The sequence below is a fragment of the Nonomuraea sp. NPDC049714 genome (assembly GCF_044465295.1).
Classification (GTDB): domain Bacteria; phylum Actinomycetota; class Actinomycetes; order Streptosporangiales; family Streptosporangiaceae; genus Nonomuraea.
Genome location: NZ_JBITLM010000013.1, coordinates 111,881 through 165,910, shown reverse-complemented (window position 1 = coordinate 165,910; position 54,030 = coordinate 111,881). Strand labels below are relative to the sequence as shown.

Here is a 54,030-nt window from a genome sequence, read left to right as displayed (position 1 = left end):
GCGGGGTCTCGGAGTCGAGGACATGCCTTTCGTGCTGAGCGTCGTACAGCGACTCCAGCGACGGGAACGGGGCGAGAATCTGCTCGACGTTGACGAAGACGCCCCCGGGCTGGAGCACGTCCCTGATGCGCCCGAACAGGCGCTGCTTCTCCTCGTGCGGAAGGTGGTGAATCGCCAGCGCCGACACGACGGCGCCGAAGGGGCCACCCTCCAGCGTCCCGGTCAGATCGGCGATGCGCGTCGTGACGAGGTCGTCTTCGGCGAAGCGGGCTCGGGCCTGGTCGAGCATGTCGTCGGAATGGTCGACCAGGGTCAGCCGCGCCTGCGGCAACCGCCGCCGGAGGGTGGCACTGAGCAGTCCGGTACCGGCGCCGAGATCCAGGATGCCGGCATCGGACGCCACACTGGCGGCGACCGCTTCGGCCGCGCCGGCGTAGAGCAGATCGAACGAGGGGATGAGCTGCCTGCGTAACGCGTCGTAGGTCTTCGGGTTCCAGAGGTCCGTGCGTGTCGTGGCCTTGATCATGTGATCTCCTCACGGGTGAGGTTTACGGCTGCTCCATGGCCTGGGGCTCCGCCCGGCCACGGTCGCGACCCACGGCTCACCCATGAGCCGATGGTGAGGGCCATCCGCATGCGAGACCCTCAGGTTCCGCGCGATCCGCCGCCAACCTGCCGCTTCCTTCCGCACAACGGCAGCTTCTCCACCAGGGCTTGACGAACCTGACATGGCGCACGATTACGATCGACTGCCCGGACGAGGTACGCCTCCACCGGCTGCACGAGCGCGGCGCGCCGCGGGACTGGATCGAGGAGGCGATGGCCGACGCCGCTCATGGCCGCGCCCTCGCCCCCACGGTGTTCGCCGGAGACGACGCCGCCGAGCTGGCGGCACGCATTCTCGCGTGGGCGCGCACCAGCGGATGACCGAGCCAGGCGGGCTCTGCCGGCCGCCGTGCGCGGAGAAAGGTGTCGCTACGCGCGGAGCGTGCGCGCCCACGGGGCGTCGACGGCGGCGGCGTCGATCGCCACCACGACATTGCTGAGCAGGGCGTCCGCGAAGTAGCGGCGGATCTGCTCGTCGGAGGCGCCGGAGACGGCGCGGATGTACTCGATCTGCTTGGCGTAGCACTGGCGCACCGCCTCGCCGATGACCGGCTCACCCGCGCAGCCCTGGGCGTGCATGAGGATCATCAGCACGTCACGGTCGGCGATGACCTGGTCGTACGAGGCGGTCAGGGCTCGCAGGACCACCTCCGGGTCGGTGCTCCGCACCGACGCCGCCACGGCGGCCACGGACTCCCGCAGGCGGTTCGAGCAGTAGTCGACCAGGGCCGCGAACAGCGTCTCCTTGTCCTTGAACAGCCGGTACAGGTATCCCTGCGAGATGCCCGCGGCCTTGGCCACGTCCATCGTCGAGGTCCCGTAGTAGCCGCGCGCGGCGAACGACTTGATCGCCGTCCGCATGACCGTGGCCCGGCGCTCCTCGGCGGTGGAACGCTGCCGTGTCCTGGTTTCCATGGAAGTAATCAACCACATCCCCCAGGGGCGTCAAACCGCCTGGTCCGTTCCGGCCGCCGACGGGGCCGGCGGTGACCTACGCCCTTCAGTCGCTGAACGCCGACACCATGTCGTCAGTGCCGCCGCCGAGGGCTTCGACGGCCACCTGCGGGTTCCAGAAGTCGACGTAGCGGCTGAACCTGCCGTCCCTCGTCTCCACCACGGAGATGTAGGTCTGGTTGTAGGGCCGGCCGGTCGCCAGGGCGACGCCCTCGCTCTTGAGCTCGGCGATGACCAGCGAGGGGTCCACGGTCTCGTGGAAGCGCAGGTCGGTGAACTCGACGCGGAAGTTCTCGGAGAAGCTCCTCAGGTGCCCGCGCAGCTCCTGCCTGCCCACGATCCGGGTCGGGTAGCCCTTCGGTGCGTAGGGGAACTCCAGCACCCCGTCCTCGGTGAACAGCTCCCCCCACTCGGCGATCCGCCCGGCGGCCAGGTGGTCCAGGTGGTCCCTGAACGTCTGCTGCGCGGCAGCCCTGACGCTGTCGGTGCTCTGCGGCGTGGAGACGGTGTCGCTCATGTCTTAACCTTCTCTGTTATGAAAGCGGTTGACCGCTTTATTAAATAGGCAGCGTGCACGCCGAACAAGCCAGTCGTACAGCCGAACTAGATGTAAGTAATAGACCACTTCCATCTGGGCGTCAAGTGCCGGCCAAGCCGGCCGCACGTGGATGCGCCTCTCCGACCGCCCGCTACGGCCCCATAAGATCCCCCGTACGTCATAGCCGCACAGGCGCCACCAGCGCCGTCGGGACCGCCAGCCGAGCGAAATGGACTGCCATGGACAGGCCCAACCCCACCAACATGATCGGGTACGCGATCCTCGGCAAGGACGGCAGACTCGGGGGCGGCAAGGGGCGGCCCAGCGTCCTCTGGTGGATCGTCTTCACGCTGTGCGTGCTCTTCTTCCTGGCCACGCTGCTCCCCGGGGTGCTCACGCTGGTGTCCTGGCACACCGGGGAGGAGCGGGCCGACGTCTCGGGCGGGCTGCTCGGCGTGATCGACAACCCGTATGTGTTCAGCTGGATCGGCATGCTCCTGATGTGCGCGATGTGGATCCTGGAGTACACCCGGCGCGGGTCGATCGGGGTGTCGAAACAGCGGCGGGGCAAGAAGAGTCCTGAAGGAAGCTTTCAGTCGGAGATCCGGCTGCTGTCCACGCCGATGCACCTGGCGTGGTTCGTCGGGCTCGCGGTGCTGGCCGGCGCGCTGCTCGGCCTGCCCTGGACCCTGGACTGGGACGCCGACATCTTCTTCTCCTGGTTCCTGTGGGGCGCGATCATCACGCCGGTGAACGGCGCCGTCCTCGGCTCACTGGTCAAGAAGACCTGCTACGCCCGCTGGTACCGGCGGCAGGCGGCCAAGAGCCCGAGCGGGCGTGTCATCCGCAGGGCGCAGCCGTTCTGGCGCTCGTTCTCCTACGGGTGGCGGCTCGACCTGTGGATCTGCGGGGCCGCGATGCTCATGATCGTGGCCGGCGCGCTCATCTGGGGAATGATGGCGTACCTCCCGCCCGGCGACTTCGGCGATGCCGAGGACGTCCAGGAGGCGACCGCCGTCATGACCGTGCTGCTGTCGGTCGGCGTGCCGGCGATGGCGTTCGGCCTGTGGGCGTGCACGCAGTTCTGGCGCAGCGGCGAGGACATCAGGACGGGCGAGTCGGCCACGTGACCGCGACCGCAGGAGCAACGCGGTGAGCCGGTCAGCCGAGGGCGTGGTCGAGGTTGACGGCGGCGCTGATGAGGGCCAGGTGGGTGATCGCCTGGGGGAAGTTGCCGAGTTGCTCGCCGGTGTGGCCGATCTCCTCGGCGTACAGGCCCAGGTGGTTGGCGTACGTCAGCATCTTCTCGAAGGCCAGGCGGGCGTCGTCGAGGCGGCCGGCGCGGGCGAGTGCTTCGACGTACCAGAACGAGCAGATCGAGAACGTGCCCTCCATGCCCTGCAGCCCGTCGGGGCTGCGTTCGGGGTCGTAGCGGTACACCAGCGAGTCGGAGACGAGTTGGTCGCCGAGCGCGTCGAGGGTGGACAGCCACTTGGGGTCGGTCGGTGAGACGAACTTGGCCAGCGGCATCATCAGCACGGAGGCGTCCAGGACGTCGTCGTCGAAGTGCTGGACGAACGCCTGAAGGTCGGCCGACCAGCCACGCCGCATGATCTGGCGGTAGATCGCGTCGCGGCACTCGCGCCAGCGGCGCATGTCGGCGGGCAGGCCGCGCTGGGTGGCCACCCGCATGGCGCGTTCGATGGCGACCCAGCACATCAGCCGCGAGTACACGAAGTCCTTGCGCCCGCCACGGGTCTCCCAGATGCCCTCGTCCGGCCGGTCCCAGTTCTCGCAGACCCAGTCCACCAGCCTGCACAGCTGGTCCCAGCGGTCGCTGGCGATGGGCTCGCCCCATTTGTTGTAGAGGTAGATGGAGTCGATGAGCGCGCCGTAGATGTCGAGCTGGAGTTGCTCGGCGGCGCCGTTCCCGATCCGGACCGGCGAAGATCCACGGTAGCCCGCCAGGTGGCTCAGCTCCTGTTCGGGCAGGTCCCGGCGGCCGTCGATGCCGTACATGATCTGCAGGGGGCCGGTGAGGCCGCCGTCGTCGAGCGGGACGCGTTCGGACAGGAAGCCCATGAACGCCTCCGCCTCCTCGGTGAACCCGAGCCTCAGCAGGGCGTACACGCAGAACGCGGCGTCGCGGATCCACACGTACCGGTAGTCCCAGTTGCGCTCGCCGTGCATCTGCTCGGGCAGGCTGGTCGTGGGGGCGGCGACGATCCCGCCGGTCGGCGCGTACGTGAGGAGCTTCAGCGTGAGCGCGGAGCGGTGGACCACCTCCCGCCAGCGCCCGCGGTACCTGGAGGCGGACAGCCAGTGCCGCCAGTAACTGACCGTGGCGGCGAACTCGCTCTCGGCCTCGGAGATCGGGCAGCCGCGCGGCTCCACGCCGGGGGCGACGTGATCGAGGGCGAAGACAGCGAACTCTCCCTCGTGCAGTTTGAACCACGCGCGCACGTCCTGGCCGTCGGTCTCCAGCGGGACGCTCGCGGTCAGCGCCAGGGTGAACGACGGCGACGCGAACGTCGCGCGTTCCCCCGCCAGGTGTACGGTGTGCGCCTGCCTGGCGTAGTCGAAGCGGGGCGCCATCTGGGCGCGGAAGGGCAGCGCGCCGCGTACGCAGGACACCCGGCGGATCATCCGGTGCCGGTCGGCCTCGCGCGAGTTCTCCGGGATGGGCATGTAGTCCTGGATCTCCCCCACGCCGTCCTCGGCGAAGAACCGGGTGATGAGCACGTTGGTGTCGGGGAAGTAGAACTGCTTGGTCCTGGCCGGCGTGTCGGCGGTCAGCTCGAACGATCCGCCCTTGTCGGCGTCCAGCAGCGAGGCGAACACGCTCGGCGAGTCGAAGCGCGGGCAGCAGTACCAGTCGATCGTGCCGTTGGTCCCGACGAGCGCGACGGTCCTCAGGTCGCCGATCAGGCCGTGCTCCCCGATCGGGAGGTATCGGGACTCGTCATGCCTGTCACCAACCATCATTCCTGCCCCCTCCATGCCTCAAGGTACGCAGAGGCAGCATTCGTCAGGCTTTGCGACCCGTCAAGGGAGCACAGATCTTCACGGCTCCCGTACGGTTTCGATGACGCCAGGGTTCACATCAGGTAGCGCAGCCACAGGTACGGCGCGCAGAGCGAGACGGTGACGACCGTGACGACGAGCCCGTACTTCGTGAACTCCCAGAAGCTGATCGGCGTGCGGTTGCGGGCGGCGATGCCGATGACGACCACGTTGGCCGCCGCGCCGACGGCGGTGGCGTTGCCGCCCAGGTCGGCGCCGAAGGCCAGCGCCCACCACAGCACCTGCGCGTCGGCGTTGCCCCCGTTGGCTTCGACGAGCTCGGCCACGATGGGGCTCATCGTGGCGACATAGGGGATGTTGTCCACGATGGCCGACAATCCGGCCGAGGCCCCGAGCAGCACCATCGTCGTCAGCCCGAGCTGCCCCTCGGTGGCGTCCACGGCCAGGCGCGAGATCTGGCCGATGACGCCGGTCTCCACCAGGGCGCCGACCATGACGAACAGCCCGGCGAAGAACACCAGCGTGGGCCATTCGACCTCGGCGATGGCCTCATGCGTGGTGACCTTGGTGGCGGCCACCAGGATGCCGGCGCCGAGGATCGCCACGATGGAGGGCTCGTAGTGCAGCACCGGGTGCAGCACGAAGGCGGTCATCACCAGGGCGAGGACGGCCAGGCTCTGCCAGAGCAGCCGCCAGTCGGCGATCGCCTCGCGCTCGTTGAGCTCCATGATGCCGGCGGCGCGCTCGGGGTCGTAGGTGAAGGCCTTGCGGAACAGGATCCGGCACATCCCGATGAAGACGATCATCAGGATCACCACCATCGGCGCCATGTGCACGAGGAAGTCGTTGAACGACAGCCCGCCCCTGCTGGCGATGATGATGTTGGGCGGGTCGCCGACGAGGGTGGCGGCGCCGCCGATGTTGGAGGCCATGGCCTCGGCGATGAGGAACGGCACCACGGGCAGCGCCAGCCGCTCGCAGACCAGGAACGTCACGGGGACGATCAGCAGCACGGTGGTGACGTTGTCGAGCAGCGCGGAGGCGAGCGCGGTGATGACGACCAGCAGCACCATCAGCCGGTACGGCTTGCCGCGGGCCCGTTTGGCGGCCCAGATGGCCAGATATTCGAAGATGCCGGTCTGCTTGAGCACACCGACGATCACCATCATGCCGAGCAGCAGGAAGATGACGTTCCAGTCGATGCCGGTCTCTTCGGAGAAGAACGCGGCGCCGGCGTCGGTGGCGTGGATCAGCAGCATGATGCCCGCGCCACCGAGCGCGGCGGCGACGCGGTGGATCTTCTCGGTGGCGATCAGCGCGTACGCGCCGAGGAACACCGCCACCGACAGCCAGGCGAGAGCCGTCATGCGGACAGCGCCCGGTCCATGAGCGCCTGCAGGGTGACCGCTCCCTCCAGCCCTCGCTCGCCCACCACGGCGACGAGCGGGCTGTGGGTGCGGGCCATCAGTGCCGCGATCTCCAGCACGGTGGCGTCCGGGTCGGTGACCGGCAGCTCGCGCTTCTCCCGTGGCAGGGCCTCGCGTACGGTGCGGTCGGCCAGCACCCGCAGGAAGGCGTCGGCGTGCGCCTCGTCGATGACCCGGGCCAGCGCCGGGTCGTCCTGGCAGTAGCCGGGGACGGCCAGCCGCAGCACCTGCGTGCCCGGCAGGATGGAGGAGGGCATGCCGTCGCCGTCCACGACGATCAGGCCGGGCAGGTCCTGGTCGGCCAGCAGCCGGGCCGCCTCAGCCACCGGGGTGTCGAGAGTGACGGTCGGAAAGGGTACGAGTAGATCGCGAGCACGCATGGCGGCCCTTCAGGGGTCGACGACAGAACTGCCGACCAGACTTCCCGGCTCACCTGCGGTCAGGCTATCAACTCAGGGTTTCCTGGCCACCCCGCAGACCGCGCTCACCACGGTCGGCGGCTCGTCCCAGCGGTCCAGGGGCGGATGCCACTCCGGCGTCGGCACCACGCCGGGCGCCACCAGGTCGAGACCGGCCAGGAAGCCGCCCACCTGCTCAGGGCTGCGCAACTGGTAGGTGTTGGCGGCGCTCTTGTTGTAGGTGGAGACGGCCTGCACCAGCGCGGGGTTGGTGTTCACGCCGTCGCTCAGGGCCAGGAAACTGCCGGCGGCCAGCGGGCTCATCAGCCGGTCGATGATCCCCTTGGGGTCGTCGTCATCGGTGACCTGGCCCGCGATGCTGAGCATCATGACCGCGACGGGCTGGGAGAAGTCGAGCGTCCTGGCGGCCCCGTCGAGGATCGCTTCCGGGTCGCGGACGTCCGCGTCGAGGTAGTCGGTGGCGCCCTCGGGGGTGCTGGTGAGCAGCGCGCGGGCGTGCACCAGCACGATGGGGTCGTTGTCCACGTAGACCACCCGGGACTCCGGCGCGAGGCGCTGCGCCAGTTCGTGCGTGTTGTCGGCCGTGGGCAGGCCGGTGCCGATGTCGAGGAACTGCCGGATGCCCGCCTCGCTCACCAGGTAGTGCACCGCGCGGGAGAGGAACTCGCGCTGCAGGCGGGCGACCATCACGAAGTCGGGGAACACGCGGAGCAGAGTCTCACCGACTTCGCGATCGACGGCGAAATGGTCCTTCCCGCCCAGCAGGAAGTCCCATACCCGGGCGGAGTGCGGCACGGTCGTGTCGACCCGAGCCCAGGCCGGCTCGGCGGGATTGTCGCTCATGTTCAGGATCGGTCCAGTCCTAGGATGCGGACGATTTTTAACGCTATAACAACATAAGTACCTCCTCTATCGTACGTACCGGTCATCCGGTTTTAGGGGGAATGACACGGGCAGACCGGAGCGCATGCTTCTGCTGGACGAGACGATCTTCCTCATGCTCGAAGGCTACGGCTGGCTGCCCGGCCTCCGGCGGCGCACCTCCCGGCCGGTCGTGCACACCCGCCTGATGGGCCGGCGCACGGCGGGATTGTGCGGCCCCGAGGCGGCGCGCTTCTTCTACGACGAGACGCACATCGAGCGGCACACCGCCCTGCCCGGCCCGGTCGAGAGCACCCTCGTCGGGCGGGGCGCGGTGCACACCCTCGACGGCGCCGCCCACCGCGCGCGCAAGGCGATGTTCATGTCACTGCTGACCGGCGAGGGCGTGCCCGGCCTGGTGGCGCACACCACCGAGGCTTGGGACGAGGCGGCCGGCTCGTGGGGGCGCGTCGTGCTCTTCGACGAGGCGGCCAAGGTCCTGACCCGCGGCGTGTGCCGGTGGACCGGCATCCCGCTGGACCCGGCCGAGGTGCCGGATCTGGCCTTCGACCTGGTCGCCATGGTCGACGGGTTCGGCAGCGGCGGGCCCCGGAACTGGCGGGCCCGGCTCGCCCGCGAGCGCCGCGAGATCTGGCTGGCCGACCTGGTGCGGCGGGTACGTGCCGGCGAGGTGATCGCGACGGCCGGATCGGCGCTCGACGTGGTCGTCCGCCACCACTACCTCGACGGCGAGCCGCTGGACCCGCGCGTGGCGGCGGTGGAGCTGCTCAACATCCTCCGCCCGACCGTGGCGGTGTGCTGGTACGTGACCTTCGCGGCGCACGCCATGCACCGGTGGCCGCACCTGCGCGCCGTGCTGCGCACGGGCGACGCGGACTACGCCGAGGCGTTCGCGCAGGAGGTGCGCCGGTTCTACCCCTTCGCGCCGTTCGTGGGCGGCCGGGCGGTCAAGGATCTGTCCTGGCAGGGGGAGCGCATCGCGGCGGGCAGCCTGGTGCTGCTCGACGTCTACGGCCAGAACCACGATCCCGGCCTGTGGGAGCAGCCCTACGCCTTCGAGCCGCAGCGCTTCGTCGACCGCCGGATCGGCGCCTTCGACCTGATCCCGCAGGGCGGCGGCGACCCGGACACCGGCCACCGCTGCCCCGGCGAGGACATCACCGTCGCGCTGCTGCGGGCCCTGGCGGTGCGGCTGGCCCGGCTCGACCACGACGTCCCCGACCAGGACCTGACCATCTCCCTGCGGCGCATCCCGGCCCGCCTGGCGAGCGGGTTCGTGCTGGCCGCCGCCCGCCCCGCCGTGCTGGAGAGTCGCGCCTCGTCACTCCCCGGATGAGCGGCCCCAGGCCATGTTGATCTCACTCTGGAAGTGCGCGTAGCCGGCGCGGTGGAAGGCGCGGGCCATCGGGACGTTCCCGGCGTCCGTGGCCGCCCGGATGCGCGGCACGTCCTGGGCGGCGAGGATCCGCGTGCCCTCGGCGAGCAGGTCGCCGATGTGGCCCTGGCCACGGTGGGCCGGCAGGACGCCGATGTAGGCGATGATCGGGTTGTAGTTGTTGCGTGCCGGGATGACGAACCCCACGGGATCACCGTCGTGGGTGGTCGCGATCCGCCACCAGTCGCGCGGGCTGCGGTAGTGCGCCAGCTCGTCGTCATACTGCTCGGCCGCCGCCCGGGCGGCGGGCATCCGGGTCAGGTCGGCCCGGCTGTGGGCGTCGAGGGTGCCCTCCAGGACGAGGGTCATCAGCTCGACGAGTTCGCCGCGGTCGCCGACCGGCCGGAAGCTCAGGCGTCCGCTCGGCTCGGGCACCGGCGTCCCGGGCCGCCACTCGAAGCGCAGCCGCTCGACGAGGAGCTCGGCGCCGGCGCGTTCGAGGACGGTCATGCGGTCCTGGACGACCTGCCTGTCCGCCTCGTCCTCGCGCCACCCCGGAGGGATGAACCGGGCATACTCGGGCGGCTGGGCACCGGCCGGCAGCACCGCCGCCGTCGCGGTGCTGAGCAGCAGGGAGGCGACGTCGAGCAGCTCCGGTGACCGGGCGGCGTCGTCCAGGTCCAGCGTGTCCAGGACGGCCGGCGGGGCGTCCGGGCGCGGCGCCCACCAGGCCAGCCTGGCGACGAGGCGCTCGCCCCGCAGCGCCACCCACATCCACTCGGGCCGCCGTCGGCCGGCGTCGAGATCGTCCGCCAGCTCGTCGTTGAGCACGTAGGGCAGGCGGCGGAACAGCTCAAGCTCTTCGCGTCCGGCGATGGGCCGCACGATCAGGTCATTCGTCGTCAAAGCTCTCCTTCAGGCGAACAGGCCTGCGGAGTGTAGCCGGGGTCAGCCCGGCCGGTCGCCCCGTTTTCCCTTGCCCCGGGCGGCCCTGCCCCGGGCGGCCCGCGTCCATGTCTCGTATATCCCGGAGGCGAGCGCGATCAGCACCAGGACGATCAGCAGGTTGCGGCCGTAGTCCAGGGGGAGGATCGACGGGTTGTCCGCCCGCCTGCCCAGCGCGAGCACCGTCGGCAGCGTCGCGAGCGTCACCAGCCCGGCCACGACCAGGCCCGCCCGCACCGAGCCGCCGGCCCTGCGCACGACCACTCCGGCCAGCAGGACGACCGGCACCAGGACGGCGTCATGTGCCACCAGGACGCCGCCGGCCCACAGCGCCCAGCCGACCGGGTCGATGTCCTGGACCAGCCCGGTGAGGCCGAGCGCGACGAAAGCGCCGCCGATCGCGTAGCCCAGCCACCTCATGACACCCTCACCGTCGTGACCCACTTGGTCTGCATGACCCCCGGCCGGTTCGGGGCGATCAGCCGCACCGGATGGCCGTGGTCGGGATCGAGCACCTGCCCGTTGATGCTCAGGGCGAGCAGGGTCAGCGGATCCTGCCAGTGCGGTGGCCGGACCTCGCTGACGCGGTAGGAACCGCGCTGTTCCAGAGACTCCACGCTCACGAACGCCTCGGGCGAGCCGCCCGCGCTCTCGATGAGGTCCCGCAGCCGCACCCCCGTCCACTCGCACTCCACGCTCCAGCCCTCCACGCACGCGATCGGCAGCCGCACGGTGTGCTGCGGCAGCCGCGCCAGCTCGGCGTAGGTGAAGGACAGCTCTCGTCGTACGGCGCCCGTCACGACCAGCCGGTACGCCGGGTCGTCGATCAGCTCGGTCACCCCGGCCGCGACCGCCGACCTGTTGACCGGCACGCCCTGCGGGCCGACGCCCGGGTTGCGCGGGGCCAGCAGGGCCAGCCGCTCCAGCGGCGTGACCGCCTCCCCCACGGTGAGCACGACGGTCAGCCCGGAGGCCGCCGCCACGGTGTGCAGGAAGCGCCGCCGGCCCGGATCCTCCACACGGGTCCACAGGTGCCGCCGGACCTTGGCCCACTCGTTGACGACGTGCACGATGAGCGCGCCGTACACGATGTAGGCCGTCCAGTAGTGCGCCTGGAGGAAGCCGAACGGGTAGGGATAGTAGTAGGCGATGTTGAACAGCCCCGAGACCAGCTGGAACAGCGCCCCCGCCACCAGGAGGAGCACGAACAACCGCTCGGCGGCATGACCGGCGGAGCGCAGCGGCGGCCACTGCCACAGCTTGGGGTAGACCGTCCACAGCTTGGCCAGCAGCAGCGGGACCGTGGCGAGGCCGCCGATGACGTGCAGGCCCTGGGTGACCCTGTAGAGGTTGACCGGCCGGGACGGCCACAGCAGCCAGGCCGGCGGATGCTGGGTGAAGTGGCTGAACAGGCCGGTCACGAAGGCGACGGTGAAGCTGACGCCCAGCCAGACGCCGAGCTTCGCCGCGACCCCCTCCGATCTCAGGCGGCTGGTGAACCGGGTGGGGATGGTCTTGAGCAGGCGACTGGTGAACCGGGCGGGAGAAGACTGAAGGATCATGGTCGCGCTCCTGCTGGTGTGCCGACGGGAGACTCGTGGAAACGGCGCACGGCCCAACCGGCCACGACGACCAGCGCGGCCACGGTGTAGGCCAGTGTCGCCGGGCCGAACAGATAGCTGACGGCCCCGGCCAGCGCCACGCCCAGCCACTCCCACCGGCCGTCGAGCGCGACCAGCGCCACCACCAGCAGTGCGTACCAGGAGTATTCGGGCGTCAGCAGCAGCAGGAGCGACCCGGTCACCACCAGGGCGCCGGCCCACGGCCGATCCGGATCTCCCCGGCGGAGCACGTACAGGATGATCAGGCCGAGCAGCAGGATCGCCGCGTACGGCGCCCAGGCGTCCGGAAGCACCAGCCGCAGCACGGCGTACCGCTCCCGGGCCGACGGCGCCTCGTACCCTTCCTCCTGGAAGTAGCCGAACAGATAGCCGAGGACCGAGGCGTTCGAGGTGAGCACGTAGGGCAGGTAGGCCAGCGTGACGACCGCTCCGGCGGGCAGCAGGACCGCCAGGATCCGCCGCCAGTGGACCCCGTCCCGCAGCACCCCCGACAGCGCGCCGGGCAGCGTGACGCCGGGCAGGAGCTTGGCCGCGACGGCCGCGCCGAGCAGCGCCCCCCGGCCGCGCACCACGCAGAAGGCGAGCACCACCAGCAGCACGCCCAGCATGTCGACGTGCGCGTTGTTCACCGCCTCGGCGGGCACGGCCGGGCACCACGCCCAGTAGGCGGCGGTGCGCGCGCCCGCCCACCGGCACAGGGCCAGCAGCACCGCGATCGCCATCAGCGCGCCACCAAGCTGCAGGACCTTGTGCCGGGAGCCGTCGGGCGACAGCCAGTGCACCACCAGGAAGTACGCCTCGGCGAGCGGCGGGTAGATCGTGTGCACGGCGGGCCGGTTGATCCGGGTGCACACCCCTTCGGCGACCTTGGCCCGGTCGGGCGCGTCGCAGTCGTCGGGGAAGAGCCAGCCGTCGCGTAGCGCGCCGAGCGCCGGATCAGCGGGCGGATGGTCGTACGGCGAGACGCCGGCCGCCTGCACCCGGCCGTCCCACGCGTACCGGTAGGAGTCGGTGCTGGTGCTCGGCGGGGCGACCAGGCCGGTGGCCGTCACGGCGATGCCGCCCGCCACGACCAGGACGGTGAGCCGGCGCACGGGCAGCCTCCTGGCCAGCCACAGCGCGACGGCGAACAGCGCCCACCCGGCCAGATACCAGCGCAGCAGATCGGGGCGCCCGAACGCCATCCGCACGAGGACGGCGACGAGGCCCAGAAGGGTCGCGCCGAGAAGTGCCGTATACCTGCTCACGCGCTGGAGCCTGGCATCTTTCGCCCGCCGGGTGACCGGTCAGGCGGGCATCGTCCGCACTCCGTAAGAAGTGCGCACCCGGACCGTCCTGGAGCCGCCCCCGCGATCCGCCAGCCTGCCGAACACCAGCGTGAGCGCCGGGCCGGTGACGACGCCGGTCAGGAGCGGGTCGGCGCGGAGGACCTCGCCGACCGGCCGCCGCCAGGTGACGGTCAGCTCGTTCAGCTCGCGCCGGGGGTCCGACACGGTGACGGTGGCCGTGCCGTCGCGCCGCTCGCGGACGAGGACGGCGCACGGCGCGGACGCGGTGACATCGCCGGCCGACCCGGCCTGCCAGAAGTTGACCGCCGTGATGCCGAGTGACGGGATGTGCACGCCCTGCTGCCGGGCGGTGTTGGCGAGCACCCGCGACCAGCCGGGGTCGGCGGCGCGGGCGCGGGTCAGCGCCGGGCCGGCGTTCGGCAGCAGCGTGTAGGCGTACCCGGCCGAGACCGGGTCGGTGCCGTGGTCGAGCCAGAGCGTCACCCGGTCGCGGCCGCGCAGTGTGCGCAGCCCATGGACGAGGTAGCCACCGTGACCTTCGAGGTGCGCCCAGCCGGGCCCGGTGGTGAGGGGTGCGTCCGTCCGCCGGACGTCGACGACGGTCTCGACCGGGACGCCGTCCGCGCCGGTGATGCCCGCGCCAAGGCAGACGACGGCGTCGTCGAGGAAGAACCACGACTTGACGGCCTCCAGCGTGCTTTCCAGGCCGTACAGGTGCTGGCCGACCGTCGCGTACGTGCCGTCGGTCGCGCCGCCGACCCAGCGGGCGGGCGGGCAGGCGCCGCCCCAGGCCTCGCCGGCGCCGTCGGGCAGCCGCTTGGTGGAGACGGTCGTGCCCGGCAGGCGGTAGGGGTCGGCGGTGTGCCAGAACCCGTCGGAGTAGTGGTCGCCGTGGCCCTCGCCCCACCAGTAGAGCATTCCCGCGCCGGTGTGCCAGCCACGCAGGTTCTCGCCGTTGCCGTGCTCGTAGTGGGCGATCCGGTGCGAGGCCATGCTGAGGGCCGCGCACCAGCCCGGCCTGCGGTGCACGGCGCGGGCGCTCATCGGCAGCAGCCGGTGCCCCACGGGCTCGCCAGCCACGGGGATCGCGCCGTCGCCGAGGATCGTCGCGAACCGGCCCGTCCGCTGGTACGCGCCCCGCACGGCCCAGCCCTTGACCATGGGCAGCCAGCGAGCCCGCTCGGCCGCCGAGGCGGTCTCCGAGAGCAGCAGGATCGCGGCGGCGAGCCGCCGTCCCCTGACCCGGTCGCCGTCCGCCTGCCTGCTGACGCCACGGCCGCTGACCAGGTCCATGCAGAGGCCGTCGTGCACGAACGGCGCGAACGACCGCTCGACGCTGTCGTAGACGTGCTGCCGGTCCGGGTCGGTGATCTGCCAGGGCGAGCCGCGCAGCACCGCGAACAGGACGGCCAGGCCATGCAGCATCACCGCCCCGTAACCGCCCTGGTAGGGGACGGTGCTGTGCTGGATGAACGAGCCGTCCCGGTAGAGGCCGTCGCCTTCGGAGACGTACCGGAAGACGGGGGACAGCGCGGCGGCGGCCAGCCCGGCCTTGTCCTGATCGGGCCCGATCAGGGCGCGCAGCAGCATCACCGTGCACAGGTCCACCCGGTTGGCGCCGGTGCTGGTGCCGTCGTAGCCGATCAGGCGGCGCTCCGGCACGAAGTGGTCCACCGCGTCCGCGAGCGCCGCCCGCTGCCGGTCCGTCAGGTGCGGGCCTATCAGCACGGCCGCGTCGAGCAGCCTCGTCGGGACGCCGATCTCCCAGTGCCACCAGTTGCCGTCGGCGTCCGCACCGGCGGTGTAGACCTGCCGCCGGTAGTGGTCGACGCCGGTGGCGACGGCCGTGGCCAGCCGCGCGTCCCCGGTCATGGCGTACGCCCGAGCCATGGTCAGCAGCCTGGCCGGGGTCTCGGTGAAGGACGGGAACGGCAGATCGGGCCAGAGTGACCCGGCGGCGGGAGCCATGCCGTCACGGTGGCGGGCCGCGGCCCGCAGCCCGGCCCGGCTCTCGTCGACCGTCACCTCGCGCCACCGCTCGCGCAGCGGCCCCAGCAGGGGCGTGAGATCCGGGGACGGCGGGTCCTCCCGCACCGGGAACACCACTCCGGCCGTGGCCAGGCCGCCGAGCAGCAGCATGGATCGCCTGGAGTATCGCGGCACACCGGCATTATCACGCGGGCGGGGCGCACGTGGCGGAAGTAGTCTGGCGGACACGTTCGCCGGGCCGCCGGCGCGGCGCCCAAGGCTGTGGACGGGGGCAGGATGACCACGGAAGAACGCATCGAACGGGCCAGGGTGCTCTACGAACAGGCCGTCTTCGGCGGTGACGTCGACGCGCTCACGGCGGCCGAGCGCGACCTGGACGCGGTCGAGGCCGATCTCGCGCTGGCCCGGGGCCGGCTGGCGCACGCGCGGTTCCTCGCCGGGACGGAGACGGATCCGCACGAGCTGGCGCTGTTCGAGCGGGCGGCCGGGCTCTACCGGGCGCTCAACGACATGCGGGGCGAGGGCGAGGCCCTGTTCTGGGCGGGCCTGGTGCACCAGGTGGTGCGGAGCGAGCACGACGCCGCCGTGCCGGTGCTCGAACGCTCCTACGAGCTGGCGGCGGTGGCCGGCGACAAGTTGACGATGTCCTACGCGCTGCGCCACCTGGGCATCGCCGAGCACCTGGCCGGCCGGTTGGGCCCGGCGCGGGAGCGGCTGGAGGAGTCGGTGCGGCTCCGCCGGGAGATCGGGTTCCTGCCCGGCGTCGCCGCGAACCTGATCGGGCTGGCGCACATCGCCGCCGCCGAGGGACACCGTCAGGAGGCGCTGGAGCTGCTCGCCGAGGCCGGGTCCATCGCCGAGGCGGCCGGCGCCAAGGGCGTCATGCGCTGGGTGGCGGAGGCGCGCGAGCAGCTGTAGGGCGGTCAGGCCTCCAGATAGTGCAGGACGGCGGTGACCCTGCGGTCCACGCGGTCGGTCGGCGACAGGTCGAGCTTGGCGAAGATGCTGCGGATGTGCTTGTGCACCGCGCCCTCCGTCACCACCAGCCGCTCGGCGATGGCGGTGTTGCCGAGCCCCTCGGCCATGAGGGCGAGCACCTCGCGCTCGCGGGCGGTCAGCCGGTCGATCGGCCCGTCGCGGCGGCGGGTGAAGAGCTGCGCCACCACCTCGGGGTCGATGGCGGTGCCGCCCGCCGCCACCCGCTCCAGCGCCTCGACGAACTCCTCGACCCTGCCGACGCGCTCCTTCAGCATGTACCCGAGGCCGCCGGCCCCGCCGGCGAGCAGCTCGGTGGCGAAGGCCTCCTCCACGTACGCCGACAGCACGAGCACGGCCAGGCTCGGGTGCAGGCGTCTGGCCTCGACCGCGGCCCTGATCCCCTCGTCGGTGTGCGTCGGCGGCATGCGCACGTCCACCACCGCCACGTCGGGGCGGTAGGCGGTCACCGCCGACATGAAGGTCGTCGCGTCCGGCACCGCGGCGGCGACCTCGTACCCCTCACCGGTCAGCAGCAGCGCGAGTCCCTCGCGTAGCAGTGCGTCGTCCTCGGCGATCACGACACGCAAGGCAGCTCCACTTCGATCATCGTCGGCCCGTTCGGCGGGCTGGTCAGTTTGAGCGATCCGTCATGTGCTTCCACGCGACGGCGGATCCCGGCGAGACCGGAGCCGTCGCCCTCGTGCGCGCCGCCCCTGCCGTCGTCCTCCACCGCGATGCGGAGCGTATCGCCATACATGGCGACTTTGACCCGTACGTGCTGTGCGCCGCTGTGCTTGGAGACGTTCGTCAGGGCCTCGGCGACGGTGAAGTAGGCGGTCGCCTCCACCGACAGCGGCAGCGTGGCGGCGCCCAGCTCACCGACCGTCAGCGCGCAGGGCACGGCGCAGCCCGAGGCGAGGGCGCTGAGCGCGCCCGACAGACCCCGGTCCTCCAGGATGGGCGGCAGGATTCCGCGTACGACGCCGCGCAGCTCCTGCAAGCCCTGCTCGGCGGCGCTCTGGGCGCGCTCGAGCGCGGGGCCCGCCTGCGCCGGGTCGCGGGCGAGGGCGCGCCTGGCCGCGGCGACCAGGACGACCACCGCGACGAGCCTGTTCTGCGCGCCGTCGTGCAGCGAGCGCTCGATCCGGCGCAGCTCGGCCGCGTGCGCGCGCAGGGCGCCCGCCCGGGTGGCGGTGATCCGCGCGAGGCGCTCCGACAGGTCGACCGAGGGGTGCGGGGTGAGCAGGCGCCGCCCGGGGAGGGCCTGCAGGCGGGCCATCCGAGGGCCGAGCAGGATGACGATCGCCAGCCAGACCAGGCTCACCAGGGAGGTGGCGATCGCGCCGGACCAGGTGCTCACCGGGATGCCGAACCCGGTGGTCATGTCGTTCGTCGGGAGCAGCTTCCAGTACAGCGGGAAGGTGGCGTCGCGCACCGCCATGATCGGCAGGGACAGGCCGAGCACGCCGAGCACCAGGCCGGACGGCACGTGAATGAACAGCCACAGCAGGTCCCGCCGGGTCGCGGGGTCGCGGCGGGCGGCGCGGAGCGTGGCCCGCCAGCCCGCGTCGGGGAGGGCGGCCGGGTAGGGGCTCACCACGGGTTCGCCCCAGCGGCTCAGCCGGGCCCGCTCCTTGTCGGCGACCAGCCTGGTCAGCGTCAGCATCGAGGGCAGCAGCGGCAGCCCGATCCCGATGAGGCAGGCGGCGCCGACGAGACCCCAGCAGAGCGCGGCGAACAGCGCGAGCACGGCGGTGCCGAGGCCGCCCACGAGACGGTCGAGGGCCTCGAAGGCGTCACGAATCATCACCGACACTGTACGGAGCACGTACGGGGGCGTCATTCCAGCCAGCCCTACCACCGAGTGGGTAGATGGCAGGATTTATCCGTCAATTGCTGCTCTATACCGTTTTTGGGATGAACGACCTTATGAGCAGCGAAGCAGACCAGGACAGCGCCGCCGAGTCCCGCGCATCCGGTGGACCGGCCGTGCGCATACTCCTGTGGGTCCTCCTCGTCGTCTTCTCAGCGATCAACCTGACGGCCAACACCGTCGAGGGCTGGAGCATGCTGGCCGGTCTGCCGTCAGCAATCGTCGTCGTCGGCTGCGCCGCGGCCCTCGTGGCCCACCACGTCAAGCAACGCCGCCGGTGAGCTCTTCTCGACCCTCGCCCTTCCCACGCCCCGGAATGGTCGCGGCCCGTCCGGGTAGCCGCCGTTGATGCGGCTCCGGAACTGGACGGCGAGGCGTTCCTACGGTGACGGCGGGCTGGGGGCGCGGCTCACGGTCGCTTCCCTCACGATCGCGCTCGTCATGATCCCGTTCATGCTGCTGCTCGTCCTGGCCAAGCTGCCGCTGAACCCGCTGGACGCGAGCGTGGCCAGGGACCTGCACCGGTACGCGCTGGCCAATCCCGACGTGACCCGGCTGCTCATCGTCTGGACCGACGTGTTCGGACCGCTCACCTGGCGGGTCGCGGTCGTCGCGGCGGCGGTCTGGCTGTGGGTCCGGGGCGCCCGCCGGGTCGCGATCTGGGCGACCACCACGATCGCCGTGGGCGGGCTGCTCGGCCTCGCGCTCAAGATGATCGTCTCGCGGGCCAGGCCCAGCCTGCCCGACCCCGTGGCGCTGGCGCCTGGCGAGGCCTTCCCCTCCGGCCACGCGCTGACCGTCACCCTCGGCACCGGCGTGCTGGTCCTGCTCATCCTGCCCCGGCTGCCGGCCTGGGGCCGGCTGCTGACCTGGGTCATCGCCTGGTTCCTGGTGGTGTCGGTCGCCTACACCAGGGTCGCGCTCGGCGTGCACTGGGTCAGCGACGTCATCGCGGGGGTCATGCTCGGCGTGGCGGTGCTCGCCGGCACCGTGGCGGCGTTCGAGACCTGGCGGCGCGAGCAGGGCCGCAAGCCCCTGACCCCGCCCATCGAGGGAGTGATGCGAACGACCCGTGACGAACCTGATCCACGCCACTACGCGGGATGACCCGGCTTATCTCTTTACGGCATAAGCTATTCTGTCGACGGACAACAGTTTACGGCGTATGGAGTTGCGATGCCCACGGCGACACTGCATGACGGAAGCACCATCGACATCGAGGTGCACGGCACCGGCCCGACCCTGCTGCTGCCCGTCAACCCCCGGCCCGTCGAGGGACCGCAGGCGGACGAGATGCGCAAGGTGGGAGCGGATCCGGCGCTCGGCCGCTCGCTCATCGACGGGCTCAGCGGCCGGCTGCGGGTGGCCGCCTTCGACTACGAGGGGCATGTGCTGGCCGCGCCGAAGCCCGGCACCCTGACCCCCGCCAACCTCGCCGCCGACCTCCTGGCCGTGGCCGACGCCGTGGGAGCCGAGCGGTTCGCGTACTACGGCTACTCCTGGCTCGGGCTCAGCGGGCTCCAGCTCGCGATCCGCACCGACCGCCTGTCAGCCCTGGTCATGGGTGGCTTCCCGCCCATCGACGGGCCGTACGAGGAGATGCTGCGCGTGACGGCGGCGACGCACGCGATGGCCACCGCGCCTACCGCGCCTACCCCGACCGCCACCGGCGGCGACGGCGGCGCGAAAGCCGATGCCGGGTGGGCGGACAGTGGTGAGATCGACTGGTCGTCGGTGGAGATGACGATGTCGCCGGCGCAGACCCAGCAGTTCCTCACCCTGTACGAGGCGCTGCGCGGCTTCGACGACGTCGCGGCCCAGCCCCGGGTCACCTGTCCGCGCCTGTGCGTCGCGGGCTCGGCGGACCAGATCGACTACGAGGAGCGGTGGGGCGGCGTGCGGGTGGACATCGGCGGGCCGCTCGTGCGCCGGCGGGCGGAGCTCGAAAGGCTCGGCTGGGACGTGGCGGTGCTGGACGGACTCGACCACATGCGGGCCATGCAGGCCGAGCACGTCCTGCCGATCCTGCGCCCGTGGCTCGCCGCGCACGTGTGAACACCTGTCGTGGGGAAGAACGGACAACCATGCAGACCTTCCTGCCATTTCCGGACTTCGCCCATTCGGCGGAGGTACTCGACCCGCTGCGCCTGGGCAAGCAGCGGGTCGAGGCACTGCAGGTGCTGCGCGCGCTGACCGTTCCCGGGTACGGCTGGCGGCACCATCCCGTGGTGAAGATGTGGGCCGGATATGAGGAGGCGCTGGTGCGGTACGGCCTGGAGGTGTGCCGTCACTGGTGCTCGACCGGCCGCGCCGACACCTGCGCCGACTCGATGTCACGCGAGCTGGCCGAGCACTGCGGTCACGTGACCGTACGCTCCCAGCCGGAGCTGGCGGGTGCGGGCGAGCTGCCCGCCTGGCTCGGCGAACCCGCCCTGCACCTCAGTCACCGCTCGGCCCTGCTCCGCAAGGCCCCCGACCACTACCGCCCCCTGTTCGGCCAGGAGGAGCCGGACGACCTCGACTACGTCTGGCCCGCCTCCGACCGCCGACCGGCCTGCATGCCTGACGGCTAGGCTGCCGCGACCGTTCTTCCTGCCGTCTCCTATACGACCTCGAAGTTGGCCATCATCGCCATGTCCTCGTGTTCGAGGTTGTGGCAGTGGAAGACGTAACGGCCGCGATAGCCGGTGAACCGGGTGACGATCTCCACGGTCTGGGCGTCGCGCAGCTCGACGGTGTCCTTCCACTCGATCGGCCCCGGCGGGCGCTTCCCGTTCACTGACAGCACCTGGAAGTGCGCCAGGTGCAGGTGCACGGGGTGGGCGACGTCGCTGGTCAGCCGCCAGACCTCGGTGTCGCCCAGCTTGGGCCTGGCGTCCGTCCGCGCCGGGTCGAACGGCTTGCCGTTGATCAGCCAGCCGGTGCCGCCGTGCATGCTGCCGCTGGTGAACTCGAAGTCCCGGGTGGCGGCGGCCCCGGCCGGGTCCAGCCGCTCGACCGTGGACAGCCGGGCGGGAACGGCCGAGTCGTCGCGGGCGTCACGGTCGACGACGAACCTCATCACCCTGGCCTGCGGCCCCTCACCCGCCAGGTTGCGCAGCTCCACCCCCTGGCCGATCGGGTAGGCCGAAAAGTCGGCGACCACGTCCACCCGCTCCCCGGGGGCGAGCCGTACCTGACGGACCGTGACGGGCGCCGGCAGCAACCCGCCGTCGCTGCCGATCCGGATGAGCGGCCCGCCCGTGGACAGCTCGTACGCACGAGCGTTGGAGGCGTTGAGCAGGCGCAGCCGGTAGCGGGCGCGCGCCACCCGCAGCTCCGGCCAGGGCGCGCCGTTGACCAGGATGACGTCGCCGAGCACCCCGCCCATGTAGGGCTCGCGGGCGCCCGGTCTGTCCGGGTAACTGGGGTAGGGCATGGTGCCGTCCTCGGCGAAGGATCGGTCACAGATCATCAGCGGGAGGTCCCGGTCGCCCGCAGGCAGCGGCAACGCCTCCTCCTCGGCGTCCCGTACCAGGAAGAAGCCCGCCAGCCCGCGCCACACCTGCGGCCCGGTGTGGTCCATGCGGTGGTCGTGGTACCAGAGCGTGGCCGCGCGCTGGTCGAGCGGGAAGTCGTAGTCCCGCCGCTCCCCTGGCCGCACCAGATCGGTCGGGTAGCCGTCGGACTCCGGCGGGGTGCGCCCGCCGTGCAGGTGCATGACCGTCGGCACCTCCAGCTCGTTGGCCAGGCGCACCACTGTCCTGCGACCGCTGCGCGCCTCGATGGTCGGGCCGGGGAACCGCCCGCCGTACCCCCAGATCCGGGTACGCAGGCCGGGCAGGATCTCCACGTCGGCGGGGCGCGGGGCGAGGTCGTAGTAGTCGACGCCGCTCAGGGTGCGCGCCGGCTCGGCGACCTCGGGCAGTGGCAGTGACACCCTGTACGGCTTCGGCAGCGGCGCGGTGCTGGGCAGGAGCTGCGGCTGCGGGGTGGCTTCGAGCAGCGAGCAGCCGGGCAGCCCGGCGGCGGCGACCGCGCCGAGGCCGAGCAGGCCCAGCGCCCGCCTTCTCGTCAGCGTCATGCGACCGCGGGGCCACGGCTCGGCATGGCCCGGATGAGCTGCGCCACGGTGCCTCCGAAGATCGCCACGCCGAGCGGCAGGTGCAGCACCTTCATGCCGGTCTCCCCGAGGATCGCGGTGATCGCGGTGATCGCCAGCAGGAGGACCGCGCCGGGGATGAAGGCGGCCGAGCCGCGGCCCGGCCGCCACACGAGGATCGACAGCAGGACGTGCGCCGCCCCGATGCCCGCCAGGACGAGGCCGGAGGCGACGTGCAGGGTACGACCGTCGGCTGAGGACAGCAGCATGCCGGCCGTGACCGACTGGAACAGGGCGGCGGCGACGTGCAGGGCCATCACGGCGCGCAGCGCTGGGAGGAGGTTCATCACGGTGCCTTTCGAACGACGTGCCCGTATATTTCGTCACATCGTCGTCGGCGGGGGTGGTCGCGGTCGTCGTGCCTGGGTTGGCTCCTGTGGCTACGGCGGGGGGAGCAGGTTCCGGCTGACTACCGCGCTGGGAGTAGGCGGTTGATCCGACCACGGGCCGATGCGGGCGGACCCGGGTCAGCCGTACTGTGCGGGCATGGGCTTCGAACAGGGGCGGCTCCCGAACGCCACCGACGTGGCGCTCGCGGCGACCGTCGCGGCCGTGCTGCTGGCCGGTGCGCTCGCCACGCCGGTCATGCGGCCCCTGGACCATGCGGCCGTTCTGGTCGGCTCGCTGGCGCTGGTGGCGTGGCGCTGGTCGCCGCTGCTGGCGCTGGCCGTCAGCACGGTCTGCATGCTTTTCTACGCGGGGAGTGCGACTCCCGGCCCGCCTGCGGCCTTCCCGGTGCTGATCAGTGTGTTCGCCTCGGTCAGGGCGGGGCATCGGGTGCTCGCCTCGGCCGCCGCCGTCGTCTTCCTGGGCGGCACCCTGGCCGCCCAGCTGGCCGCGCCGGCCGCCAAGTCCCCTCAGGAGATCGTTCAGGGCACGACGCTGCTGCTCGGCTGGTTCATCGCCGCGGGGGTGACGGCGACCGTGACCAAGCACCGGCAGGCCTACCTGCGGCAGGCGGAGGCGCGGGCCGCCGAGGCCGAGCGCACCCGTGAGGAGGTCGCGCGCCGCCGGGCGGGCGAGGAGCGGCTGCGCATCGCCAGGGAGCTGCACGACTCGCTCACCCACAGCATCTCCGTCATCAAGGTGCAGGCCGGGGTGGCCGTGCACCTCGCCCGCAAGCGCGGCGAGGAGGTGCCCGCCGCCCTGCTCGCCATCCAGGAGGCCAGCGGCGACGCCATCCGCGAGCTGCGCGCGACCCTGGAGGTGCTGCGCGACTCCGACGGCGAGCCGCCGGGCAGCGGCCTGGACCGGCTCGACGACCTGGTGGACCGGGCACGCTCGACCGGCCTGCCCGCCACCGTCACGATCACCGGGGAGCAGCAGAGCCTGCCCACAGATGTCGACCGCGCCGCCTACCGGATCGTCCAGGAGGCGCTCACCAACGTCGGCAGGCACGCCGGCCAGGCGTCCGCGCTGGTGCGCATCGACTACCGCCCGGACGAGCTGGTCGTGCAGGTCGACGACGACGGCCACGCCCACCCGGACCGGCCCCCGGTTCCCGGGGTCGGGCTGCTCGGCATGCGCGAGCGCGTCACCGCGCTCGGCGGCAGGTTACGCGCCGAGCCCCGCCCCGAAGGCGGCTTCACCATACGCGCCGAACTCCCCGTGAAGAACCCATCGTGATCCCCCTCCCTGTGAAAGGCCCATCGTGATCCGCGTCCTCATCGTGGACGACCAGGCGCTCATCCGTGGCGGCTTCCGCGCCCTGCTGGAGGCCGAGGACGACATCGAGGTCGTCGCCGAGGCGGCCGACGGCGAGCAGGCCCTCGCCCTCGCTCGGGCGCACCGGCCCGACGTCGCGCTGGTCGACGTACAGATGCCGGTGCTGGACGGCATCGAGACCACCCGGCGGATCGCGGCCGACGAGCGGCTGAGCGGCGTCCACGTCGTGATCCTCACCAACTACGGGCTGGACGAATACGTCTTCAACGCGCTGCGGGCCGGGGCGTGCGGCTTCATGGTCAAGGACACCGAGCCCTCCGACCTGCTGCAGGGCGTCCGGGTCGCGGCCAGGGGCGACGCGCTGCTCTCCCCCTCCATCACCCGCCGCCTGATCGGCGCGTACGTCGCCCACCGGCCGGAGCCCACCCCCGAAGGCCTCGACGTGCTGACCAACCGCGAGCGTGAGGTGACGGCGCTGGTGGCCAGAGGGCTGTCCAACGACGAGATCGCCGCCCAGATGGTGATCAGCCCGATGACGGCCAAGACACACGTAAGCCGAGCCATGACCAAACTGCACGCCAGAGACCGCGCCCAACTGGTCGTCTTCGCCTACGAGTCAGGCCTCGTCACCCCTCACCGCACCATCTGAGCGCGGTCACCAGGAGTTCGAGGCCGGGCTTTGTCAGCACGCCGTCCCAAGCCGGAGTTTGTCAGCTTGTCGTCCAGGGGCGGAGTTTGTTGGGGTTGAGAATTGCCCAGATGTGCTTGATTCGGTTGTCGGCGATGTCGAAGGCCAGGACTGACACGGTGACGCCGTCGAGTTGGGCCACCAGGCCGGGCTGGCCGTTGACCGTGCGCTCCACGATCTCCACGTTGGGTGTCTCACCGGCTCGGTCGGCGAAGAAGCGGGCGATCTGCTCGGCGCCTTGGACCGGGTGAAGCACGGCTGTGGCGTGGCCGCCGCCGTCGCCGGTCGCCGTGGCGTCGGGGTCGAGGAGGCCGATGAGGGCGTGGATGTCCCCGGCCTGCCATGCCTGCTTGAAGGCTCTGACCAGGTCGGCGCGCTGGGCCGCCGGAGTCGCCGGAGCCTGTGAGTCGCGGATCCGGCGGCGGGCCGAGGAGGCCAGTTGGCGGCAGGCCACCGGGGTACGGCCGACGATCTCCGCTACTTCGGCGAAGGAGTAGCGGAAGACGTCGTGCAGGATGAAGGCGACGCGCTCGGCCGGGGTCATCGATTCGAGCACGACAAGGAAGGCCATGTTGACCGACTCGTCGAGGGTGACCCGGTCCGCCGGGTCGGCCGTGCCACCATCCGTCCGACCGCTGATCCACTCCGTACGGTCGGGCAGCGGCTCCGGGATCCATTCGCCCACGTAGCGCTCCCGCCGGGCCCGTGCCGAGCCGAGCAGGTCGAGGCAGATGCGCCCGGCGACCTTCGTCAGCCAGCCGCCGGGGGACTCGATGGCCTCCCGCTGCTGCGGGGACATGGCGTACCACCGGGCGTAGGTCTCCTGGACGACGTCCTCGGCATCGGCCAGGGAGCCCAGGAGCCGGTAAGCGAGGTTGATCAGCTGACGCCGCTCGCCCGGTCCCGCCGACTTGGATCGGATGGTCATGGTGTCGCCGACTCCCTCGGTCGCATCTGCCCTCACCAGTCCGACGAAACAGCGTACGAAAGTGTGAGGTTCGCTGGTCGCGACCTGTCGGCGAGTGGCGGGCGTCGTGGTCGCCTCACCTTTCGAGGGGCTGTGTCGTCGTACTGCTGACACGAACGCTGAGAAGTACTGCTGACACGAACCCTGAAGGAAGGAAACGATCATGGAACCTGTGAACGTCGCGATCATTTACTACAGTGCCACAGGCACCGTGCACACCCTGGCGCAGGCCGTCGCCGAGGGCGCGGAGAAGGCCGGGGCGCGCGTGCGACTGCGCCGGGTCGCTGAGCTGGCCCCACCTGAGGCGATCAGCGCCAACCCCGCCTGGGCCCAGCACCTTCAGGAAACGGCGGATGTCGCCGAGGCCGGCCATGACGACCTGGGCTGGGCCGACGCGGTGCTGTTCGGCACCCCGACCCGATTCGGCAACCCGGCCAGCCAGCTCCGGGCGTTCATCGACACGACCGGTCCCCTGTGGTTCCAGGGCAAGCTCGCGGACAAGGTGTACTCGGCTTTCACCGCCTCCAACACCGCCCACGGCGGACAGGAATCCACCCTCCTGGCGCTGGGGAACACGTTCTACCACTGGGGCGGCATCATCGTGCCTCCCGGCTACACCGATCCCGTCCAGTTCCAGTCGGGCAATCCGTACGGCACCTCCCACGTGGCGGGCGACGGCCCGCCCAGCGAGGTGGCCTTGCAGGCGGCCCGCCACCAGGCCCGCCGCGTCGTCGACACCACGGCCTCACTCAAAGCCGGCCGCGCAGCCTGACGTGGGCCGCGCCGGGTGAGCCCACTCAGCCGCACCGCCTGACCAACCTGGCAGCGCTACCAGACCAACCCCGGCCATGCCACCTGACCCCATCGCCCCACCCCGGCCGAGTCACCTGACCTTGCCCGGAACACGTGCCGCACATCCAGATGGTGGCACCAGGTCAAATGATCGGAAATGAGCAGCTTCAGGTGATGCGCGGCATACCGTGAGATGCGATTGTGAGCCCATGGGCATCATCTCGCGCGGCTTCCGTGGCCGCCGGACAGAGGGTGGGGACCGGCTGCCACCCGGCCAGTATCTGGAGCACGGCTTCCCCGTGCTGTCCGCGGGGCCGACTCCTCGTGTTCCGCTGGACCGGTGGGAGTTCACCATCGACACCGAGACGGAGCAGACCCACCGCTGGACCTGGCAGGAGCTGACGGCGCTGCCGGTCGAGACGCCGACGGTGGACATCCACTGCGTCACCAAGTGGAGCAAGTTCGACACGAACTGGGAGGGCGTCTCGCTGGACGTGCTCTTCGAGAACGTGGAGACGAGCGTCGAGTACGCGCAGGTCTACTCCTACGGCGGCTACACCACCAACCTGCCGCTGGAGGACCTGCTCGACGGCAAGGCGTGGATCGCCTACCGCTATGACGGCGAGGAGCTGCAGCCCAGTCATGGCGGCCCGGCCCGGCTGCTGGTGCCGCACCTCTACTTCTGGAAGTCGGCCAAGTGGGTGCGCGGCATCCGGCTGACGAACGAGGACTGGCCGGGCTTCTGGGAGACCGCCGGCTACCACAACTACGGCGACCCGTGGCGCGAGCAACGCTACGAGGGCGACTGAATGCGCCGGCTGATCTGGCTGGCGGCGACGCTGGTGAAGGTTCGCGAGGAGACGGCGACGGCACGCACGCTGGTCTTCGACGCCCCGGGCTGGCCCGGCCACCTGCCGGGGCAGCACCTGGACGTCCGGCTGACCGCCGAAGACGGCTACAGCACCCAGCGCAGCTACTCCCTGGCCGCGCCCGCGGACGGCGAGCGGATCGAGCTCACCGTGGAGCTGGTGGACGACGGCGAGGTCTCGCCGTACCTCACCGAGGTCCTCCAGGTGGGCGACCAGGTGGAAATCCGCGGGCCGGTCGGCGGCTGGTTCGTGTGGCGGCCGGAGAGCCGCGCGCCGGTTCTGCTGGTCGGCGGCGGGTCGGGGATCGTCCCGCTGATGGCGATGGTCCGGGCTCGCCGGCTGGCGGGCAGCCGGACGCCGTTCAGGCTGCTCTACTCGCTGCGCGACCCCGGCCGCCGCTACTACGCGGACGAGCTGCGCCGCCCCGAACCAGGGCTGGACATCACCTATCTCTACACCAGGACCGCGCCGGAGGACTGGCCGCGCAAGGCCGGCAGGGTCATGCGCGACGACCTGGCGGAGAACGGCTGGCCCGCCAGCTTCGAGCCCGACTGTTACGTCTGCGGCCCGACCGGCTTCGTCGAGGTCGCGGCCGACATGCTGATCGATCTCGGGCACGCGCCCGACCATGTCCGTACCGAACGCTTCGGCCCCAGCGGAGGCTGACCATGACCATCGAACACCTCGACGGCAACGCCCTGGCGGGCCCGCTCGGCGAGATCTTCGCCTTCGACGCGACCACGGCCGTCGGCAAGTGCGCGAACTGCGGGCTGACCGGGCCGCTCGCCGCACTGCGCGTGTACGGCCCCAGCCCCGGGCTGGTGGCCCGCTGCCCCGGCTGCGAGGAGGTGGTGATGCGGCTGGTACGCGGCCCCGGCGCGGCCTGGCTCGACATGCGCGGCACGGTCTCCCTACGGGTTCCGCTTCCGGATTGAGCCCGGCGAGCGCGCCGATCTAACGGACCTCACATGCCCGGTGGCCTGGCTTAAGTACACTCGACCGGCCGGATTCCGCAGAGGCCGAGGGCGGCTGCCCGATGGTCTCGTCACCATTTGGGAGTTACGTGAGCAGCGGGCTCGTCGATGCGCCGCCATCTCCGTCGAGCGCGCCGCCGAAGCGCGCGCGCCGCTGGCTCCGCTGGCTGATCGTGAGCGTGGTGACGGTCGTGCTGCTGATCGCCGGCGCCGGGGTCGGCCTGTTCCTGAAGCTGACCGGCAACCTGAAGCACGAGGACGTGGCCGGCGATCTCGGCGCCGCCCGCCCGGCCAAGGTGGCGAGCACCGCCATGAACGTGCTGATCGTCGGCTCCGACCAGCGTGACGGCAAGAACGCGAGGTACGGCCACCGCATCGACGGCGAGCGCACCGACACGATCATGCTCGCGCACCTGTCGTCCAAGCGCGACAACGCGATGGTGATCAGCTTCCCGCGTGACTCGATGGTCCAGCTGCCGGCCTGCCGCGCGAAGCACGGCCTGCCCGGTCAGCAGCCCCACCTCGGCATGATCAACGAGTCGTTCAACACCGGGGGCATCGCCTGCACCTGGAAGACCATCGAGACGCTCACCGGGATCCACATCGACCACTTCGTCAAGGTGGACTTCACCGGCTTCAAAGGCATCGTGGACGCCGTCGGCGGCGTCGAGGTCTGCCTGCCGCAGCGCGTCGACGACGACAAGGCGATGCTCCATCTGCGCGCCGGACGGCAGACGCTCAACGGCGAGCAGTCGCTCGGTTACGTGCGCGCCCGCTACAGCTTCGGCGACGGCTCCGACATCGGCCGGATCCAGCGTCAGCAGATGTTCGTCGCCTCGATGGTGAAGAAGGTGATGAGCGGCCAGACGCTCACGGATCCGGCCCGCCTGCTGAGCATCCTCGACGCGGGCACCAAGGCCGTCACCACCGACCCCGAGCTGACCACGGGGGTCATGAAGGACCTGGCCCTGAGCCTCCAGGGGCTGAGCGCCGGGCGGATCCACTTCGTCACCACACCGTGGCACTATTCGGTCAGCCAGCCGGGCCGGGTGGAGTGGGTGCAACCTCAGGCGAACCGGCTCTTCGACATCGTCGCCACGGACGCCGAGCCGGCCGGCGTCAAGGGCGGGCAGACCAAGGTGCCGAGGTCGAAGGTGCAGGTGGAGCTGCGCAACGGCACCTACCGCAGCGGCCTCGGCAGGCAGGTCGCCGCCTCGCTGGAGCAGCGTGGCTACCACATCACCAAGATCGGCGACACCGCGCGGAAGCCGTACAAGAAATCAATGATCCTGTACGGTCCGAACGGTGAGACGCGCGTGCCGACGCTCGCCAAGGATCTGCTGGCCGCCTCGCCCAAGCTGGCCGGCGAGGCGCGGACCTCGCGGCTGGTGCTGGTGATCGGCGACGACTGGCGAGGGCTGAAGGCGCTGCACCCCACCGACAGCGACGCGCTGAAGGGCTTCGACGCCACCCACGACACCTGCGCCGGCTGAGCCACTCGTCGCATCGCACGTGAGCGGCGACGCGAGCAACCGATCCAGGCGGCACTACGCAGGGGCGGCCTGTTCGCTCTGGGTAGTCGCTCTCGCCCCCGTCGGCACGAACCTCCTGATCATGGATCAGGCAGACCGCCGGCGTTCTCATATGGACATCCTCTCGCGGCACGGGCCTTCGCCGATCTGCGGTCCCGCGCTGTGCAGGCCAGCCGCATGGCGCCGGGCGCCCCTGCCGTATGTCGACTACAGCAGAGAGCACCCGGCGCCGCGAGGGACTCAGGACTGCCAGTCGCCGAACATCTCGAAGAAGTTCTTACCGGTGACCTTGGCTCCCTGGTAGGTGCCTTCGAAGGCGGCGGTGGCCTCCAGGCGCCCGTTGCCGCCGAGGATGATTTCCTGACCGGTTTTGCCGGTGACGTGCACCTTCAGACGGGTCTTCAGCGCCGGGATGTTGACGGTCACCTGGGTCGGGTACTTCTGCCCGGTCGTAGGGCTGGTCCAGAACTTGCCGGCGCTGTCGGCGAACGGCGTGACGGATGCCACCTCATACGAGCCGTCCTTGCGCAGAACCGTGGCCCAGGTGTGCGTCTGGCCGTTATCGCTGACGGCGTCCCAGATGGCCACCGAATCACCGTTCGGCATGTTGAAATTCATCCAGCTCCAGTGACGCTTCGGCGCATTATCGATCGGTCCCCACTGGCGGTCCAGCCAGGACCGGCCGGTGATCTGCTGGCGGCGCCCGTCGAAGGTGACGGTGCCGGTGATCCGCATGTCGGGAAGGGCGAACTCGTAGTTGGTCTGACCGAACAGAGGGAACGCTCCGGTGCTGCCGTAGTTCAGGGCCGGTCCGCGCGCTTGGAGCACGACGTCGAGGGAGCCCCACGGCACGTCGAGGGAGACGGACATCCGCTGCGCGTTGCCCGTCCACTTGAGACCGGGCGCCGTGATGTCGAGCTCCTTTGTGCTCCAGGCGAAGTCATTCTCGGGAACCACGGTGGCGTAGCTCTTGTACCAGCCGGTGGTCTCGTCGTGGACGGAGAACAGCAGCAGATTGCCTGGGCCCTTCGGGATGCTCACGGTGTGCACCAGCAGGCCTATGTCGTGGCTGCCCGCCTTCACTCGGCTGGTGAAGTAGATCGAGTCGGCCCAGTCGTGCTCCGGACCCGGCGTCCTGGCGGCGAGATCCACGGCCGGATCGACCAGTACTGGGATGCCGCTGCCGGCGGCGACCGTCTTCGCGGCACCGGGGTTACCGGCGACGGCTTGTGCCGGGGACAAGCTGGTCATCGAACCCAGCATGGCCGTCATGGCCACGGCAGCGGCCAGCTTGATACCGATATTTCTTCGCATGGGGGACCTTCCGAGTGCGTAGAGATGGTGTGGACGATCAACTAAGTGCGTAATGGGTTGGGTCAGTCCGGGACGACGACGGCGCGGGTGCGCCCTTGATGCGCCCAGGCCTCGCCGACGCGGCTGAGCGGGTAGGCGGTGTACGGCGCGTCGAAGGTGCCGTCGGCGAACCGGGCAAGGATCCGGGGAAGTTCGGCGATCATCTCGGCCTTCGATACCGAGCCGGTGCCGCTGCCGCTGATCCGGATCCGCCGGCTGCGGAGCAGCGCCGCGGGCAGCGCCGCCTCGGTCCCGGCGAGCGAGCCGATCTGCACGTAGTCGATCGCCGCGCTGTCATCGTCCGTGCCGGTCATTCCCAGTACGGCGAAGGTGGCCTCGGCGACGGGGCCCCACACGAAGTCGAGCACAAGCGTGGGCTGCGCCTCGGCGACGGCGACGGCCAGGGCGGTCGCCCTGACGTCGGATGCCGCGGGCGCGAGCGGAACGGTGATGGCGCCGAGGCCGCGCAGCCGCTCCAGCGCCTCATGATCGCGCCCGGCCGCAATGACCTGTTTCGCGCCGAGGGCCAGCGCCGCCCGCACGGCGTGGCTGCCCGACATGCCAGTCGCCCCGAGCACCAGCACGGTGCCGAGCTCGCCCGCCTCCTTGCGGTGGGCGATCAGCGGCATCCACCCCGCCATGGCGGGGTTCATGCCGGCGGCGACCGCGAGCGGATCGGCCCCGGCGGGCAGATCCTCCTCGAATGGGGTGACCATCCATTCGGCCATCGTTCCCCACGGCGACCGGGCAAGGCCCGTGTAGACCAGCCGCCCGTCGTCGGTCCGGGCCACGGCGTCGATACCCGGCACGAGGGGGTAGGCCTGGTCGCTGTCGTAATGGCGGCCGGAGGCCATCCCGCGGACGACGTAGTGCAGACCCGCGCCCACGAGTCTCAGCGGCGCCTGGCCCGGCCGTTGTTCCGGGTCGGGGAAGTCCGCGCAGACGGGTGTCGATTCTGGGGTGTTGACGACCGCAGCACGCATGACACGCTCCTGAACTAAGTTCGTTTTTGGATGTCCCCGACTGTGCCTGAACTTTGTTAAGCTGTCAAGCGTGGCGAAGGGCATCACGCGAGAGCGGATCGTGGCAGTGGCACTCGAATTGCTCGATGAGAAGGGCATGGACGCCATCACCGTCCGCGCGCTCGCTTCCCGGCTCAGCGTGGGAGCACCCGCGCTGTACTGGCACGTCCGCAACAAACAGGAGCTGCTCGACGAGATGAGCACGTTCGTCATGCGCCGCGTCGTCAACGCCCTCTCGGCGGTCACTCCCGGCGCCGGCTGGCGTGACGCCTTGGCCACCTACGCCCGTATCCTGCGCTCGGAGTACCTCCTCCACCGGGACGGAGCGCGCATATTCAGCGGCACGCGCTACTCCGGCCCCGAAGTGGTGAAGGCGAAGGAGTCCTGGCTCGAGCGCTTGACCGCGGCCGGATTCTCACTGGCCGAGGCGGACGACGCCATTGACCTGGTCACCGCGTTCGTGGTCGGCTTCGTCATCGAGGAGCAGGAGCGCAGCCAGTCCGCCGACCGCTACTCCCCCACCGGGCGCGATGCGTGGCTGGGTGAAGGCGCCGATCTGGTCAAGGCCGCCGGGCACCTCCGCGACGACGGTGACCAGAGGTTCGAACGGCAGCTCGGCGTCGTTCTCGACGGGCTCGCGGCCCGGTTGCGCTGACGGCCCGGCCGGATCGCCAGGTGGTCTACGCCAAGCAGGCAGCGCGGCGGCTGCCGTGTTGGAGCATGATCTGGGCGTACAGGCGTGCGAGGCTGATCCTGCCGTCCAACGGCCACATCTCCCACGCCCCCGAGAGCTGCCAGATCGTGCGTCTCTGCCGAGGTGTCAACTCCGTCTTCGGAATCCGGCTGACCACGCCTTTCGCGCAGTGTCCGCCGTTGCCGCACAGACGGAGTTGACGCCGACCCGGCCATGGCCTGTTCGAGCACCGGGCGGCACCCCGCACCCGTCGTTCCCCGACTACCCCCGTGCACGCGGTCGCCGTGCGCCCCCGGATCGCCCGGCGGCCGCGTCAGATCACTCCTTCTCGGCCACGCAGAAGATGCCGTCGCGCTTCAGCTTCTTCGCGTCCGCGGGCTCGCCGGCTTCGGTCCTGCCCCACTCGGCGGGCCGCTCGCCGTTCACGTCCGTGGCCCGCATCGGCTCCGTGACGCGAACCGGTTCGTCGCTCGGCGGCACCGCCTCGGTGGCCGGAACCGCCTCGATGGTGAGCAGTTCGCCGTCCAGGTGCTTCGTCACGTGCAGATCGTTCTTCTCGGCCGTGCGCACCTTGCCGTCGGCCGGGGTCGCCGGGTACGTGACCACATCACCGTCCGCCGGCATGGCCTTGGCGACCTTGATGGCGACGGGCTTGCCATCGGCCGTGGTGCAGGTCACCTTGGCACCCGGCACCGACACCGGAGGCTCACCGGCGGCCAGAGCGGACCCGCCCAGCCCGGACAGCGCCAGCACCGCCACCGCGCCGAGTACAGCCAAACGCCGCTTGAACATGGATTCTCCTTCGTTGATCGGATCTGACGCTCAGAGACTGTCCGGCCGTACCTGAAGTGACGCTGAAGACGGCATAAATGATCTTCAGGTTGGCTTTAGGTGACGTACGGCACTCTTGGTGCTCGTGCGGGTCTTACTGGTGGAGGACGAGCGGCGGCTGGCCGACCTGGTCAAGGGCGGGCTGACCGGCGAGGGGTTCGCGGTCGACGTGGCCCACGACGGGCGCGACGGGCTCTGGCTGGCCACGGAGAACGACTACGACGTGATCGTCCTGGACGTGATGCTGCCCAGGATGAACGGCTACGCGCTCTGCTCCCGGCTGCGCGAGGCCGGCGACTGGACGCCGATCATGATGCTCACCGCCAAGGACGGCATCTACGACGAGGCCGAAGCCCTGGACAACGGCGCCGACGACTACCTGTCCAAACCGTTCTCCTACGTCGTGCTGCTGGCCCGGCTGCGCGCCCTGATGCGGCGCGGCGGCACCGAACGGCCCGTGTCGATCACCGTGGGCGACCTGGTCATCGACCCGGCAGGGCTGCGTTGCCGCCGGGGCGCGGTGGAGATCGCGCTGACGCCGAAGGAGTTCGCGGTGCTGCACGGGCTCGCCAGACGGGCCGGCGAGGTGGTCTCCAAGAGCGAGCTGCTGGCCCAGGCGTGGGACTTCTCCTACAACGGCGACCCGAACATCATCGAGGTCTACATCAGCGCGCTGCGCCGCAAGATCGACCAGCCGTTCGGCCGGACCACCCTCGTCACGGTGCGCGGCGCCGGCTACCGGCTGGAGGCCGCGTGAAGACGATCGACCCCTCGTCCGTACGGCTGCGCGCCACGGTCGCGGCGACCCTGGTCGTGGCGGTCGCCCTCGGTGCCATCACGGTCGTGCTGGTGGTGGTGCTGCGCGGCAGCCTGACAGGCTCCGCCGACGCCGAGGCCTCCAGGAGAGCCGGCATCGCCGTCCAGGCCGTGAAGGGCGGGATCACCGCCGAGGCGATGCCCGCCCAGCCCCTCGTCGCCACGAGGGAGCTGGCCACGCGCACGGAGACGCTGTTCATCACCGACCCCGACGTCTTCATCGCGCAGACCGCCGACCCGCCCCTGGCCGACTGGGCGCCCGTGGACAGCTACGCGGTGGCCGGGGAGAGGCTGACGACCGCCGAGGGCGGCGCCACCATGCTGTACGCCAGAGTCCCGCTCACCGGCACCGAGCAGGCGTTGCAGACGCTCAACGGCGTGCTGCTGCCGGGTGTGCCGGCGCTGCTGGTCCTGGTCGCGGCCATGACCTGGTTCTCCCTCGGCCGCGCGCTCGCCCCGGTGGCGGCCATCAGGGCCAAGCTGGCCCACATCACCGCCCGCGACCTGCACGAGCGGGTGCCTATACCCCGATCGCGGGACGAGATCGCCGCCCTCGCCACCACCGTGAACGACACCCTCGACCGGCTGGAAGCCTCCGTCGAGACGCACAAGACGTTCGTCGCCGACGCGGCGCACGAGCTCCGCAGCCCGATCGCCACGCTGCGGGCCCGGCTGGAGCTGGCCGAGCCCAGCGAACTGACCGCCGAGGCGCTCACCGACGTGGCCCGCCTGCAGTCTCTCGCCGCCGACCTGCTGCTGCTCGCCCGGCTCGACGCGGGCGAGCCGGCGCGCACCACCGACGTCGACCTCGGCCAGGTCGCCATGGAGGAGTCCCTGCGGATCGGCCGGCCGCCTGAACTCGACCTGGACCTCGACATCGAGCCCGACGTGGTGGTGCGCGGCGCGCGCGGGCACCTCGACCGCCTGGTGACCAACCTCGTCGACAACGCCCTGCGCCACGCCTCGACCCGCGTTCTCGTACGAGTCCGCACGGACGGCGATCAGGCGGTGCTGCAGGTGCACGACGACGGGCCGGGGATCCCGCCCGAGCAGCGCGAGACCGTCTTCGACCGGTTCACCCGGCTGGACGAGGCCCGAGCCCGGGACGCCGGAGGCGCCGGGCTCGGGCTGTCCATCGCCCGGGACATCGCGCTGCTGCACGGCGGCACCCTCACCGCCGAGGACGGCGGCTTCATCGCGACCTTCCCGGCGACCCACTAGGAAAGGCGGGCACGGTCAGGTGGGCGGGCGGGCCGGTGCGGTCCGGGCGGGTGCGACCGGCCGGTGCGGTCAGGTGAGGCGGGTGCGGCAGTTCAGGTCGGCGCCCAGGCGGGCGAGACCTTCGGCGAAGCTCTGGCGGGTAGTGTCCGCGAAGCCGACGAAGAACCGGTTGGCGAGCCCCACCCCCCACCGCGCCCGCTCGGCGACGTTGTAGACGCGGTGGACCACCAGCGTCCCCTCCGGGTGCGGAGCCAGCGTCCACTCACCGCGATACCACCAGCCGCCCTGGAACGCGATGAGGTCCTCGGTGACCTCGACGGTCGAGGTGTGCCCCGGCAGGTCCGCCACGGTGAACCGCCCCACGACGTCCCGTCCGCCGGGCAGCAGTACCCGCCCCAGCGCGGCCCGCACCGTGGCGGCAGGCGCCGCCACCACACCGGACACCTCCGTCACCAGCTTCTTCATGGTCGCCCCACCCGGGTGTTCTGGAAGGAGGCGAAGCGCCAGCCTTCGGGCGTGTGGACGGCGGTGTAGGTGAGGATCGAGTCGCGGCCCGGCTCACGCCGCCCGTCCACCACGGAGCCGCCGGTCGCGATCATCAGCGCGACGGTGTCGCTCAGCATCTTGACGGACGGCTCGCCCCCGGCGTCGAGCTTGATCGGCATCTTGAAGAGGTCGCGGTGCACCTCGTCGATGGCCTGCCTGCCCTTGAGGTGCAGGCCGAAGTAGGTGATGTAGTCGGCGTCCTCGGTGAACAGCGCAGCGTAGGCGGCGGCGTCACCGGCGTTCCACGTCTCGTAGACGCCGTCGATCAGGTTGTGGATCTCTTGGGACATGGCACGGCTCCTGTCTCAGCGGCGCCTATCCTGAGACTGCGAGTCCTGGACAGGGCAGGCGCCTTGTTCGGATTTCCGGCCGTCAGGGTGTTGGCGCACCCTGACGGCCCACTCATTCCTCCAGCGTTCATTCCTCCAGGGCCCGCTCCATCAGCGACTGCTTGACCGTGCCCGCCCAGTCGAGCTCACCGCTCTCGATCCGGTCGAGCACCCCGCGCACCCAGTCCTGCTCGGCGGCGAAGAGCGCCCGGTCGCATTCGAGCTCCAGCATGAGCAGCCGGGGCAGCCCGTTCTCCGCCATCGTGACCATCTGCGCGTCGAGCCCGCCGATCGCGCCGGTGAGCGCGGCCACGCGGAGGCGCAGCGCCTTGATCGCGGCCTCCGGCGGCAGCGCCCCGATCAGCGAGATCGCCGCCACCAGCGTGCGGCGGTCCGGCTCGGGCTCCTGCAGCAGCCTGCGAAGCCGGGTGGCCAGCTCCCGCCTGCCCTCGTCGGTGATCTCGTAGACCGTCCGCTCCGGCCTTCGGCCCTCGCGGTCGGTCTTGGCGGGGGCGATCAGCTCGTCCCCGGCCAGCCTGTCCACCGCGTGGTAGAGGCTTCTCGGCAGGCCGGTCACATAGTCCTTGTGCGTGTCGATGATGAAGCGGTGGAGCTCATAGGGGTGGCTGGCGCGCACCGAGAGCATGGCGAGCACGGTGAGCCCCACCAAATCGTGGCGTCGCGCCATGATGCCTCCCTCTATATTGCAATATGCACTATAGACAGAGCTGGGCCCGCTGTCGAGGGCCGTGCGGCGGCTGTCAGGCCTGCAGGGCGTCGAGTTGCAGGAAGGCCCGCTCGATGGCCTGGCGCGTCACTTCCTCGCTGTAGGGGAAGGCGTGGATGAGGTCGCGCAGCCCCTCCACGTGCGCCCGCCTGGCCAGGTCGGCCACCGTGACGAGGTCGCCGTGCTGGCCGACCACGAAGTCCCGGTCCACCACCGCGCCGTGGCCGGGCACGTACACCGGCTCGCGCATCTCGTTCAGCATCCGGGCGGTGGTGTCCGGCCAGTCGAGCGGGTAGGAGTCGCCGAACGCCGGCGGCGCTCCCTGCTCGACCAGGTCGCCGGCGAAGACCACGCCCGCGTCGGGGATGTGCGCGACGATGTCGTTGGAGCTGTGGCCCAGGCCGAAGTGGCGCAGGTGGACGATCCGCCCGCCGATGTCCAGGGTGGCGGCCGTGGTGAAGGTGTGGTCGGGAGGGTCGATCTCCACCTCCTCCACCTCCTGGCGCCGGTCCACCGGGACGAACCCGGCCACCTTGCTCCGCTGCTCCGCGCCGTACAGCTCGATCTCCTCGGCGCACCTCGCGTGTCCCCAGATCTCAGCCGGGCGGAAGAGCGCGTTGCCGAAGTAGTGGTCGAAGTGCGCGTGGCTGTTGACGACCGTCCACGGGCTGGCGGTGATCCCCCTGATCGCCTCGATCAGGTCGGCCGCCTCGCGGTGCGACATGCGGGTGTCGAACACCAGGCAGTGCCCGTCGCCGACGACGAGCCCCACGTTCATGTCGTACGACTCGTGGCGCCGGACGTAGACCCGATCACCGACCTCCTGCCACGATTTCAGCTCACGTACCAACGTCATGGGCAAAGACCTTACTTAGCATTAGCTCATGGCATATGACCTTCAGGTAGTCATCGATACCCAAGATCCGCACAACCTAGCCGACTGGTGGGCGGATGCCCTGGGCTGGCAGGTGGAGCGGCAGGATGAGGCGTTCATCCGCAGCCTGATCGAGAAGGGGCACGCGGCCGACGACGACACGACCTTCCACCACGGCAACCTGGTGTGGAAGGAGGGCGCGGCCATCCGCCACCCGGGCGGCCTCGAACGCGCCCCCCGGGTGCTGTTCCAGCACGTGCCGGAGGCCAAGACGGTCAAGAACCGCGTCCATCTCGACATCCGGGTGGGCGCCGACAGGATCGACGCCGAGGTGGACCGGCTGGTCGGCAAGGGTGCCACGATGCTGCACAAGGGCCGGCAGGGCCCCACCTGGTGGATCACGATCGCCGACCCCGAGGGCAACGAACTCTGCCTGGCTTGAGCCTTGCATGCAGGGGCATCTGGTTGACTGGGCCGCGACCCTCAGCCAGCGATCCCGCTATCGAGACTTGGAGTCACGCGTGCACGTGCCTGCCCTGGTGTGGTGGCTGACGATCATCGGAATCGGCGGCCTCCTGCTGTTCGACTACTTCTTCCACGTGCGCAAGGCACATATTCCGTCGCTACGGGAGTCGGCGGTGTGGTCGGCCGCCTACGTGGGCATCGCCATCCTGTTCGGCATCGGCGTGTGGCTCTTCGGCGGCTCCGACATGGGCGCCGAATACTTCGCCGGTTACGTCACCGAGAAGGCCCTGTCGGTCGACAACCTGTTCGTCTTCCTCATCATCATGGCGAGCTTCCGGGTGCCGAGGGCGGACCAGCAGAAGGTGCTGCTGTTCGGGGTGACGTTCGCGCTGGTCGCCCGGACCGGGTTCATCTTCCTGGGCGCGGCGTTGATCAACAGCTTCGCCTGGGTGTTCTACCTGTTCGGCCTGATCCTGCTCATCACCGCCGGCAACCTGATCAAGCCCGAGGGCGAGGAGAGCCACTCCGGCGAGAACATCATGGTCCGCCTGGCCCGCAGGTTCCTGCGCACGTCCGATCACTACGACGGCGACAAGCTGACGACCATGGTGGACGGCAAGCGCGTCCTGACGCCGATGCTGCTGGTCATGGTGGCCATCTCCGGGACCGACCTGCTGTTCGCGCTGGACTCCATCCCGGCGATCTTCGGGCTGACGCAGAACGTCTTCATCGTGGTCACCGCCACCGCCTTCTCCCTGCTGGGGCTGCGCCAGCTCTACTTCCTCATCGACGGGCTGCTGGACCGGCTCATCTATCTCACCTACGGGCTGGCGGCGATCCTGGCCTTCATCGGCGTGAAGCTCGTCCTGCACGCCCTGCACGAGAACAACGTCCCGTTCATCAACGAGGGCGAGCCCGTGCCGGTCGTCGAGATCTCGACCGGCCTGTCGCTGACAGTGATCATCGGCGTCCTCGTCATCACCGTTATCGCCTCCCTGGTCAGCCGTAAGGGCCGCGCCCAGAACCTGTCCTCGGCCGCCCGCCGCTACGCCACCCGGCTGCTGGACCCGCAGTGCGACCCGGAGGAGTGCGCCGACACCTACCGCAGGCTCCTGGCGGAGGAGAAGCACCTGCGGACCCTGCCGGAGAAGTACCGGAAGAAGATCCGCGAGGACGAGAAGCTGATGGACCTGCTCCACCGGGCCCACGAGACCATGGACCCCAACTACACCCGCACCTAGCGGGCCGACATCCGCGCGACCAGGCGCCACCAGATGAGCAGCTGGAGCAGGGCGAGGATCATCACGAAGGGCATCAGGGTCCACACCCCGGCGCCCTGCGCGACGGCGCCCGCCAGCCACGGCAGCCCGGCGGAGCCCGCGACGGACAGGCCGTTCATGACGCCGATGGCGGTGGGCACCAGCCGGGGCTCGGTGAGATAGGGCACCACCGCCATGGCCGTCGGGAAGAGCGGCCCGAGGAAGAACCCGAGCAGCACGAACCCGGCGGCGGCCACGCCCGCGACCGGCGCCAGCCAGACCAGCCCGATCGCGGCCGCGACGCCGCCCAGGCAGGCGTAGGTCATGCCGGTGGTGGTCGAGCCGATCCGGGTGGCGATCGGGCTGATCAGGAAGCGGCCGGCGGTCAGCCCGAGCCAGTAGCCGCTGACGGTGTAGCCGGCGGTCAGCTCCGACTGGGCGTGCTCGCCGACGAGGTAGGTGAACCCCCAGCTGCCCACGCCGCCTTCCAGCCCGACGTACACGGCCAGGAACGCGCAGGCGAGCAGCACCGCCGGGGAACGCATCACGGTGGCCAGCAGCCCGCTCCTGACCGGCGTCGCGGGCGACGGCTCGTGGATCATGCCGTCGTCGTCCCGCTTGGGGTAGACCAGCACGAACCCGGCCACGAGCGGCACGCACACCAGGGCCAGCACCACCCACACGGCCGGCCAGGGCATGAACCGCAGCATCCACACGGCCAGCAGCGGCCCGAGCAGCGCGCCGACGCCGAAGAAGGCGTGCAGCCGGTTGAGCAGCGTGGTGGCCGAGGGCAGCCTGGCGAGGAAGACGTTGAGCACCGACTCCAGCAGGCCGGTGCCGTAGCCGGCCAGGACCTGCACGGCCAGGAAGGCGGCGAACGGCGGCCGGACGCCGGTGTAGAGGGCGGCCAGCACGTACGCGCCCCCACCGGCGATCAGGACCAGGCGGGTGCCGAACCGGTGCACGAGGGGCCCGGCGGTGGACCCGGCGAGCATGAACCCGGCCGAGAAGGTGAAGAAGGTGATCCCGATCGTGGGCTTGTCCACGCCGTAGTCGGCCATCTGGGCGGGCAGCAGCACGCCGGCCACCCCGGCGCTCAACCCGACGAGAACGAAGACCGCGTACGCCAGAGAGACCGGCCACGCCGTACCGCGCAAGATCGACACATGACTCCCTTGACGCGGCCCCCTTAGATCGGATTAAAACGTTCTTGCCGAAGGCGGACAAGTCCTTTCTCCGGGGCAAACTGGATTCGTGGATTTCCCCGAGGCTCTGCGCGCGACCCGCCGGCGCCGCCACCTCAGCCAGCTCGACCTGGCCCTCCGCTCGGGCACGACCCAGCGCCACCTCAGCTTCATCGAGACCGGCCGGTCCCGGCCCGGCCGGACCCTCGTGGTGCGGCTGGGCGAGTCGATGGAGCTGTCGCTCAGTGAGCGCAACGAGCTGCTGCTCGCCGCCGGCTACGCCCCCGTCTACCCGCGCACGCCGCTCGACGACGGGAGCCTGGCGCACGTACGCGCCGCACTCGGGCACATCCTGACCGGCCATCTGCCCTATCCGGCGATCGTGGTGGACGCCGGTCACGACCTGGTGCTCGCCAACGACGCCTTCGAGCTGCTCACCGAGGGCGTCGCCGCACACCTGCTGCGCCCTCCCGTCAACGTGCTGCGCCTCTCGCTGCACCCCGAAGGGCTGGCACCGCGGATCGCGAACCTGGCCGGGTGGGCGCGGCACATCCTCGACCGGCTCCCCCGGGACGAGCTGTACGACGAGTTGTCGGGGTATGTGCCGGAGCCCTCACCCGGGCCGGATCACGTGGGGTTCGCCGCCCCCATGGTGCTGCGCACGGCGCGGGGCGAGCTGCGGCTGACGACCACGATCACCACGTTCGCGACCGCGCTCGACGTCACGGTGGCGGAGCTGAGGCTGGAGGCCTTCCTGCCCGCCGACCCGGCCACGGCGGCGCTGCTGGCCGGGTCATGACGCCTCGCTCACCCTTGCGCGCCGGGCGAGGCTTTAGCGCCGGGCGAGGCTTTCGCGCCGGGCGAGGCTTTCGCGCCCTGCGAGGCTTTCGCGCCCTGCGAGGTCGATGACCCTGCCGGGTCATGCGCCGGGGAACATGTAGTCCTCGGCGATTCGGCCGTCCCGGTCGAGGACCAGCACGTCCAGCCCGCCCCCGACCGGGTCGCCGCCGCCCACGGGGACCATCCGCCAGCCGAGCTTGACCACGTTCCTGAGCCGGACGGCGTCGCCGGCCGGTCGGAAGGTGAACTCGCCCGGCGCGACGAAGTCGGCGTAACTCCGGGTCACCCGCAGCTCGATCTCCTCGTGGCCGTGCGCCTCCAGCGTCGGGCGGTCGAAGCCGAGCTTGGCGGCGACCTCCCGGATCTCCTGGGGCGGCTGCAGGATGTGCGCCCCGCCGTCGGCCCACAACTCCTGGATGGCCTTACGGCGGAGCTCGGCGTCGGGCTCGACCCAGACGGCGATGTAGCGGTCGGCCAGGTCCTGGGGGTCGATGTCGGTCATGCCTTCTCCTTCGATCGGTACTCGACCGATGCTCCGGGAAGACGCGAAGCCGGACAATTCCCCGCAGGGAATCAGCGTGCCACGGCGACCAGGGCCCGGTGGTGCTTCGGGGCCTCGATCTCGTCGACGAGGGCCGCCGCGAGGTCGGCGTAGGGGAAGAGGACGTCGTCCTCGGCCGGCACCACCTGGTCGCCGCCGACCCGGTAGCGGCCGGTGCGTGCCGCCTCGGCGTCCAGAAGGGTGGGCGGCGGCGCGAGCACCACCCAGTCCACACCGGTCCGCGCGGCACGCAGCGCCTCCAGCGCCGCCGCGTGACCGAGTGAGAACGTCCGCGCGTCGGCGGGGAAGCCAGGTGTGTCCAGGAGCATCACCCCGGGCGCGACCTGCAGGGTGGTGCCGATGCCGACCAGCACGAGCCGGCCGACCCCGGCTCGGGCCAGCCCGTCGAGCAGGGCGTTCGCCGTACCCACGAAGAACTCCTCCGACGGCGTGTCGAGCCGCGCGACGGCGCTGATCGCCGCGTCGTGCCCGGCGGCGACGGCCGCGACGCTGTCGGCGTCGGTGGCGTCGCCCCCGACCAGGGCCACGCCGTCACCGGCCAGATCCTGGTACGCGGCCGGATCGCGGACGACCGCGGTGACCCGGTGGCCGCGCGCGACGGCCTCCGCGACCGCGTGCCGGCCCGCGCGGCCACCCGCGCCGAAAATGACGATCTCGCTCATGGAATGCTCCGTTCGGCAGTGCTGGCCTGGTCGCCGGTCTGATCGCCGGCCTGGTCGCCGGCCACTGCCGCGGACGCTAGTCGCTGACCCCTAGGTTCCCGCAACGATAGTTACGTACGCTGGGCGAGGTGAAGCAGCCACTTGATCCTGAGATGTTCAGCGCATGCTCGGCCGAGAAGCCGCCGATCCGCATCGGCGACAAATGGACGGCGAAGATCATCGTGTGCCTGAGGTCAGGGCCTCGGCGCTTCTCCGAGCTGCAGGTTCCCCTGCGCGGCATCACGCCGAAGGTGCTCACCGCGACGCTGCGGGCGATGGAGCGCGACGGGCTGGTCACGCGCACCGTCTACCCGGAGATCCCGCCACGGGTGGAGTACGAACTGAGCCCGCTCGGCCGCACGCTCCTGGAGCCGATGGCCGCCATGTGCGCCTGGTCCCGGGCTCACCTGCACGAGCTGCTCGACGCCCGCGAGTCGGCCCTCTAGCGCAGGTCCAGAAGTGTCGGTTCCCGTCACTACGATCGCGCCTGACGATCCGAGCCCCTGGAGTCGCGCATGACGGAGAAAGAGTTGCTGCTCGCGAGCCTGCGGGAGTTCCGCGACGCCATGGTCTACAAGCTCGACGGCCTGAGCGACGCCGAGCTGCGCACGCCGATGACCCCCACCGGCACCAACCTGCTCGGCCTGGTCAAGCACCTGGCCGGCCTGGAGTACGGCTATCTGGGCGATTCGTTCGGCCGGCCCGCGCCGGAGCGGATGTCGTGGATGGACGACGGCAGCGTCTGGGACGGCGCCGACATGTGGGTCGCACCCGGCGAGTCCACTGACTACATCGTCGGCCTCTACCAGCGCGCCCGCGCCCACGCCGACGAGACCATCGAGACGCTGGAGCTCGACCACGTCGGCACGGTGTCCTGGTGGAAGGAGGGCAGGCGGGAGGCCACGCTGCGCCAGATCGTGCTGCGCATGATCGGGGAGACCGCGCGGCACGCCGGGCACGCCGACATCGTCCGCGAGCTGCTCGATGGCTCGGGCGGCCAGTTCCCCGGCGACGCGTCGTTCCCGTCCGACGCGGACGCCTCCTGGTGGCGGGAGTACGTCGCACGCATCAGGGACTCAGCCGGCCACTGACCCCGTCCCACTCGGTCAGCGGAGCGCAATGCCATCTCCACCCGACCTGCCGCTCCTGACCGGGCAGATACGAAGATCCGTAGATCTCCTCGAACCTGCCCTCGGGATCGGCTCCCATCCGGTCTCCTCACGTGGGGTCCTTAACACTCACCCCACGTCCGGAATGCCGGAAGCATTACGCACACATCGGGAGGAGGGCGGCCCTGCATACCCGCCCTCCTCCTCGGCGGTCTCAGGCTCCGAAGGAGTGGAAGGAGCCGTTGCTCATGGACTTGGGCCTGCCGAGCAGGTCGGCCTGCCGCTCCTTGATCAGGTCCTCGATGCGGGACCGGGCGTGCGCCGTGTCCCGCTGACGGTCGAGCTGGAGATCCTGGGACTGCCTGCGCAGCTCCTCCGCCTTGCGCTCACGCTCCAGCCGCAGGTCACCGAGCTCCGCGTGCTCCCTGTTGCGGAGCGTCTCGTCGTACACCCGCTTGCGGCTCTCGTTCTCCGCCTCGACCAGCCTGTCGTACACCGTGGCCCCGCCCATGAGCTTGACCAGCACGGGCAGGCAGTCGACCAGGATGAGGAACAGCCGGAAGAGCCAGGTCGCGGTGAGCAGGAAGCCGTTCCGGTCGGTGATCTCGTGCAGGGCGCCCATCCGCTCCAGCAGGCCGATGGGGGCGGTGGGCAGCGGCAGTTCGGCCACCCGAAGGGCGATGGCCGTGTCGATCTTCCCCTGGAAGCCGTTCTCCTCCGTGGCGAGCCGCCGGCTCAGCTGCTCGACGCGTGCCTTGTCCCGGTCGAGTGCCGCGACCCGCTCCTCGATGCGGTTCACTCGGGCGAATCTGTCCGCGTCGGCATAGAGTCGGTAGCAGCGGGGGCCTTTGCCGATCCGGCCGCTGAGCCCGTCCCCTTCCTCGCCCGCGCATTCGTTCTTCGCGCTCTCGTTCATGCGGGCGTGCCTGGTGTTCAGCGCCGCGAGCGCCTGCTCCTCCTTCTTGACGGCGTTCTCCGCGCCCTTCAGCTCGCGTACGGACTCCACGGGGGTGTCGGACAGCAGCAGGGAGTCGGCTCCGCAGCTCGCGGGCGCGGGCGTACCGGAAGGTGGCTGGTTGCAGGACACCAGCTTGGCGCGCAGCGCGCTGCGCGCCTCGGCTCGTTCGTCCACGATGTGCTGCTCCACGGCGGTCTCGAAGACGCGCAGCACCATGGGCTCGGCCACGATGATCCCCAGCACGACGGCGAGCAGCAGCCGGGGCACCAGCATCAGCAGCCTGCGCGTCCACATCCCGCTCGACTTGGACACCAGCCAGCGGTCGATGTTGAGCACGATGAGCGCCCAGGCCACCACCAGCGGGAGCGCCCACAGGTGGTGCCCGTCGAGCACCTGCGCGAGGAAGAACCACATGGCCAGCCCAGCGATCAGCGAGGTGCCCAGGACGACGCCACCGAGCCCGGTGTAGTGGGTGCGCTCCAGGGGCACCCGGTCGAGGATGCCCTCGTTCACCCCGGTGAGAATGCGCAGCCGCCGCCCCACGGCCAGCCGCCGCCGCCAGGTCGCCGGGTCCGGCCCCCGTCCCCGCCGGTGCGCGGGGGGAGGGGACTCAGTCATCCGACTCCTCCAGTCCCAGCGGGCGCGGCTCGCTGTGCTTGCCGGCCCCACGCTGCTCAATGGGCGGCGCTTCGGACGTTGCGGAGGAGTTCACGCCCGCCACCCGCATGGCCTCCTGGAAGAGCGCGCGGGTGTCGATGGGCAGGAAGTCCAGCGCGCCCTCCGGCAGCGCCCTGATCACCTCGAAGATCCGGGCGGCCTGCTGCTCCTCCACCGCGCCGAGCATGGTGACCGCGTCCGCGATCGGCACGGCGTTCCGGCTGATGCCGAGCGCGAGCCTGCCGGCGTTGCCCCGGTGCAGGAACGCCTCGATGCGGGCGACGTCCTTGGACTCGATCGCCGCGCGCAGGTCGTTCGCCTCCTCCTCCCAGCGCATGCCCTTCATGCCCCTGGCATGATCCTTGACGTCGGCGGGCAGCAGCACGTCCACGCTGGACAGCGCCACCTCGACGCCTTCGACCTGGGGAGGCACCACCTCGAAGAACGCCTTGACCCGTGCGACGACCAGCGGGCGGAGCCGGTGGATCCCCTCGATGCCCCACTCCAGGCCCATCTTCTGCAGTTCGAGGTCCTCCCTGAGGTAGGCGCCGAGCAGCATGTGCAGGTCCCGCAGTCCTTCCTCCACCACCCTGGCGGCGTCCTTGACGGTGCAGCGGAAGGTCACCTGGACGGGGAAGTCGTGCGCCAGGTCCGACGACGGGATGGGGACGCCGACCAGGACGTACCGGCCCCGCACGTCCACCACGCTCACGGCGACGGCCTGGACCACCGCCTCCTCCGAGCCCGTCAGATGCCGGCGCTCGGCGAACGCCTGATAACCCCCTTTCGTGTGAAAGACCAGGACCGTTCCAGGGGGCTGTTCCGGCAGCTCAGCTCGATCTCGGCGAGCGCCTCTCAGCAGCTTCCTGGGGACCGGACGCAGGCTGCGTTCGGCGATGACGGGATATGGACTCGCGGTCTGCATGCGATGTTCTCCCATGAGGGGTGTTCTCCTATGAGGATCGCCGGACTCCGGCGGCGAGAAGGGCGTTGACGAGGTCGCGGGCAGGCAGCGCCGCGGTGCCGTCATCAGGTCCGGAGAGCGCACGTCTGAGGTCACGCTCCACGATGGGGTGCCATTCGGGCGGCAGCGCCCGCCAGACGGCCGCGCCGAGCGCGGCGACGGCCGCGATCGTCTCCGCACGCCCGCGCAGCGCGGTCAGGGAGATCTTCAACGCGCGTACGGCCGCCACCCGGTGGTGGTTGCTGGCCAGGCACCCGGCCCACAGCACGCCCAGCGGCGCCGCGCTCTCCGGGTGGGTGGACAGCAGTTGGGTGGGCAGGGGGACGCCCGGGTCCGACAGGCAGGCGGCGGTCAGGATGTCCGTCACGGCGGCGAGCGCCGTACGCGTGCGCCTGGTGCCGACCGCGCCGTCCACCTCCTCGCCGGCGAGCCGCGCCAGCATCGTGAGGGCGGCGACCGCCTCACCGTGCTCGGCCGCCTGGCGGAAGAGCAGCATCAGCGACCGCCTGGCCACGACGCTCACCCGGACGCCGCGCAGCGCCAGGAACCACAGCCACTTGAGCGCGTCCGTCGGGTAGCGGATCCAGATGCCGTTGCCGAAGGCGATGGCCGCCGTCATCGCGCGCTCCTGCCCGGCGTCCCGCACCCAGGACAGCGCCAGGTCGAGCGCGATGGGCGCGAAGTCGTCCTCCATCGACAGCAACGCCAGCACGTTGGCCGCGGCGAGCCGCTCGAACATCCGCCCGGCCGCCCACTCGTCCAGGAAGGACTCCTTGACCTCCGCAGGGTCGGCCCTGACGAGCAGGGCGACTCCGACGGCCGCCTGGAACTGCACCTCGATGTCCGCGTCGGCGAGCCCCCGAATCCACTGCCTCAGCGGTTGCCAGAGCTCGTAGCCGTAGTGCCGGGCCAGCGCGGCGATCACCTGCGCCCGGTAGTGCTCGCCACGGAAGACCACCCGGCGCTCGCCGCCGAACCCCGCGTCGGTGTCGACCACCACGTTGATCAGCGGGTGTCCACCGCTCCACAAGGCCCTGGTCTGCGGCAGCCGCTCGTCGTCCTGCCTGCGCACGTCGAGACCCTTGTCGGCGCCGAACTGGTCCCAGGTGGCGACCAGATCGGCGAGGAGTTGCTCGAACACCCGCTCAGGGGCGCCATGGGCGAAGGCCACGGCGCACACCGCCAGCACATCCGCCCGCTTGAGATCCTCGCGGCCGAACCACCCGGCGACCACCTCGTCCTCCACGTCGGCGAGGATCCGCGACGGAGTCTCGGTCCCCTGGGCCACCCGCTCGGCGAGCGCGGTGACCGGGCCGGGAGCGACCAGCTTCTCCGCGTGCAGCCGGAGCCGGGCGAGGGCGTCCCGCTCGCGCTCCGGCGGCGCGACCCCGGCCAGGCGCGCGTCGAACAGCGCGCCCGGATTGGGCGGCTCCCAGTCGATCTGCACCTTGTCGAACGGCCTGCGCCCCTTCATGGCGCGGACCGTGATCACCAGGTACGCCCTCGCCTCGGCCACCTTCCTGGCCAGCGTCTCCAGCTCGAAACGGCGCACCGAGACGTCCCCGGTGGCCTCGATCCAGTCGTGCAGCAGGTAGCCATGGCGCGCCTGGAAACGTTGGCCGGCGTTCAGCTCGGCCAGGGACGTCGAGGGGGAGTACATCCAGATCCCGTCGCCGTCCAGGCCCATCGCGTCCAGCGCGGCGACCGCGCCGGTCCAGCGGCCGCTCTCCTCCCGGCCGCAGAGCACCAGGACGTGCTGTTCGCGCAGCACCGCCACCGCGCGGGCCCACGCCGGAGGCTCGATGAAGCCGCGCAGCGAGGCGGCCACGTCGGTGGCGGGCAGCCGGCCGACCGCCGCGCGGGACGAGCGTCTGCCGCCCGCGCCGAACGTCGCGCCCCCGGCGTCCACATCGGCGAAGAAGTTGTTGATGACCGTGGCGTTCTGGTCGAGCAGCCCCTCGTCGAACTCGTCATGCTCCTCCGGCGGGGACGGCGGCCGCTCTCCTTCGTCGGACGCGGGCTCCCTGGTCTCCTGCCGGGGAGAAGGCTCGCCCTGCTCGTAGGGCTGGTCCGTGGTCATGGCGGGCCGCTCAGCCGCGCGAGACGCCGAAGACGGCCCCACGGGCGTCCACCGGGCCGGAGTTGTTGGTGATCACTTCAGCCGTCTGGACGACGGAGGTTCCGGCAGGCTTGTCGCCGCGAGGCTGTGCCGGTTCCGTTAAGTACGACAGTTTCCGTACGTCGATATCTGGTGACCAGATCCACGCCTCCCCGTCGAACTCCTTCTCGCGCACTCGTACGGGAGTGAACGCGTCGACCGCATAGGAGGTGTGGCCCTGGCGTACCGTCTCGGAGAACACTCGGCCGGAGAGTATTAGAACCAGATTCGCATTCTCGTTGTCATGAAGGACGCGCTTGAGCGGCTGCCATGCGATCAGCCGGCTTACCTCTACCACGGCCTGGCCCGCGAATCCGTTGGCCGCGGGATAGGCCACGCCGAAATGCACCGCGACCCGGAGCCTCAGCCGGTCCTCGACGGCGAGCCCGTTGTTACGCCGCCGCAGCGCCTCGGCCAGGGCGCGGACGTAGTCGTCGACGACCGCCGGCTCCGACTCGGTCGGCGGCAGCACCGCCAGCTCACCGTCCCCTTCGGGATGGACGTCCCACCGCCCCCGATCCCGGCCGGCGGCCACGGCGGCGCGTTCGTGCGCCGCCACGAAGCCCGCCTGAAACGCCTCGTGCCTTTTGTCCGTTCCAGAGCCATATCCGGCTGTATCGCTAGAGATAAGTAGCCTGCGGGCATATGTGCCTTCGTGCATTTTCTTTTCGATCCTCCTCATTGAGGTTCCGGTCCATCGGTAAGGGCACCCGGTCGACCAGTATGGGACGGTACCACCACCAAGATTCCCTACAACTAGGCGATTCACGGCACCTAATGTCGATCCGCCCAGCGAGCATGTAATACGACACAGATGAAATCGGTATGGCGGCTTTTCATGGAGACATGAAGATCAATGCGCCCGACGCGGGACATGAGGAAGTGGTCAGCGCGCTCACCGCCGCGACCGTGTGCCAGAGCTACGTCCAGCACGCCGACACGAAGGCCGGCGTCCTCATCGTGGTCCAGGCGGGCGGGGCCTCGATGCTCGCCGCCCAGATGGGCCCGGTGTTCGCGATCGTGCGCGGCGGCGACTGGATCGGCCTGGTCGGCCTGGTGCTGCTCGCGGCGTTCGCCGTCAGCTTCGTGGCCTCCGGCTACCACCTGGTCCAGGCGCTGCGCCCCGACCTCCGGCCGACCGACCGGCCGAGCAGGTTCAGCATCGTCAACCGTCCCTCACGGAACGCCGGTCACGGCAACCCGGCCCAGCAGGCCGAGGAGGCGTGGGCGACGGTCCGGCTGCTCAGTGAGATCGCGGCGCGCAAGCACCGCCGGATCGCCCGGTCGATCCCGTGGACCTGCCTGATGGTGGTGAACACGATCGGCGCCATCGCCCTGGGCGCGGCGGCAGGCTGACGCCACCGCAGGCTGAGGCCACTGCCCTGGACGGCGGCGCAGGCTGACGCCGCTGCCCTCGGCCGGGGGCGCCGCTCTACGCCGCTCCCCGGGCGGCTGCGGGTGTCAGGACCCGTAGGCGCCCAGGCGCTCGGCGTCGATCAGGATCACCCTGCGGTAGCTCGTCCTGATCAGGCCCTCCTCCTTCAGCTCACGCATCGCCTTGCTGACCGCGGCCTCCCCGGCCCCGACGAGCCGCCCCAGCTCGTGCTGGGCCAGGGGAACGCCCACGTCCGTGCCCTCGGAGACGGGTCGCCCGTGCCGGCCCGCCAGGTCGAGGAGCACCCGGGCCACCCGTACCGGCACGTCGTAGCCGATCATGTCCAGGCGGCGGCGGTCGGCCCAGTCGAGCCGGTCGGCGAGCGTCTTCGCCAGCGCAGAGGAGAGCGACGGGACGCTGCGCGCCAGCGTGAGGAAGGCCGCCGACGGAATCCGGTGAACGAGCGTCCGCGAGCACAGGGTCACCGTCGCCGACCTGGGCACCTCGCGCAGCACGGCCATCTCGCCGATGAGGTCTCCGCTGACCATGATGCCCAGCAGCGCCTCGACCCCGTTGTCCAGATCGGCCGTGACCTTGGCGCACAGCCCGCCCCGCGTCTCCTGCAGCAGGCAGACCGTGTCGGCCGCCGGATCGCCCTGGCTGATCAGCACCTCGCCGGGGTCCTGGTAGCGGCACTCGCCCAGCCGGAGCAGCCGCGTCTGCGTCTCGTCGTCGAGCCGGGCCATCATGCTCCCGGGTGACCAGCGCCGCCGCTGCTCGGCGCCCACCGGGCTCCTTCGCGTCACCTACCACCTCCAGGACGACCTGCTGGCACCGTACCCCCGCACACTGAGACGCGCACGTACAACCCAATGGTTGTGCAAACGGGTGGTTGTACGTATGGTCGGAGGTGTGACAGTCATCGAAGATGAGTTGAGCCTGGTGTTCTCGGCGTTGGCCGACCCCACCAGGCGGGCGATCCTGGAGCGGTTGGCGCACGGCGACGCGACGGTCAACCAGCTCGCCGAGCCTTTCTCGATCACCCAGCAGGCGATCTCCAAGCATGTGCAGGTGCTGGAGCGGGCCCACCTGATCTCCCGTACGCGTACCGCGCAGTCACGGCCGTGCGTGCTGGACACCGAGCGCCTCGACGAGGCCGCCGGGTGGATCGCCCGTCACCGGCAGGTCTGGGCCGAGCGCCATGACCGGCTCGACGAGCACCTGGCTGCCCTGCGCACCGGGAGACCGCGCACCGGGGAACCATGCGCCGGGGAGACGACGGCATGACCGAGATCGGTGAGCTGACCTACCGGCGGGTGCATCGTGCCTCCCCCGAGCTGCTCTTCGACTGCATGACGACGCCCGAGCACCTCACCCACTTCTGGGGACCGGCCGGGACCACCACACCGGTCGGCGGCATCACCATCGACCTGCGGCCGGGCGGCGTCTTCGAGACCACGATGGTCAACGACGCCGACGGCAGCACGTACACCATGAAAGCCGTCTACGTCGAGGTGCGTCGCCCGGAGCGGCTGGTGTGGATCGAGCCCGGCGTCGAAGGCGGCATGCGGACCGCGATCACCTTCACCGACCTGCGCGACGGGCGGACCGAGGTGGTCACCCATCAGACCAACGTGCCGGCCGCGTACCTCAGCGCCGAGGCCAGGGCGGGCTTCGCGACCAGCCTCGACCGATTCGACGCCTACCTGGCGGGCCTACAGGGACAAGGGAGCACCTGATGCCGACAGTGACCTCAGCCGACGGCACCACGATCGCCTACGAGCGCACCGGCGACGGTCCGCCGCTCATCCTGGTCGACGGGGCGATGTGCCACCGCGCCGCAGGACCGATGCGGCCACTCGCCGCGCTCCTGCGGGACACCTTCACCGTTCACCTCTACGACCGGCGCGGCCGGGGTGAGAGCTCCGACACCAGGCCGTACGCGGTCGCCCGTGAGGTCGAGGACCTGCAGGCCCTCATCGCGCGGGCGGGCGGGGAGGAGTACGTCTACGGCCTCTCCTCCGGCGCGGCCCTCGCCCTGGCGACCGCGGCGGCGGGTCCCGGGATCACCGGGCTGGCGCTGTACGAGCCGCCGTTCCTGGCCGACGCCGGATCGCGGAACGAGGCGTACACCGAACGACTCCACGAACTGCTCGACGCCGGGCGACGGGGGGACGCCGTGGCCCTGTTCATGACTCATGTCGGCATTCCCGAGCAGGTCATCGCCGGCATCAGGTCCCAGCCGGGCTGGGCCACGCTGGAGGCCATCGCGCCGACGCTCGCCTACGACGACGAGATCCTCGCCGACCCACGGCACCTGGCATCGGCGATCACCGTTCCGGCGCTGCTCCTCGCCGGTGGGGCCAGCCCGCACGGGCTTCAGCAGGCCGCGAAGGCCACCGCCGACGCGCTGCCCACGGCGGAGCACCGGACCCTCGACGGCCAGACCCACGACGTGGCACCGGAGGCGCTCGCGCCCGTACTGACGGAGTTCTTCAGCTCGCTTGCTCAGTGAGACTGGATCGAGCCGCGCCGGCCCGCGAAGCGTTCGAGGAGGTACTCGGAGCCGGGTGAGTTTCGGGGTCAGTGGCAAGCGAAAGCCAACGGCCTCTGGCGAAATCCCGTTGTGTCCCGCTTTGGCGGCTTGGTAGATGTGGGGACCTGACTTACAGGAGGTCCCATGTCGAGGGTGGATCGTGCCGGAGGGTAAGCGGCTCAGGCCGGGCGGCGCGCGTGAGGTCGGTGAGCGGCTCAAGTTGCACCGGCGACAGCTGCGGGCCGATGGCCGGGACTACACGGTGATCACGTTGCGGCCCGGCACCCAGGCCCGGTTCTCCACGAACCACTACCACGGGACCTGGCACGTCCTCTCCGATCCGCATGGCGCGGTGCTGCTCAGCCGCCTGCTGTGGGGGCTGTCCTTCCAGCGGCGGCCCGACACCGTGGTGATCATCGATCGGCGGTTCATCGACCCCAACCCGTTCGACGCCGAGCAGGGCAGCCCCATCGCCCTCGTCCCCGCCGAGCTGACGTACCTGCCGGCGCGCACCGCCCGGCAGCTCAGCCGGCGCCTCGCCGTACCCGGGGCCATGTCCGGTACCGTCCGGTGGCAGACGTGGGGACTGGCCGGGGCGGTCGGCGAGTACCACGACCGACGGGCCGACAGGACCTGGTGGCAGCAGTGGCATCCGGGCGAGGATGTCCGCGCCGCCGAGGTGGAACAATTCGGCGGGCTGCTCAACCTACGTGGCTCTGCCTCGTTGCTCCGCTCCTGGGCACTGAGCGTGGCCACGATGGCGGACTACGCGCACGAGGGCATGTCGTACACCGAGCTGGCCGGGCCGAAGTGGGAGCTCTGCCGCAGTGACGGCGAGGTGCAGACGTTCCGCGACTATCACCGGCGGGTGTCCGACGCCACGGTCTCCCGCAGGGAGGTGCTCGCCGAAGGGTCCGTCCCCGCCGAAGCCGCCGAGCTCCGCCCCCTGGTCTGGCGCCGGAACGAGCTCGTCCGCAGCCGTCGCCGCTGAGCCGCTCAGACCTGGGCGGCGAGGGCGCACATGAGGTGTTCGGCGAGGTCGTCGAGGTAGCCGGGCTCGATGGGGACCAGCCGGACGTGCAGACGCCAGTAGAGCGGTGCGGCTATCAGGTCGAGGGCGAGGTCGAGGTTCAGGCCGGCGGGTAGCTCGCCGCGCTCGACCGCGCGGTGCAGGACGTCCGCGCCGAGGGCTCGCCGGGGATCGCCGATGGCAGCCTGTACGGCCTCCGCCAGGGCCGGGTTGCGTGCGGCCTCGACGGTCAGGTCGGGCAGGATCAGCGAGAAGCGCGGGTGGGTCAGC

Annotated in this window: 61 protein-coding genes (2 of these 61 only partly in view); 28 read left to right on the top strand and 33 right to left on the bottom strand. The window is 70.8% G+C overall.

The features are described from left to right. Positions 1-526: the 5' portion of a class I SAM-dependent methyltransferase gene (locus ACIBQX_RS39390; RefSeq protein ID WP_397013775.1), read on the bottom strand. 158 nt of this gene lie to the left of the window's left edge; 526 of the gene's 684 nt are visible here — the first part of the coding sequence; the start codon lies at positions 524-526; the stop codon falls past the left edge of the window. Positions 527-714: 188 nt separating this feature from the next. Here ACIBQX_RS39390 and ACIBQX_RS39385 point away from each other — a divergent pair, with 188 nt between their 5' ends. Beyond that, a complete protein-coding gene (locus tag ACIBQX_RS39385) occupies positions 715-927 on the top strand; it encodes a hypothetical protein (RefSeq protein WP_397013773.1) in 213 nt (70 codons plus the stop codon). A 48-nt stretch (positions 928-975) separates the two neighbouring features. Here ACIBQX_RS39385 and ACIBQX_RS39380 read toward each other — a convergent pair whose 3' ends face one another. Next, positions 976-1,521: a TetR/AcrR family transcriptional regulator gene (locus tag ACIBQX_RS39380; protein ID WP_397013771.1), complete on the bottom strand. Its 546-nt coding sequence runs from the start codon at positions 1,519-1,521 to the stop codon at positions 976-978. Between the two features lie 85 nt (positions 1,522-1,606). After that, complete coding sequence (locus ACIBQX_RS39375) at positions 1,607-2,077, bottom strand: nuclear transport factor 2 family protein (protein ID WP_397013769.1); 471 nt, start codon at positions 2,075-2,077, stop codon at positions 1,607-1,609. Positions 2,078-2,337: 260 nt separating this feature from the next. Here ACIBQX_RS39375 and ACIBQX_RS39370 point away from each other — a divergent pair, with 260 nt between their 5' ends. Next, positions 2,338-3,228 (top strand): hypothetical protein, encoded by an 891-nt coding sequence (locus ACIBQX_RS39370; RefSeq protein WP_397013767.1) that lies wholly within the window; start codon positions 2,338-2,340, stop codon positions 3,226-3,228. A gap of 31 nt (positions 3,229-3,259) precedes the next feature. Here the strand turns inward: ACIBQX_RS39370 and ACIBQX_RS39365 are convergent, their stop codons facing one another. The 4 genes from ACIBQX_RS39365 to ACIBQX_RS39350 form a co-directional block, all read right to left on the bottom strand. Beyond that, entirely contained in the window at positions 3,260-5,083 is a 1,824-nt protein-coding gene (locus ACIBQX_RS39365; RefSeq protein WP_397013765.1) for a glycoside hydrolase family 15 protein, read from the bottom strand. A 113-nt stretch (positions 5,084-5,196) separates the two neighbouring features. Then, positions 5,197-6,489 (bottom strand): ArsB/NhaD family transporter, encoded by a 1,293-nt coding sequence (locus ACIBQX_RS39360; RefSeq protein ID WP_397013763.1) that lies wholly within the window; start codon positions 6,487-6,489, stop codon positions 5,197-5,199. Next, positions 6,486-6,929 (bottom strand): CBS domain-containing protein, encoded by a 444-nt coding sequence (locus tag ACIBQX_RS39355; RefSeq protein ID WP_397013761.1) that lies wholly within the window; start codon positions 6,927-6,929, stop codon positions 6,486-6,488. The genes ACIBQX_RS39360 and ACIBQX_RS39355 overlap by 4 nt, the downstream gene beginning before the upstream one ends. Positions 6,930-7,001: 72 nt before the next feature. Then, entirely contained in the window at positions 7,002-7,811 is an 810-nt protein-coding gene (locus ACIBQX_RS39350; protein ID WP_397013759.1) for an SAM-dependent methyltransferase, read from the bottom strand. 124 nt (positions 7,812-7,935) lie between these two features. On the opposite strand from ACIBQX_RS39350, the gene ACIBQX_RS39345 reads away from it, so the two are divergent. Beyond that, a complete protein-coding gene (locus ACIBQX_RS39345) occupies positions 7,936-9,186 on the top strand; it encodes a cytochrome P450 (protein ID WP_397013757.1) in 1,251 nt (416 codons plus the stop codon). Here ACIBQX_RS39345 and ACIBQX_RS39340 read toward each other — a convergent pair. From ACIBQX_RS39340 to ACIBQX_RS39320, 5 genes are read right to left on the bottom strand one after another with little or no spacing between them, the layout of a single operon-like run. Then, positions 9,172-10,131 carry a GNAT family N-acetyltransferase gene (locus ACIBQX_RS39340; RefSeq protein WP_397013755.1) on the bottom strand — a complete coding sequence of 320 codons (960 nt, stop codon included), beginning with the start codon at positions 10,129-10,131 and terminating at the stop codon, positions 9,172-9,174. The two genes, ACIBQX_RS39345 and ACIBQX_RS39340, sit on opposite strands and share 15 nt — an antisense overlap. 42 nt (positions 10,132-10,173) lie before the next feature. Further along, a complete protein-coding gene (locus tag ACIBQX_RS39335) occupies positions 10,174-10,590 on the bottom strand; it encodes a hypothetical protein (protein ID WP_397013753.1) in 417 nt (138 codons plus the stop codon). Further along, on the bottom strand, positions 10,587-11,732 hold the full coding sequence (locus tag ACIBQX_RS39330) for a molybdopterin-dependent oxidoreductase (RefSeq protein WP_397013751.1): 1,146 nt from the start codon (positions 11,730-11,732) through the stop codon (positions 10,587-10,589). Before ACIBQX_RS39330 ends, ACIBQX_RS39335 begins: the two co-directional genes overlap by 4 nt. Further along, positions 11,729-13,039: a glycosyltransferase 87 family protein gene (locus ACIBQX_RS39325; RefSeq protein WP_397013749.1), complete on the bottom strand. Its 1,311-nt coding sequence runs from the start codon at positions 13,037-13,039 to the stop codon at positions 11,729-11,731. The genes ACIBQX_RS39330 and ACIBQX_RS39325 overlap by 4 nt, the downstream gene beginning before the upstream one ends. 39 nt (positions 13,040-13,078) lie before the next feature. Then, positions 13,079-15,244 (bottom strand): polysaccharide lyase 8 family protein, encoded by a 2,166-nt coding sequence (locus tag ACIBQX_RS39320; protein WP_397013747.1) that lies wholly within the window; start codon positions 15,242-15,244, stop codon positions 13,079-13,081. 102 nt (positions 15,245-15,346) lie between these two features. Here ACIBQX_RS39320 and ACIBQX_RS39315 point away from each other — a divergent pair, with 102 nt between their 5' ends. After that, the gene (locus ACIBQX_RS39315; protein WP_397013745.1) at positions 15,347-15,988 is read left to right on the top strand and encodes a hypothetical protein; all 642 of its coding nucleotides are present in this window, start codon (positions 15,347-15,349) and stop codon (positions 15,986-15,988) included. A 5-nt stretch (positions 15,989-15,993) separates the two neighbouring features. Here the strand turns inward: ACIBQX_RS39315 and ACIBQX_RS39310 are convergent, their stop codons facing one another. Together ACIBQX_RS39310 and ACIBQX_RS39305 are read right to left on the bottom strand one after the other, a co-directional pair. Beyond that, entirely contained in the window at positions 15,994-16,635 is a 642-nt protein-coding gene (locus tag ACIBQX_RS39310) for a response regulator (RefSeq protein ID WP_397013743.1), read from the bottom strand. Next, positions 16,623-17,855: a sensor histidine kinase gene (locus ACIBQX_RS39305; protein WP_397013741.1), complete on the bottom strand. Its 1,233-nt coding sequence runs from the start codon at positions 17,853-17,855 to the stop codon at positions 16,623-16,625. The genes ACIBQX_RS39310 and ACIBQX_RS39305 overlap by 13 nt, the downstream gene beginning before the upstream one ends. A 122-nt stretch (positions 17,856-17,977) precedes the next feature. On the opposite strand from ACIBQX_RS39305, the gene ACIBQX_RS39300 reads away from it, so the two are divergent. The 4 genes from ACIBQX_RS39300 (at position 17,978) to ACIBQX_RS39285 (ending at position 20,494) form a co-directional block, all read left to right on the top strand. Next, positions 17,978-18,202 carry a hypothetical protein gene (locus ACIBQX_RS39300; RefSeq protein ID WP_397013739.1) on the top strand — a complete coding sequence of 75 codons (225 nt, stop codon included), beginning with the start codon at positions 17,978-17,980 and terminating at the stop codon, positions 18,200-18,202. A 67-nt stretch (positions 18,203-18,269) separates the two neighbouring features. After that, positions 18,270-19,028: a phosphatase PAP2 family protein gene (locus ACIBQX_RS39295; RefSeq protein ID WP_397013737.1), complete on the top strand. Its 759-nt coding sequence runs from the start codon at positions 18,270-18,272 to the stop codon at positions 19,026-19,028. Between the two features lie 69 nt (positions 19,029-19,097). Next, the gene (locus ACIBQX_RS39290) at positions 19,098-19,976 is read left to right on the top strand and encodes an alpha/beta fold hydrolase (RefSeq protein WP_397013735.1); all 879 of its coding nucleotides are present in this window, start codon (positions 19,098-19,100) and stop codon (positions 19,974-19,976) included. Positions 19,977-20,005: 29 nt separating this feature from the next. Further along, positions 20,006-20,494, top strand: a complete 489-nt coding sequence (locus ACIBQX_RS39285; protein ID WP_397013733.1) for an MSMEG_6728 family protein — start codon at positions 20,006-20,008, stop codon at positions 20,492-20,494. Positions 20,495-20,523: 29 nt separating this feature from the next. Here ACIBQX_RS39285 and ACIBQX_RS39280 read toward each other — a convergent pair whose 3' ends face one another. Beyond that, the gene (locus ACIBQX_RS39280; RefSeq protein ID WP_397013731.1) at positions 20,524-21,984 is read right to left on the bottom strand and encodes a multicopper oxidase family protein; all 1,461 of its coding nucleotides are present in this window, start codon (positions 21,982-21,984) and stop codon (positions 20,524-20,526) included. Beyond that, positions 21,981-22,349 (bottom strand): hypothetical protein, encoded by a 369-nt coding sequence (locus tag ACIBQX_RS39275; protein WP_397013729.1) that lies wholly within the window; start codon positions 22,347-22,349, stop codon positions 21,981-21,983. The genes ACIBQX_RS39280 and ACIBQX_RS39275 overlap by 4 nt, the downstream gene beginning before the upstream one ends. Positions 22,350-22,548: 199 nt before the next feature. Between ACIBQX_RS39275 and ACIBQX_RS39270 the strand changes: the two genes are divergently transcribed. Together ACIBQX_RS39270 and ACIBQX_RS39265 are read left to right on the top strand one after the other, a co-directional pair. Beyond that, entirely contained in the window at positions 22,549-23,688 is a 1,140-nt protein-coding gene (locus ACIBQX_RS39270; RefSeq protein WP_397013727.1) for a sensor histidine kinase, read from the top strand. A 25-nt stretch (positions 23,689-23,713) separates the two neighbouring features. After that, complete coding sequence (locus ACIBQX_RS39265; protein WP_397013725.1) at positions 23,714-24,376, top strand: response regulator; 663 nt, start codon at positions 23,714-23,716, stop codon at positions 24,374-24,376. A 61-nt stretch (positions 24,377-24,437) separates the two neighbouring features. Here ACIBQX_RS39265 and sigJ read toward each other — a convergent pair whose 3' ends face one another. After that, a complete protein-coding gene (gene sigJ / locus ACIBQX_RS39260) occupies positions 24,438-25,343 on the bottom strand; it encodes an RNA polymerase sigma factor SigJ (RefSeq protein ID WP_397013723.1) in 906 nt (301 codons plus the stop codon). A 202-nt stretch (positions 25,344-25,545) separates the two neighbouring features. On the opposite strand from sigJ, the gene wrbA reads away from it, so the two are divergent. The 5 genes from wrbA (at position 25,546) to ACIBQX_RS39235 (ending at position 29,510) form a co-directional block, all read left to right on the top strand. After that, positions 25,546-26,154, top strand: coding sequence for an NAD(P)H:quinone oxidoreductase (gene wrbA / locus ACIBQX_RS39255; protein ID WP_397013721.1), 609 nt, complete (start codon positions 25,546-25,548; stop codon positions 26,152-26,154). Between the two features lie 229 nt (positions 26,155-26,383). After that, positions 26,384-26,983: a sulfite oxidase-like oxidoreductase gene (locus ACIBQX_RS39250; RefSeq protein WP_397013719.1), complete on the top strand. Its 600-nt coding sequence runs from the start codon at positions 26,384-26,386 to the stop codon at positions 26,981-26,983. Beyond that, a complete protein-coding gene (locus ACIBQX_RS39245) occupies positions 26,984-27,709 on the top strand; it encodes a ferredoxin reductase (RefSeq protein ID WP_397013717.1) in 726 nt (241 codons plus the stop codon). Positions 27,710-27,711: 2 nt separating this feature from the next. Beyond that, positions 27,712-27,978, top strand: coding sequence for a DUF6510 family protein (locus ACIBQX_RS39240; protein WP_397013715.1), 267 nt, complete (start codon positions 27,712-27,714; stop codon positions 27,976-27,978). A 128-nt stretch (positions 27,979-28,106) separates the two neighbouring features. Beyond that, on the top strand, positions 28,107-29,510 hold the full coding sequence (locus tag ACIBQX_RS39235; protein ID WP_397013713.1) for an LCP family protein: 1,404 nt from the start codon (positions 28,107-28,109) through the stop codon (positions 29,508-29,510). Between the two features lie 279 nt (positions 29,511-29,789). On the opposite strand, the gene ACIBQX_RS39230 is transcribed toward ACIBQX_RS39235, so the two are convergent. Further along, a complete protein-coding gene (locus ACIBQX_RS39230) occupies positions 29,790-30,821 on the bottom strand; it encodes a lipocalin family protein (RefSeq protein WP_397014090.1) in 1,032 nt (343 codons plus the stop codon). Positions 30,822-30,925: 104 nt separating this feature from the next. Continuing rightward, positions 30,926-31,885: a hypothetical protein gene (locus tag ACIBQX_RS39225; protein ID WP_397013711.1), complete on the bottom strand. Its 960-nt coding sequence runs from the start codon at positions 31,883-31,885 to the stop codon at positions 30,926-30,928. Between the two features lie 70 nt (positions 31,886-31,955). Here ACIBQX_RS39225 and ACIBQX_RS39220 point away from each other — a divergent pair, with 70 nt between their 5' ends. Then, positions 31,956-32,579: a TetR/AcrR family transcriptional regulator C-terminal domain-containing protein gene (locus ACIBQX_RS39220; RefSeq protein WP_397013709.1), complete on the top strand. Its 624-nt coding sequence runs from the start codon at positions 31,956-31,958 to the stop codon at positions 32,577-32,579. Between the two features lie 357 nt (positions 32,580-32,936). Here the strand turns inward: ACIBQX_RS39220 and ACIBQX_RS39215 are convergent, their stop codons facing one another. Then, entirely contained in the window at positions 32,937-33,410 is a 474-nt protein-coding gene (locus ACIBQX_RS39215; protein ID WP_397013707.1) for a hypothetical protein, read from the bottom strand. A gap of 124 nt (positions 33,411-33,534) precedes the next feature. Between ACIBQX_RS39215 and ACIBQX_RS39210 the strand changes: the two genes are divergently transcribed. Then, on the top strand, positions 33,535-34,206 hold the full coding sequence (locus ACIBQX_RS39210; RefSeq protein ID WP_397013705.1) for a response regulator transcription factor: 672 nt from the start codon (positions 33,535-33,537) through the stop codon (positions 34,204-34,206). Further along, complete coding sequence (locus ACIBQX_RS39205) at positions 34,203-35,486, top strand: sensor histidine kinase (RefSeq protein ID WP_397013703.1); 1,284 nt, start codon at positions 34,203-34,205, stop codon at positions 35,484-35,486. The genes ACIBQX_RS39210 and ACIBQX_RS39205 overlap by 4 nt, the downstream gene beginning before the upstream one ends. Before the next feature lie 69 nt (positions 35,487-35,555). On the opposite strand, the gene ACIBQX_RS39200 is transcribed toward ACIBQX_RS39205, so the two are convergent. From ACIBQX_RS39200 to ACIBQX_RS39185, 4 genes are all read right to left on the bottom strand, one after another. Further along, positions 35,556-35,951, bottom strand: a complete 396-nt coding sequence (locus ACIBQX_RS39200) for a hypothetical protein (RefSeq protein ID WP_397013701.1) — start codon at positions 35,949-35,951, stop codon at positions 35,556-35,558. Next, positions 35,948-36,322, bottom strand: coding sequence for an SgcJ/EcaC family oxidoreductase (locus tag ACIBQX_RS39195; RefSeq protein ID WP_397013699.1), 375 nt, complete (start codon positions 36,320-36,322; stop codon positions 35,948-35,950). Before ACIBQX_RS39195 ends, ACIBQX_RS39200 begins: the two co-directional genes overlap by 4 nt. Before the next feature lie 127 nt (positions 36,323-36,449). Beyond that, positions 36,450-37,049 (bottom strand): PadR family transcriptional regulator, encoded by a 600-nt coding sequence (locus ACIBQX_RS39190; protein WP_397013697.1) that lies wholly within the window; start codon positions 37,047-37,049, stop codon positions 36,450-36,452. Between the two features lie 73 nt (positions 37,050-37,122). Continuing rightward, a complete protein-coding gene (locus ACIBQX_RS39185) occupies positions 37,123-37,944 on the bottom strand; it encodes an MBL fold metallo-hydrolase (protein ID WP_397013695.1) in 822 nt (273 codons plus the stop codon). A 28-nt stretch (positions 37,945-37,972) separates the two neighbouring features. Between ACIBQX_RS39185 and ACIBQX_RS39180 the strand changes: the two genes are divergently transcribed. Then, entirely contained in the window at positions 37,973-38,404 is a 432-nt protein-coding gene (locus ACIBQX_RS39180) for a VOC family protein (protein WP_397013693.1), read from the top strand. Between the two features lie 79 nt (positions 38,405-38,483). Further along, the gene (locus tag ACIBQX_RS39175; protein WP_397013691.1) at positions 38,484-39,668 is read left to right on the top strand and encodes a TerC family protein; all 1,185 of its coding nucleotides are present in this window, start codon (positions 38,484-38,486) and stop codon (positions 39,666-39,668) included. On the opposite strand, the gene ACIBQX_RS39170 is transcribed toward ACIBQX_RS39175, so the two are convergent. Then, positions 39,665-40,852 carry an MFS transporter gene (locus ACIBQX_RS39170; protein WP_397013689.1) on the bottom strand — a complete coding sequence of 396 codons (1,188 nt, stop codon included), beginning with the start codon at positions 40,850-40,852 and terminating at the stop codon, positions 39,665-39,667. The two genes, ACIBQX_RS39175 and ACIBQX_RS39170, sit on opposite strands and share 4 nt — an antisense overlap. Before the next feature lie 88 nt (positions 40,853-40,940). Between ACIBQX_RS39170 and ACIBQX_RS39165 the strand changes: the two genes are divergently transcribed. Further along, positions 40,941-41,669 carry a helix-turn-helix domain-containing protein gene (locus tag ACIBQX_RS39165; protein WP_397013687.1) on the top strand — a complete coding sequence of 243 codons (729 nt, stop codon included), beginning with the start codon at positions 40,941-40,943 and terminating at the stop codon, positions 41,667-41,669. 120 nt (positions 41,670-41,789) lie between these two features. On the opposite strand, the gene ACIBQX_RS39160 is transcribed toward ACIBQX_RS39165, so the two are convergent. Together ACIBQX_RS39160 and ACIBQX_RS39155 are read right to left on the bottom strand one after the other, a co-directional pair. Next, entirely contained in the window at positions 41,790-42,212 is a 423-nt protein-coding gene (locus ACIBQX_RS39160; RefSeq protein ID WP_397013685.1) for a hypothetical protein, read from the bottom strand. A 71-nt stretch (positions 42,213-42,283) separates the two neighbouring features. Further along, positions 42,284-42,934, bottom strand: coding sequence for an NAD(P)-dependent oxidoreductase (locus ACIBQX_RS39155; protein ID WP_397013683.1), 651 nt, complete (start codon positions 42,932-42,934; stop codon positions 42,284-42,286). Between the two features lie 128 nt (positions 42,935-43,062). Here ACIBQX_RS39155 and ACIBQX_RS39150 point away from each other — a divergent pair, with 128 nt between their 5' ends. After that, a complete protein-coding gene (locus tag ACIBQX_RS39150; RefSeq protein ID WP_397013681.1) occupies positions 43,063-43,419 on the top strand; it encodes a winged helix-turn-helix transcriptional regulator in 357 nt (118 codons plus the stop codon). 69 nt (positions 43,420-43,488) lie between these two features. Continuing rightward, positions 43,489-44,064 (top strand): DinB family protein, encoded by a 576-nt coding sequence (locus ACIBQX_RS39145; protein ID WP_397013679.1) that lies wholly within the window; start codon positions 43,489-43,491, stop codon positions 44,062-44,064. A gap of 232 nt (positions 44,065-44,296) precedes the next feature. Here the strand turns inward: ACIBQX_RS39145 and ACIBQX_RS39140 are convergent, their stop codons facing one another. The 4 genes from ACIBQX_RS39140 to ACIBQX_RS39125 are packed head-to-tail and all read right to left on the bottom strand — an operon-like array spanning position 44,297 to position 49,378. After that, the gene (locus tag ACIBQX_RS39140; protein WP_397013677.1) at positions 44,297-45,658 is read right to left on the bottom strand and encodes a DUF4407 domain-containing protein; all 1,362 of its coding nucleotides are present in this window, start codon (positions 45,656-45,658) and stop codon (positions 44,297-44,299) included. Beyond that, complete coding sequence (locus tag ACIBQX_RS39135; RefSeq protein ID WP_397013675.1) at positions 45,651-46,637, bottom strand: hypothetical protein; 987 nt, start codon at positions 46,635-46,637, stop codon at positions 45,651-45,653. The genes ACIBQX_RS39140 and ACIBQX_RS39135 overlap by 8 nt, the downstream gene beginning before the upstream one ends. Before the next feature lie 13 nt (positions 46,638-46,650). Beyond that, positions 46,651-48,741 carry a hypothetical protein gene (locus ACIBQX_RS39130; RefSeq protein WP_397013673.1) on the bottom strand — a complete coding sequence of 697 codons (2,091 nt, stop codon included), beginning with the start codon at positions 48,739-48,741 and terminating at the stop codon, positions 46,651-46,653. A gap of 10 nt (positions 48,742-48,751) precedes the next feature. After that, positions 48,752-49,378, bottom strand: coding sequence for a hypothetical protein (locus tag ACIBQX_RS39125; RefSeq protein ID WP_397013672.1), 627 nt, complete (start codon positions 49,376-49,378; stop codon positions 48,752-48,754). Positions 49,379-49,665: 287 nt separating this feature from the next. Between ACIBQX_RS39125 and ACIBQX_RS39120 the strand changes: the two genes are divergently transcribed. Continuing rightward, positions 49,666-50,175 carry a hypothetical protein gene (locus tag ACIBQX_RS39120; RefSeq protein WP_397013671.1) on the top strand — a complete coding sequence of 170 codons (510 nt, stop codon included), beginning with the start codon at positions 49,666-49,668 and terminating at the stop codon, positions 50,173-50,175. Positions 50,176-50,280: 105 nt separating this feature from the next. Here the strand turns inward: ACIBQX_RS39120 and ACIBQX_RS39115 are convergent, their stop codons facing one another. Then, entirely contained in the window at positions 50,281-51,000 is a 720-nt protein-coding gene (locus ACIBQX_RS39115; RefSeq protein WP_397013669.1) for a Crp/Fnr family transcriptional regulator, read from the bottom strand. A 106-nt stretch (positions 51,001-51,106) separates the two neighbouring features. Here ACIBQX_RS39115 and ACIBQX_RS39110 point away from each other — a divergent pair, with 106 nt between their 5' ends. The 4 genes from ACIBQX_RS39110 (at position 51,107) to ACIBQX_RS39095 (ending at position 53,721) form a co-directional block, all read left to right on the top strand. Next, positions 51,107-51,481, top strand: a complete 375-nt coding sequence (locus tag ACIBQX_RS39110) for an ArsR/SmtB family transcription factor (protein ID WP_397013667.1) — start codon at positions 51,107-51,109, stop codon at positions 51,479-51,481. Further along, positions 51,478-51,933, top strand: coding sequence for an SRPBCC domain-containing protein (locus ACIBQX_RS39105; protein WP_397013665.1), 456 nt, complete (start codon positions 51,478-51,480; stop codon positions 51,931-51,933). The genes ACIBQX_RS39110 and ACIBQX_RS39105 overlap by 4 nt, the downstream gene beginning before the upstream one ends. After that, positions 51,933-52,709, top strand: a complete 777-nt coding sequence (locus tag ACIBQX_RS39100; RefSeq protein ID WP_397013663.1) for an alpha/beta fold hydrolase — start codon at positions 51,933-51,935, stop codon at positions 52,707-52,709. The genes ACIBQX_RS39105 and ACIBQX_RS39100 overlap by 1 nt, the downstream gene beginning before the upstream one ends. 181 nt (positions 52,710-52,890) lie before the next feature. Beyond that, on the top strand, positions 52,891-53,721 hold the full coding sequence (locus ACIBQX_RS39095) for a hypothetical protein (protein WP_397013661.1): 831 nt from the start codon (positions 52,891-52,893) through the stop codon (positions 53,719-53,721). Positions 53,722-53,726: 5 nt separating this feature from the next. On the opposite strand, the gene ACIBQX_RS39090 is transcribed toward ACIBQX_RS39095, so the two are convergent. After that, positions 53,727-54,030 carry the 3' portion of a TetR/AcrR family transcriptional regulator gene (locus tag ACIBQX_RS39090; RefSeq protein ID WP_397013659.1) on the bottom strand. Its footprint extends 299 nt past the window's final position, so the window shows 304 of its 603 coding nt (coding positions 300-603); the start codon falls outside the window, past its right edge; the stop codon is at positions 53,727-53,729.

Excerpts from the sequence above, each read along its gene's own strand:
- ACIBQX_RS39370 (WP_397013767.1), top strand. The coding sequence starts at position 2,338 with ATGGACAGGCCCAACCCCACCAACATGATCGGGTACGCGATCCTCGGC.
- ACIBQX_RS39360 (WP_397013763.1), bottom strand. The coding sequence starts at position 6,489 with ATGACGGCTCTCGCCTGGCTGTCGGTGGCGGTGTTCCTCGGCGCGTAC.
- ACIBQX_RS39305 (WP_397013741.1), bottom strand. The coding sequence starts at position 17,855 with ATGATTCGTGACGCCTTCGAGGCCCTCGACCGTCTCGTGGGCGGCCTC.
- wrbA (WP_397013721.1), top strand. The coding sequence starts at position 25,546 with ATGGAACCTGTGAACGTCGCGATCATTTACTACAGTGCCACAGGCACC.
- ACIBQX_RS39180 (WP_397013693.1), top strand. The coding sequence starts at position 37,973 with ATGGCATATGACCTTCAGGTAGTCATCGATACCCAAGATCCGCACAAC.
- ACIBQX_RS39120 (WP_397013671.1), top strand. The coding sequence starts at position 49,666 with ATGAAGATCAATGCGCCCGACGCGGGACATGAGGAAGTGGTCAGCGCG.
- ACIBQX_RS39290 (WP_397013735.1), top strand. The coding sequence starts at position 19,098 with ATGCCCACGGCGACACTGCATGACGGAAGCACCATCGACATCGAGGTG.
- ACIBQX_RS39280 (WP_397013731.1), bottom strand. The coding sequence starts at position 21,984 with ATGACGCTGACGAGAAGGCGGGCGCTGGGCCTGCTCGGCCTCGGCGCG.
- ACIBQX_RS39250 (WP_397013719.1), top strand. The coding sequence starts at position 26,384 with ATGGGCATCATCTCGCGCGGCTTCCGTGGCCGCCGGACAGAGGGTGGG.
- ACIBQX_RS39190 (WP_397013697.1), bottom strand. The coding sequence starts at position 37,049 with ATGGCGCGACGCCACGATTTGGTGGGGCTCACCGTGCTCGCCATGCTC.
- ACIBQX_RS39230 (WP_397014090.1), bottom strand. The coding sequence starts at position 30,821 with ATGACGGCCATGCTGGGTTCGATGACCAGCTTGTCCCCGGCACAAGCC.
- ACIBQX_RS39300 (WP_397013739.1), top strand. The coding sequence starts at position 17,978 with ATGAGCAGCGAAGCAGACCAGGACAGCGCCGCCGAGTCCCGCGCATCC.
- sigJ (WP_397013723.1), bottom strand. The coding sequence starts at position 25,343 with ATGACCATCCGATCCAAGTCGGCGGGACCGGGCGAGCGGCGTCAGCTG.
- ACIBQX_RS39350 (WP_397013759.1), bottom strand. The coding sequence starts at position 7,811 with ATGAGCGACAATCCCGCCGAGCCGGCCTGGGCTCGGGTCGACACGACC.
- ACIBQX_RS39195 (WP_397013699.1), bottom strand. The coding sequence starts at position 36,322 with ATGTCCCAAGAGATCCACAACCTGATCGACGGCGTCTACGAGACGTGG.
- ACIBQX_RS39275 (WP_397013729.1), bottom strand. The coding sequence starts at position 22,349 with ATGAACCTCCTCCCAGCGCTGCGCGCCGTGATGGCCCTGCACGTCGCC.
- ACIBQX_RS39330 (WP_397013751.1), bottom strand. The coding sequence starts at position 11,732 with ATGATCCTTCAGTCTTCTCCCGCCCGGTTCACCAGTCGCCTGCTCAAG.
- ACIBQX_RS39315 (WP_397013745.1), top strand. The coding sequence starts at position 15,347 with ATGACCACGGAAGAACGCATCGAACGGGCCAGGGTGCTCTACGAACAG.
- ACIBQX_RS39380 (WP_397013771.1), bottom strand. The coding sequence starts at position 1,521 with ATGGAAACCAGGACACGGCAGCGTTCCACCGCCGAGGAGCGCCGGGCC.
- ACIBQX_RS39355 (WP_397013761.1), bottom strand. The coding sequence starts at position 6,929 with ATGCGTGCTCGCGATCTACTCGTACCCTTTCCGACCGTCACTCTCGAC.
- ACIBQX_RS39185 (WP_397013695.1), bottom strand. The coding sequence starts at position 37,944 with ATGACGTTGGTACGTGAGCTGAAATCGTGGCAGGAGGTCGGTGATCGG.
- ACIBQX_RS39335 (WP_397013753.1), bottom strand. The coding sequence starts at position 10,590 with ATGAGGTGGCTGGGCTACGCGATCGGCGGCGCTTTCGTCGCGCTCGGC.
- ACIBQX_RS39200 (WP_397013701.1), bottom strand. The coding sequence starts at position 35,951 with ATGAAGAAGCTGGTGACGGAGGTGTCCGGTGTGGTGGCGGCGCCTGCC.
- ACIBQX_RS39295 (WP_397013737.1), top strand. The coding sequence starts at position 18,270 with ATGCGGCTCCGGAACTGGACGGCGAGGCGTTCCTACGGTGACGGCGGG.
- ACIBQX_RS39215 (WP_397013707.1), bottom strand. The coding sequence starts at position 33,410 with ATGTTCAAGCGGCGTTTGGCTGTACTCGGCGCGGTGGCGGTGCTGGCG.
- ACIBQX_RS39245 (WP_397013717.1), top strand. The coding sequence starts at position 26,984 with ATGCGCCGGCTGATCTGGCTGGCGGCGACGCTGGTGAAGGTTCGCGAG.
- ACIBQX_RS39155 (WP_397013683.1), bottom strand. The coding sequence starts at position 42,934 with ATGAGCGAGATCGTCATTTTCGGCGCGGGTGGCCGCGCGGGCCGGCAC.
- ACIBQX_RS39105 (WP_397013665.1), top strand. The coding sequence starts at position 51,478 with ATGACCGAGATCGGTGAGCTGACCTACCGGCGGGTGCATCGTGCCTCC.
- ACIBQX_RS39345 (WP_397013757.1), top strand. The coding sequence starts at position 7,936 with ATGCTTCTGCTGGACGAGACGATCTTCCTCATGCTCGAAGGCTACGGC.
- ACIBQX_RS39160 (WP_397013685.1), bottom strand. The coding sequence starts at position 42,212 with ATGACCGACATCGACCCCCAGGACCTGGCCGACCGCTACATCGCCGTC.
- ACIBQX_RS39285 (WP_397013733.1), top strand. The coding sequence starts at position 20,006 with ATGCAGACCTTCCTGCCATTTCCGGACTTCGCCCATTCGGCGGAGGTA.
- ACIBQX_RS39270 (WP_397013727.1), top strand. The coding sequence starts at position 22,549 with ATGGGCTTCGAACAGGGGCGGCTCCCGAACGCCACCGACGTGGCGCTC.
- ACIBQX_RS39135 (WP_397013675.1), bottom strand. The coding sequence starts at position 46,637 with ATGGGAGAACATCGCATGCAGACCGCGAGTCCATATCCCGTCATCGCC.
- ACIBQX_RS39365 (WP_397013765.1), bottom strand. The coding sequence starts at position 5,083 with ATGATGGTTGGTGACAGGCATGACGAGTCCCGATACCTCCCGATCGGG.
- ACIBQX_RS39240 (WP_397013715.1), top strand. The coding sequence starts at position 27,712 with ATGACCATCGAACACCTCGACGGCAACGCCCTGGCGGGCCCGCTCGGC.
- ACIBQX_RS39145 (WP_397013679.1), top strand. The coding sequence starts at position 43,489 with ATGACGGAGAAAGAGTTGCTGCTCGCGAGCCTGCGGGAGTTCCGCGAC.
- ACIBQX_RS39375 (WP_397013769.1), bottom strand. The coding sequence starts at position 2,077 with ATGAGCGACACCGTCTCCACGCCGCAGAGCACCGACAGCGTCAGGGCT.
- ACIBQX_RS39100 (WP_397013663.1), top strand. The coding sequence starts at position 51,933 with ATGCCGACAGTGACCTCAGCCGACGGCACCACGATCGCCTACGAGCGC.
- ACIBQX_RS39140 (WP_397013677.1), bottom strand. The coding sequence starts at position 45,658 with ATGACTGAGTCCCCTCCCCCCGCGCACCGGCGGGGACGGGGGCCGGAC.
- ACIBQX_RS39130 (WP_397013673.1), bottom strand. The coding sequence starts at position 48,741 with ATGACCACGGACCAGCCCTACGAGCAGGGCGAGCCTTCTCCCCGGCAG.
- ACIBQX_RS39225 (WP_397013711.1), bottom strand. The coding sequence starts at position 31,885 with ATGCGTGCTGCGGTCGTCAACACCCCAGAATCGACACCCGTCTGCGCG.